Source organism: Kribbella sp. CA-247076 (assembly GCF_050942445.1).
Taxonomy (GTDB): Bacteria; Actinomycetota; Actinomycetes; order Propionibacteriales; family Kribbellaceae; genus Kribbella.
The window spans coordinates 445,624-502,018 of the sequence record NZ_CP192051.1; the positions used below are offsets into that span (position 1 = coordinate 445,624).

Annotated in this window: 52 protein-coding genes and 1 tRNA gene (1 of these 53 cut by a window edge); 31 read left to right on the forward strand and 22 right to left on the reverse strand. The window is 70.2% G+C overall.

Annotated features, from left to right (window positions below):
* The 5 genes from ACQPYZ_RS02235 to ACQPYZ_RS02255 all read left to right on the forward strand — a co-directional run.
* Nucleotides 1–1,618, forward strand: the 3' portion of a protein-coding gene (locus tag ACQPYZ_RS02235; protein ID WP_433164699.1) for a DNA polymerase III subunit gamma and tau. It extends 1,490 nt beyond the left edge of the window; the window shows 1,618 of its 3,108 coding nt (coding positions 1,491–3,108); its start codon lies off the left edge, out of view; the stop codon is at nt 1,616–1,618.
* Nucleotides 1,619–2,174: 556 nt separating this feature from the next.
* A complete protein-coding gene (locus ACQPYZ_RS02240; protein ID WP_433164701.1) occupies nt 2,175–2,789 on the forward strand; it encodes a DUF2461 family protein in 615 nt (204 codons plus the stop codon).
* Between the two features lie 426 nt (nt 2,790–3,215).
* Nucleotides 3,216–3,968, forward strand: coding sequence for a YbaB/EbfC family nucleoid-associated protein (locus ACQPYZ_RS02245; RefSeq protein ID WP_433164703.1), 753 nt, complete (start codon nt 3,216–3,218; stop codon nt 3,966–3,968).
* A 1-nt stretch (nt 3,969) separates the two neighbouring features.
* The gene (gene recR, locus ACQPYZ_RS02250; RefSeq protein ID WP_433164705.1) at nt 3,970–4,569 is read left to right on the forward strand and encodes a recombination mediator RecR; all 600 of its coding nucleotides are present in this window, start codon (nt 3,970–3,972) and stop codon (nt 4,567–4,569) included.
* Nucleotides 4,562–5,206 carry a DUF5063 domain-containing protein gene (locus ACQPYZ_RS02255; RefSeq protein WP_433164706.1) on the forward strand — a complete coding sequence of 215 codons (645 nt, stop codon included), beginning with the start codon at nt 4,562–4,564 and terminating at the stop codon, nt 5,204–5,206. The genes recR and ACQPYZ_RS02255 overlap by 8 nt, the downstream gene beginning before the upstream one ends.
* Nucleotides 5,207–5,306: 100 nt before the next feature.
* Here the strand turns inward: ACQPYZ_RS02255 and ACQPYZ_RS02260 are convergent, their stop codons facing one another.
* Nucleotides 5,307–5,927, reverse strand: a complete 621-nt coding sequence (locus ACQPYZ_RS02260; protein ID WP_433164707.1) for a hypothetical protein — start codon at nt 5,925–5,927, stop codon at nt 5,307–5,309.
* A gap of 215 nt (nt 5,928–6,142) precedes the next feature.
* On the opposite strand from ACQPYZ_RS02260, the gene ACQPYZ_RS02265 reads away from it, so the two are divergent.
* Nucleotides 6,143–7,795: a protein kinase domain-containing protein gene (locus ACQPYZ_RS02265; RefSeq protein WP_433164708.1), complete on the forward strand. Its 1,653-nt coding sequence runs from the start codon at nt 6,143–6,145 to the stop codon at nt 7,793–7,795.
* Here the strand turns inward: ACQPYZ_RS02265 and dinB are convergent.
* The gene (gene dinB, locus ACQPYZ_RS02270; RefSeq protein ID WP_433164710.1) at nt 7,792–8,994 is read right to left on the reverse strand and encodes a DNA polymerase IV; all 1,203 of its coding nucleotides are present in this window, start codon (nt 8,992–8,994) and stop codon (nt 7,792–7,794) included. The two genes, ACQPYZ_RS02265 and dinB, sit on opposite strands and share 4 nt — an antisense overlap.
* 80 nt (nt 8,995–9,074) lie before the next feature.
* Here dinB and ACQPYZ_RS02275 point away from each other — a divergent pair, with 80 nt between their 5' ends.
* Entirely contained in the window at nt 9,075–10,283 is a 1,209-nt protein-coding gene (locus ACQPYZ_RS02275) for an MFS transporter (RefSeq protein ID WP_433164712.1), read from the forward strand.
* Here the strand turns inward: ACQPYZ_RS02275 and ACQPYZ_RS02280 are convergent.
* Together ACQPYZ_RS02280 and ACQPYZ_RS02285 are read right to left on the reverse strand one after the other, a co-directional pair.
* Nucleotides 10,169–10,792 carry a dihydrofolate reductase family protein gene (locus tag ACQPYZ_RS02280; protein ID WP_433164714.1) on the reverse strand — a complete coding sequence of 208 codons (624 nt, stop codon included), beginning with the start codon at nt 10,790–10,792 and terminating at the stop codon, nt 10,169–10,171. The genes ACQPYZ_RS02275 and ACQPYZ_RS02280 overlap by 115 nt on opposite strands.
* A gap of 78 nt (nt 10,793–10,870) precedes the next feature.
* Entirely contained in the window at nt 10,871–11,203 is a 333-nt protein-coding gene (locus tag ACQPYZ_RS02285) for an ArsR/SmtB family transcription factor (RefSeq protein ID WP_433164716.1), read from the reverse strand.
* A 242-nt stretch (nt 11,204–11,445) separates the two neighbouring features.
* Here ACQPYZ_RS02285 and ACQPYZ_RS02290 point away from each other — a divergent pair, with 242 nt between their 5' ends.
* Both ACQPYZ_RS02290 and ACQPYZ_RS02295 read left to right on the forward strand, forming a co-directional pair.
* Entirely contained in the window at nt 11,446–12,714 is a 1,269-nt protein-coding gene (locus ACQPYZ_RS02290) for an aspartate kinase (RefSeq protein WP_433164718.1), read from the forward strand.
* Nucleotides 12,711–13,811 (forward strand): aspartate-semialdehyde dehydrogenase, encoded by a 1,101-nt coding sequence (locus ACQPYZ_RS02295; RefSeq protein WP_433164720.1) that lies wholly within the window; start codon nt 12,711–12,713, stop codon nt 13,809–13,811. The genes ACQPYZ_RS02290 and ACQPYZ_RS02295 overlap by 4 nt, the downstream gene beginning before the upstream one ends.
* A 102-nt stretch (nt 13,812–13,913) precedes the next feature.
* Here ACQPYZ_RS02295 and ACQPYZ_RS02300 read toward each other — a convergent pair whose 3' ends face one another.
* Nucleotides 13,914–14,903: a helix-turn-helix domain-containing protein gene (locus ACQPYZ_RS02300; RefSeq protein WP_433164722.1), complete on the reverse strand. Its 990-nt coding sequence runs from the start codon at nt 14,901–14,903 to the stop codon at nt 13,914–13,916.
* Between the two features lie 1,101 nt (nt 14,904–16,004).
* Between ACQPYZ_RS02300 and ACQPYZ_RS02305 the strand changes: the two genes are divergently transcribed.
* From ACQPYZ_RS02305 to ACQPYZ_RS02370, 14 genes are read left to right on the forward strand one after another with little or no spacing between them, the layout of a single operon-like run.
* The gene (locus ACQPYZ_RS02305; protein WP_433164724.1) at nt 16,005–16,871 is read left to right on the forward strand and encodes an ABC transporter permease; all 867 of its coding nucleotides are present in this window, start codon (nt 16,005–16,007) and stop codon (nt 16,869–16,871) included.
* A gap of 16 nt (nt 16,872–16,887) precedes the next feature.
* Nucleotides 16,888–17,673: an ABC transporter ATP-binding protein gene (locus ACQPYZ_RS02310; protein WP_433164726.1), complete on the forward strand. Its 786-nt coding sequence runs from the start codon at nt 16,888–16,890 to the stop codon at nt 17,671–17,673.
* 3 nt (nt 17,674–17,676) lie between these two features.
* Nucleotides 17,677–18,771, forward strand: a complete 1,095-nt coding sequence (locus ACQPYZ_RS02315) for a glycosyltransferase family 4 protein (RefSeq protein ID WP_433164728.1) — start codon at nt 17,677–17,679, stop codon at nt 18,769–18,771.
* Nucleotides 18,768–20,090, forward strand: a complete 1,323-nt coding sequence (locus ACQPYZ_RS02320) for a glycosyltransferase (protein WP_433164730.1) — start codon at nt 18,768–18,770, stop codon at nt 20,088–20,090. The genes ACQPYZ_RS02315 and ACQPYZ_RS02320 overlap by 4 nt, the downstream gene beginning before the upstream one ends.
* Nucleotides 20,087–20,851, forward strand: coding sequence for a hypothetical protein (locus ACQPYZ_RS02325; RefSeq protein ID WP_433164731.1), 765 nt, complete (start codon nt 20,087–20,089; stop codon nt 20,849–20,851). Before ACQPYZ_RS02320 ends, ACQPYZ_RS02325 begins: the two co-directional genes overlap by 4 nt.
* A gap of 4 nt (nt 20,852–20,855) precedes the next feature.
* Nucleotides 20,856–22,040, forward strand: coding sequence for a hypothetical protein (locus ACQPYZ_RS02330; RefSeq protein ID WP_433164732.1), 1,185 nt, complete (start codon nt 20,856–20,858; stop codon nt 22,038–22,040).
* On the forward strand, nt 22,037–22,648 hold the full coding sequence (locus tag ACQPYZ_RS02335) for an acyltransferase (protein WP_433164734.1): 612 nt from the start codon (nt 22,037–22,039) through the stop codon (nt 22,646–22,648). The genes ACQPYZ_RS02330 and ACQPYZ_RS02335 overlap by 4 nt, the downstream gene beginning before the upstream one ends.
* Nucleotides 22,645–23,736 (forward strand): DegT/DnrJ/EryC1/StrS family aminotransferase, encoded by a 1,092-nt coding sequence (locus tag ACQPYZ_RS02340; RefSeq protein ID WP_433169606.1) that lies wholly within the window; start codon nt 22,645–22,647, stop codon nt 23,734–23,736. Before ACQPYZ_RS02335 ends, ACQPYZ_RS02340 begins: the two co-directional genes overlap by 4 nt.
* Before the next feature lies 1 nt (nt 23,737).
* Nucleotides 23,738–24,745 carry a Gfo/Idh/MocA family protein gene (locus tag ACQPYZ_RS02345; RefSeq protein ID WP_433164736.1) on the forward strand — a complete coding sequence of 336 codons (1,008 nt, stop codon included), beginning with the start codon at nt 23,738–23,740 and terminating at the stop codon, nt 24,743–24,745.
* Nucleotides 24,742–25,794: a non-hydrolyzing UDP-N-acetylglucosamine 2-epimerase gene (wecB, locus tag ACQPYZ_RS02350; RefSeq protein WP_433164738.1), complete on the forward strand. Its 1,053-nt coding sequence runs from the start codon at nt 24,742–24,744 to the stop codon at nt 25,792–25,794. The genes ACQPYZ_RS02345 and wecB overlap by 4 nt, the downstream gene beginning before the upstream one ends.
* Nucleotides 25,795–25,801: 7 nt before the next feature.
* Entirely contained in the window at nt 25,802–27,004 is a 1,203-nt protein-coding gene (locus ACQPYZ_RS02355; RefSeq protein ID WP_433164740.1) for an acyltransferase family protein, read from the forward strand.
* Between the two features lie 25 nt (nt 27,005–27,029).
* Nucleotides 27,030–28,331, forward strand: a complete 1,302-nt coding sequence (locus ACQPYZ_RS02360; protein WP_433164741.1) for a nucleotide sugar dehydrogenase — start codon at nt 27,030–27,032, stop codon at nt 28,329–28,331.
* A complete protein-coding gene (locus ACQPYZ_RS02365) occupies nt 28,328–30,946 on the forward strand; it encodes a glycosyltransferase family 4 protein (RefSeq protein WP_433164742.1) in 2,619 nt (872 codons plus the stop codon). The genes ACQPYZ_RS02360 and ACQPYZ_RS02365 overlap by 4 nt, the downstream gene beginning before the upstream one ends.
* Nucleotides 30,947–32,104, forward strand: coding sequence for a glycosyltransferase (locus ACQPYZ_RS02370; RefSeq protein ID WP_433164744.1), 1,158 nt, complete (start codon nt 30,947–30,949; stop codon nt 32,102–32,104). It begins immediately after the preceding gene.
* Between the two features lie 46 nt (nt 32,105–32,150).
* Here ACQPYZ_RS02370 and ACQPYZ_RS02375 read toward each other — a convergent pair whose 3' ends face one another.
* Nucleotides 32,151–34,139, reverse strand: coding sequence for a CocE/NonD family hydrolase (locus tag ACQPYZ_RS02375; protein ID WP_433164745.1), 1,989 nt, complete (start codon nt 34,137–34,139; stop codon nt 32,151–32,153).
* A 229-nt stretch (nt 34,140–34,368) separates the two neighbouring features.
* Between ACQPYZ_RS02375 and ACQPYZ_RS02380 the strand changes: the two genes are divergently transcribed.
* The 3 genes from ACQPYZ_RS02380 (at nt 34,369) to ACQPYZ_RS02390 (ending at nt 37,289) form a co-directional block, all read left to right on the forward strand.
* Nucleotides 34,369–35,283 (forward strand): hypothetical protein, encoded by a 915-nt coding sequence (locus ACQPYZ_RS02380; RefSeq protein ID WP_433164747.1) that lies wholly within the window; start codon nt 34,369–34,371, stop codon nt 35,281–35,283.
* A gap of 20 nt (nt 35,284–35,303) precedes the next feature.
* Nucleotides 35,304–36,191: a hypothetical protein gene (locus tag ACQPYZ_RS02385; RefSeq protein ID WP_433164748.1), complete on the forward strand. Its 888-nt coding sequence runs from the start codon at nt 35,304–35,306 to the stop codon at nt 36,189–36,191.
* Between the two features lie 69 nt (nt 36,192–36,260).
* Nucleotides 36,261–37,289: a hypothetical protein gene (locus ACQPYZ_RS02390; protein ID WP_433164749.1), complete on the forward strand. Its 1,029-nt coding sequence runs from the start codon at nt 36,261–36,263 to the stop codon at nt 37,287–37,289.
* On the opposite strand, the gene ACQPYZ_RS02395 is transcribed toward ACQPYZ_RS02390, so the two are convergent.
* Both ACQPYZ_RS02395 and ACQPYZ_RS02400 read right to left on the reverse strand, forming a co-directional pair.
* Complete coding sequence (locus ACQPYZ_RS02395) at nt 37,255–38,142, reverse strand: hypothetical protein (protein WP_433164751.1); 888 nt, start codon at nt 38,140–38,142, stop codon at nt 37,255–37,257. The two genes, ACQPYZ_RS02390 and ACQPYZ_RS02395, sit on opposite strands and share 35 nt — an antisense overlap.
* Entirely contained in the window at nt 38,139–39,131 is a 993-nt protein-coding gene (locus tag ACQPYZ_RS02400; protein WP_433164753.1) for an SPFH domain-containing protein, read from the reverse strand. The genes ACQPYZ_RS02395 and ACQPYZ_RS02400 overlap by 4 nt, the downstream gene beginning before the upstream one ends.
* 80 nt (nt 39,132–39,211) lie before the next feature.
* Between ACQPYZ_RS02400 and ACQPYZ_RS02405 the strand changes: the two genes are divergently transcribed.
* Nucleotides 39,212–39,895 carry an NUDIX hydrolase gene (locus ACQPYZ_RS02405; RefSeq protein WP_433164755.1) on the forward strand — a complete coding sequence of 228 codons (684 nt, stop codon included), beginning with the start codon at nt 39,212–39,214 and terminating at the stop codon, nt 39,893–39,895.
* Nucleotides 39,896–39,929: 34 nt separating this feature from the next.
* Nucleotides 39,930–40,598 carry an SDR family NAD(P)-dependent oxidoreductase gene (locus ACQPYZ_RS02410; RefSeq protein WP_433164757.1) on the forward strand — a complete coding sequence of 223 codons (669 nt, stop codon included), beginning with the start codon at nt 39,930–39,932 and terminating at the stop codon, nt 40,596–40,598.
* Here the strand turns inward: ACQPYZ_RS02410 and ACQPYZ_RS02415 are convergent.
* A complete protein-coding gene (locus ACQPYZ_RS02415; RefSeq protein WP_433164759.1) occupies nt 40,555–41,448 on the reverse strand; it encodes a carbohydrate kinase family protein in 894 nt (297 codons plus the stop codon). The two genes, ACQPYZ_RS02410 and ACQPYZ_RS02415, sit on opposite strands and share 44 nt — an antisense overlap.
* Before the next feature lie 86 nt (nt 41,449–41,534).
* On the opposite strand from ACQPYZ_RS02415, the gene ACQPYZ_RS02420 reads away from it, so the two are divergent.
* A complete protein-coding gene (locus ACQPYZ_RS02420) occupies nt 41,535–42,767 on the forward strand; it encodes an alpha/beta hydrolase family protein (protein WP_433164761.1) in 1,233 nt (410 codons plus the stop codon).
* On the opposite strand, the gene ACQPYZ_RS02425 is transcribed toward ACQPYZ_RS02420, so the two are convergent.
* From ACQPYZ_RS02425 to ACQPYZ_RS02475, 11 genes are all read right to left on the reverse strand, one after another.
* Complete coding sequence (locus ACQPYZ_RS02425; RefSeq protein ID WP_433164763.1) at nt 42,764–42,985, reverse strand: helix-turn-helix domain-containing protein; 222 nt, start codon at nt 42,983–42,985, stop codon at nt 42,764–42,766. The genes ACQPYZ_RS02420 and ACQPYZ_RS02425 overlap by 4 nt on opposite strands.
* A complete protein-coding gene (locus ACQPYZ_RS02430) occupies nt 42,985–43,605 on the reverse strand; it encodes a DUF2975 domain-containing protein (RefSeq protein WP_433164765.1) in 621 nt (206 codons plus the stop codon). The genes ACQPYZ_RS02425 and ACQPYZ_RS02430 overlap by 1 nt, the downstream gene beginning before the upstream one ends.
* A gap of 218 nt (nt 43,606–43,823) precedes the next feature.
* On the reverse strand, nt 43,824–44,453 hold the full coding sequence (locus tag ACQPYZ_RS02435) for a CoA transferase subunit B (RefSeq protein WP_433164766.1): 630 nt from the start codon (nt 44,451–44,453) through the stop codon (nt 43,824–43,826).
* A 1-nt stretch (nt 44,454) separates the two neighbouring features.
* A complete protein-coding gene (locus tag ACQPYZ_RS02440; RefSeq protein ID WP_433164768.1) occupies nt 44,455–45,243 on the reverse strand; it encodes a CoA transferase subunit A in 789 nt (262 codons plus the stop codon).
* Between the two features lie 135 nt (nt 45,244–45,378).
* Entirely contained in the window at nt 45,379–46,305 is a 927-nt protein-coding gene (locus ACQPYZ_RS02445) for a hypothetical protein (RefSeq protein ID WP_433164770.1), read from the reverse strand.
* A 45-nt stretch (nt 46,306–46,350) separates the two neighbouring features.
* Nucleotides 46,351–47,052, reverse strand: a complete 702-nt coding sequence (locus ACQPYZ_RS02450) for a carbohydrate-binding family 9-like protein (RefSeq protein WP_433164771.1) — start codon at nt 47,050–47,052, stop codon at nt 46,351–46,353.
* Nucleotides 47,045–47,533 (reverse strand): hypothetical protein, encoded by a 489-nt coding sequence (locus tag ACQPYZ_RS02455; RefSeq protein ID WP_433164773.1) that lies wholly within the window; start codon nt 47,531–47,533, stop codon nt 47,045–47,047. The genes ACQPYZ_RS02450 and ACQPYZ_RS02455 overlap by 8 nt, the downstream gene beginning before the upstream one ends.
* 17 nt (nt 47,534–47,550) lie before the next feature.
* Nucleotides 47,551–48,180, reverse strand: coding sequence for a lipoyl(octanoyl) transferase LipB (gene lipB, locus ACQPYZ_RS02460; RefSeq protein WP_433164775.1), 630 nt, complete (start codon nt 48,178–48,180; stop codon nt 47,551–47,553).
* A gap of 4 nt (nt 48,181–48,184) precedes the next feature.
* On the reverse strand, nt 48,185–49,492 hold the full coding sequence (locus tag ACQPYZ_RS02465; protein ID WP_433164777.1) for a J domain-containing protein: 1,308 nt from the start codon (nt 49,490–49,492) through the stop codon (nt 48,185–48,187).
* Between the two features lie 79 nt (nt 49,493–49,571).
* Nucleotides 49,572–49,645 (reverse strand) — tRNA-Pro (locus ACQPYZ_RS02470).
* A gap of 9 nt (nt 49,646–49,654) precedes the next feature.
* Nucleotides 49,655–50,614: a metallophosphoesterase gene (locus ACQPYZ_RS02475; protein ID WP_433164778.1), complete on the reverse strand. Its 960-nt coding sequence runs from the start codon at nt 50,612–50,614 to the stop codon at nt 49,655–49,657.
* Nucleotides 50,615–50,640: 26 nt separating this feature from the next.
* Here ACQPYZ_RS02475 and ACQPYZ_RS02480 point away from each other — a divergent pair, with 26 nt between their 5' ends.
* Both ACQPYZ_RS02480 and ACQPYZ_RS02485 read left to right on the forward strand, forming a co-directional pair.
* Nucleotides 50,641–51,108: a GatB/YqeY domain-containing protein gene (locus ACQPYZ_RS02480; RefSeq protein ID WP_433164780.1), complete on the forward strand. Its 468-nt coding sequence runs from the start codon at nt 50,641–50,643 to the stop codon at nt 51,106–51,108.
* A 19-nt stretch (nt 51,109–51,127) separates the two neighbouring features.
* The gene (locus ACQPYZ_RS02485) at nt 51,128–51,502 is read left to right on the forward strand and encodes a hypothetical protein (protein ID WP_433164781.1); all 375 of its coding nucleotides are present in this window, start codon (nt 51,128–51,130) and stop codon (nt 51,500–51,502) included.
* Here ACQPYZ_RS02485 and ACQPYZ_RS02490 read toward each other — a convergent pair.
* On the reverse strand, nt 51,499–53,895 hold the full coding sequence (locus ACQPYZ_RS02490) for a penicillin-binding protein (RefSeq protein WP_433164783.1): 2,397 nt from the start codon (nt 53,893–53,895) through the stop codon (nt 51,499–51,501). The genes ACQPYZ_RS02485 and ACQPYZ_RS02490 overlap by 4 nt on opposite strands.
* Nucleotides 53,896–54,071: 176 nt before the next feature.
* Nucleotides 54,072–56,363, reverse strand: coding sequence for an endopeptidase La (lon, locus tag ACQPYZ_RS02495; protein ID WP_433169608.1), 2,292 nt, complete (start codon nt 56,361–56,363; stop codon nt 54,072–54,074).
* Nucleotides 56,364–56,395 lie beyond the last annotated feature (32 nt).

The following is a 56,395-nucleotide window of genomic DNA, read 5'->3' on the forward strand; positions in this document are numbered from 1 at the left end:
ATCCCGCGCCGCGGGCTCGACCCCAGCCGGCGCGGTCCCGGGTCGCGGCTCAGCCGGCGCCGCTCACGACGCCAGCCGCACCGGAACCGCCGCCGACCGTGCAGGACTTGATGCCAGCCGCTCCGGAGCGTGGTCCGACGAGTCGACCGGATCAACACCCTCGACCTCGCAGCCCGCGACGTCCGCACCTGCCGCCTCGCAGGCAGCGAACCCCGCGGCATCTGCCGGGCCCACCAGCGGCGTACCCGGCTCGACCGCCACCGGCGCATCGGCAGCACCGTCGGCCGGCAGCGTGGGCCTGGCCGACATCCGCAGGCTCTGGCCCGAGGTGCTCGAGGCGGTGAAGGCCAAGCGCCGGTTCGCCTGGATCATGCTGAGCCAGAACGCCCAGGTCATCGCCATCGACGACCAAACCCTCACCCTCGGCCTGGTGAACGCAGGCGCCCGCGAGAGCTTCGCCCGCTCCGGCAGCGACGAAATCCTCCGCCAGGCCATGATCGACACCATCGGCCTCAACCGCCGCATCGAAGCAGTCGTAGACCCCTCCACCGACCCAGGCGCCGGCGGCCCCGGCGGCCAACGCCCCAGCACCCCACCCGGCAGCTCCCCAACCTCAGGCACCTCCAGCGGTCCCGGCGACCCCAGCGGAGGAGCTTCCGGCGGCGGAGCTCCCGGAGGCACAGAAGCACCGGGTGCCCCAGGCACCGGAGCCGCGGACGGCAGCGCAGGCGCACCCGGCAACTCAGGCGGCGGAGCTCCGGGCGGAGGCAGCGGTGCCGCAGGCGGCAGCCCAGTCGGTTCGGCAGGTGTAGCCGGTTCAGCTTCGGACACGGGCGGCTGGGGCGCCGGCGGGTCGGATGCAGCCAGCGGAGCGCATGTGGGTGTCGCCGGCAGGTCAGGACCGCGCGGAACGGGCGCGGCTGGATCCGACGGAGCTGGTGCGGGTGGACCACGCGAGCCTGATGAAGCTGGTTCGGCTGGAGACAGCGGGGCTGGCGGTGGACCTGGTGCGGCTGGAGCCGGCGCGTCCGCTGGAACAAGCGCGGCTGGAGCCGGCGGAGCTGGTGCCGGTGGAACGGCATCAATGGGCGCGGTTGGCGCCGGTGGGGCCGGCGCGGGGCGGTCTGGTGCTGGTGGGTCTGGAGCAGGGGGATCTACTGCGGGGCCCGCCGGTAGCTATTCGCAGGACGGTGGTGGACTGCGGCCCGACGGTCCTGGTACGTCGATCGCGCTGCAGGAGCCGCCGGACTCGGAGTACGACGTACCGCCGGAGCACGACCCATGGGAGGCCGGCCCGACGGCACGAGCGGGTCAGCCGACCGGCCGGGGAACTCAGCCCGGCTCGCCACCCGCGGACCAGCCAACGAATCCTGCAATTGGGCGGGGTCGACGGGAGCAGGCCGGAAGCAAGCGCCGGGCGGCCGAGGCGGCTGTTGCTGCCGAGCAGGCCCGGAGAGCCGCGGCAGCACCTGCGGCGCCTGAGGTCCCGTTGACCCCCGAGGAAGAAGCCGACGCCATCGGCGAGGACGACCAGGTGCTGGAAGAGGATTCCCGCACCCACACCGACCTCCTCCGCGAAACCCTCGGCGCCCAAATCATCACCGAAGAACCCAACTGACCCACCGCGAGCCCCAGCACAACCGCACAGGTCGTCCCGCACGTACACGTCCTCCGCGAACACCCGAGTTCGGTTCTCCACCACGTGAGCCTGAGTCTCACTTCACCCCGGCTCGGCTGACCCGCCCGCGAGCCCAGCACACACGCACAGGTCGTCGAGGGGGATACGTCCGCCGCAGACACCTCGGGTTCGGTTGTTCACCCGCGAGCCTGGGAGCTCGCTTCACCGCGGCAGAGCTGTCCGGCCCCGCGCCCCGCCACGAACACCGCGGTGTCCCGAGCGGACAGGTCCTCGGTGGACACCTTGGGATTCGGTTCTTCGCCACGGGAGGCTGAGTGCCTACTTCACCCCGGCACAGCTGGCTCGCCCGGGAGTCCGCACTCACCCACAGGTCGTCCCGCAAGGGCATGTCCGCCGCCGCGGACGGCTCGGGCTCAGTTCTTCACCGCGCGGGCTTGAGTGGTTACTTCACCGACGGACCCGACTGACGCGGGTCCGAACGCGGTGCTGTGCAGGGGATTGACTGAAGTGTCGGTGCGGCGTGGGAGGTTGGGGTATGGGCTTCCGTGGGTGGGGCGAGGCGGCGTACGAGGTGCTTGGTGCGCTCGAGGGGGATCCGGGGCCTGGGCAGTTGGAGGGGCGGCGGGAGGCGTTGGAGCGGTACGTTCGGGGGCCGTTGCAGGAGCTTTGTGATGCGCTCAACGAGAAGGACGAGTTCGGCACGTTCTGGTTGAGTGGGTTGTCGGAGCATTCGGCCTCGTGGCAGCGGCAGTGGGCGACGTGGTGGATTGCTCGGCGGGTGCGGATCTCGTTCACGTTCGACCTCGACGGGCTCGTGCTGGGCGGCGGGTCGTGGTCCCCGGCCGGGGACCAGGTGCGGTTGTTCCGGGAGATGGTCGACGCGGAGGCCAGCGGGCGAGAGTTGGAGGCCGTGGTCGGACGGCTTGTCCGGGACGGCTTCGAGCTCACCGGCTCGACGCTCCGCCGTACGCCGACGCCGTACGCGCCCGACCACCCGCGGGCGGAGCTCCTCAGACGCCGATCCGTGTACGCCGAGAAGCCGATCGACACCACCGAGGTCGACCTGATAGCAGAGTCGCTCCGCCCGCTGGTCGAGCTCACCACCTGGTACACCGACTACGTCGCCACCACCGGCTGGGTGAAGCCCTAGCCGCGACCCCTGCGGAGATCGACTGGCGCGGCAGACCCGGACTGCCCGGCCTTGCTCAATTGCCCGGCCTGCTCGGTCCTCGCGCTGGTCGCGCGCCGCAGTCAGGCGACCAGCGGTCCCGAGGCCCACTCCCAGGAGCCCAAGCCGGTCAGGACCCACTGCGGCCAGCTCAGAAGGCACGGCGTCAGCGGCGGCCCGTTGCCGCCAGAGTCTGCTCGATGGCGCGGTCGAGCGGGGGCGTCCACAGGGGCCTGTGGGGAAGGGGCAGGGAGTGTCCACAGGATTCACAGGGTGTGGATAAAGGTGTCCACAAGGCTGTGGACGGGTTGGGGAGACTGGTCGGTTTCGGGTTGGCGGGCGGGGTGTCGGTTGGACCGGCTAGGGTTGAGGCCTGGTAGCAGAGGGCGGCTCAACGAGGAGATCGCGGTGTTCGACGGTGGCGGTGCTGGGGGCTTCGACATGTCCAATCTGCTCGCGCAGGCGCAGGCGATGCAGAGCCAGTTGATGGAGGCGCAGGCCAACCTGGAGAGCCAGGAGATCGAGGGCTCGGCCGGGGGCGGTCTGGTGACTGCGCTCGTGTCGGGGACCGGTGAGCTGCTCAGCCTGAACATCAAGCCGGAGGCGGTCGACCCGGACGACACCGAGACGCTGGCCGACCTGATCGTGGCCGCCGTTCGCGACGCCTCCGAGAATGCGAAGGAAGTCGCTGCCGCGGCGATGGGTCCGCTAGCCGGCGGGCTCGGCGGCGCTGGTCTCGGCGGTCCGGATCTGCCCGGCTTCGGCGGTGGCGGTGGTCCGGCCGGCTTCACCCTGCCCGGTACGACGCCGCCCGCGGTCACCCCGCCCGCAACAGACGAGCCTGCAACAGAACGGCCCGCAGGCGACCCGGCCGACGACAAGCCGGGCGATGGCAGGCCGACCGACGGCGGCCAGGCTGCCGACAGGCCGGCGAGCTCCGGGCAGGGCAACGCCGGACCGAGCAACGCCGGACCGGGCAACGCCGGACCGGGCAACGCCGGACCAGCCAACGCCGGGCCGGGCAACGCCGGGCCGGGCAACAGTGGGCTGGGTTATGCCGGGCCGGGTGAGAGCGGGTCGGGCGGTCGTGGGTCCGGTGGTGGGGTCGGGTTTGTGAACCCGGGTAGCGGGGCCGGGGCGTCCGGTCAGAACCCGGGCTGACGTGTACGAAGGGGCCGTCCAGGACCTCATCGACGAGCTCGGCCGGCTGCCCGGCGTCGGTCCGAAGTCCGCACAGCGGATCGCGTTCCACCTGCTCGCCGCCGACGAGACCGACGTACGCCGGCTCGCGCATGTGCTCGTGCAGGTGAAGGAGAAGGTCAAGTTCTGTGAGATCTGCGGCAACGTGGCGGAGGACACGCAGTGCCGGATCTGCCGGGACCCGCGCCGCGACCTGAGCCTGATCTGTGTGGTCGAGGAGGCCAAGGACGTGGTCGCGATCGAGCGCACCCGGGAGTTCCGCGGCAGGTACCACGTGCTCGGCGGGGCGATCTCGCCGATCGAGGGGATCGGGCCGGACGAACTGCGGATCAAGGAGCTCCTCCAGCGGCTGGCCGGCGGTGAGGTGACCGAGATCATCCTCGCCACCGACCCGAACCTGGAGGGTGAGGCGACCGCCACCTACCTGAGCCGGTTGCTCCGGCCCATGGGGTTGCGCGTCACCCGTTTGGCTAGTGGACTTCCTGTAGGCGGTGACCTCGAGTACGCCGACGAGGTCACTCTCGGACGGGCGTTTGAAGGGCGACGATCGATCGATGACTGAACCAACGGATATTGCGGAACGCGCTTTGGCCACCGACAACGAGGACCTGACCGAGTTCGCCGAGCAGATCGCCGACCAGGTGCGAAGCTTCCTGATCTCGGTGCGCGACATCGCCGCGCAGCCGGACGAGGAAGGGATCGACGAGGGCCTCGCGTCCCTGCCGTATCTGCTGCTCGAGGTCAGCCAGCTGCTGCTCGCCGGCGGCCGGCTGGGCGCGTTCGAGGACTTCGTCCCGGAGGAGCGGTTCGAGAGCGACGCCGGCCCGGACCCGGACCTCGACGCGATGCGCGACCGGCTGGCCGTGCTGTTCGAGGGCCTGGACGAGTACGCCGAGGTCTTCGACCCGTACGCCGCTCCGCCCGAGATCACCGTGAACCGGCTGTCCGACGACCTGACCGCGATCGCCACCGATCTCGTGCACGGCTTGGCGCACTACGAGGACGGCCGGATCCTCGAGGCCCTGTGGTGGTGGCAGTTCTCGTACGTGTCCACGTGGGGTGCCGCGGCGAGCGCCGTACTGCGGGCTATCCAGTCACTGATCGCGCACGACCGGCTCGAGCCGGCGCATGACCCCGAGACCGAGGCCACCGATCGCGAGCTGGTCGAGGTCGCCGAAGAGGCCGTCCAGCGCCGCTGACCCGCGTCAGTCACGAAGAGACCCAGCGCCGCAGACCGGCGTCGGTCACGAAGACGCGGCCCGCCGGGCACCCCCTGCCCGGCGGGCTCCCACGGGTGGTCTACTTGGCGACCGTTGCGCAGGTGACCCACGGCCGGACGATCACCGGCTCGGTGCCCTCGTTGATCGCGGTCACGGCCCAGCCGTTGGGCTCGATGGACTGAGCCTCGTCGCCTTCGATCGGGACGACGACGATCGCGCCGTTCTTGATCTGGGTCGGCTCGGAGGCGACGACCTGGATGGTCTTCATGGTCGCGACGCTGGCGTCCGCGGCCAGCCGGAAGCCACCACCGAGAGCGACCTTCCCGGGCGCGCACTGCACCCACACGGTGTGCGGTTCGCTGTCGTTCAGGACCTTCTGGTCGCTGTTGTCGCCCTGGTCGGTCAGGTCGCCGAGATCGGTTGCGCCCGGGTACGGCCCGTCGGCCTCGAGGTTGGTCACGTCGCCCCGGCGGATCTGTTTCTGCGTGTTCGCGTCCAGGTCGGTCCAGCCGAGTGAGTTGGTCTGGATGTCCACCCCGGTCAGGCTGTTGTTGACCACTTGCGGCTCGGCGACCGAGTTGCGTGCGAGCGGGTAGGTGACGGTCGCGCGGACGGCGGCGCCGGCCGGCGAGGCGACGAACCCCCCGACGACGGCGAGTGCTCCGACGGCGATGGCGACGCGCTTGACGATCTTGTGCATGGCGAAAAGCCCCCCTTTCCTGTCCGGTCCACTGCGGGCCGGATCGTGCAACGGGCCGGTCTCGAACCGGCGACCCCCCACTCGGATCCGCTGCTTCACTACGATGAGTGACTACCCCGAAGAGTCACTGTGCCGTGTCAGGCCGCGACTGTGAAGGCCTCGCACCGCCGAAATCGGTGACCCGCGGTCCTGAGGCGCGTTAGCCTGACTGCCCGATGACGACGCATCCAGGGGATCCGGCGACGATCGGGTCGTTCGCGATCCAGGCGCGGCTCGGCCGCGGCGCGATGGGTGCCGTCTACCTGGCGCGTTCGCCCGGCGGGCGCCTGGTCGCGGTCAAGGTGGTGCGCGACGAATTGGCCGGCGACGACGGCTTCCGGGCCCGGTTCGCGCGGGAGATCGACGCCGCGCGCAAGGTGAGCGGGGCGTTCACGGCCGCGGTCGTCGACGCCGATCCGGACGCGGAGCCGCCGTGGCTCGCGACGGAGTACCTGCCCGGACCGACGCTGCAGAAGGCGATCGACACGTCCGGACCGCTGACGCCCGGCGGGGTGCGGTCGCTGGCGGGCGGGCTGGCCGAGGCGCTGGTCGCGATCCATCGCAGCGGGCTGGTCCACCGGGATCTCAAACCGTCGAACATCGTCCTCACCGACAACGGCCCGCGGGTGATCGACTTCGGGATCGCGCGGGCGCTCGAGGACGCGAGCCTGACGGCGACCGGCGTGGTCGTCGGTACGCCGGGTTACCTGTCGCCCGAGCAGATCACGGGTACGGCGATCGGTCCGCCGAGCGACATGTTCGCGCTCGGCGCCGTACTCGTGTTCGCGGCGTCCGGCCGGGGACCGTTCGCGACCGGCAACCCGGCGTCGTTGCTCCACCGGATCGTCAACGGGCAGCCGCACGTGCCACCGCTGCCCGATCCGTTGCACGACCTCGTACGCCGTTGCCTGGCAAGAGATCCCGCGGATCGCCCGACCCCCGCCGAACTGCTCCGCCTCGTCGGCTCCCCGGCGAACACCGCGGTCATCACCCCACCGACCGCAACCCTCCTGCCACCCACCAAGCTCCTCCCCGACCCACCACCAGCCCCTCCCCAGAAGCCGGCACCTCAACAGGCCTCCAACTACACGCAGCATCCACCAGCCGCGCAGTCGCCGGGCGCGTCACGGAGCGCAGCCCAGCACCCAGCAGCAGCGCAGTCCCCGGGCGCCTCACCAAACGCCACCCAGGAACCAGGCGCCACCCAGCATTCAGCGGCTGCCGAGCACCCGCTCTCGGCCCCGCACCAAGCGCCACAGCAACACCCGGCCCCGGCGCAGCACCCGGCAGCCCAGGAGCTCCACCGCGGCCCTCACCACGCGACGCCTGCCCGTCCGACCGGGGCGACCTTCACCACCACCAGGACGCGCCCGGCGATCATCGCCACCCTCACCACCTTCCTCGTGATCGGCTTCTGGCCGCGCCAGACCACCCCGCCGGACCCCGTCGCCGCGACGATCAGCGGCCTCGTCGCCCTGATCAGCCTGTACTTCGCGATCCGCCACTGGCGCCTGGTCCTCCGGCGCCGCGTCGTACTCCACCTCTCACCCGGCGGCCTCACGATCACCCGCGCGTACCAGCAGGCGACCGTCCCGTGGTCGGCCGTGACCCGCCTCCGCATCGTCGGCGACGTCCGCAGGCCCTGGCTGGTCGCCTGGCTCGACCACGGCGCCACCCTGCCGGCCCCGGGTCGCCGGCACCACGGCGGCTACAAGCTGTACCCCGTCGCCCACGAGCGCCCGGTCAAACGCCGTACCCAGCAGCTCAACGAGCTCCAGGCCGCCCTCAACTGGTACGCCGGCCATCTGCACGACAACTCGTACCCTTAATCCGGCAGCATCGGCACGGTCAGGCCCTGGTCCCGGCCGAGGAGGATGCCCCGGGTGATGGCGTTCGTGCCGAACTTGTCCTTCACCTGGTCCAGCGCCGAGTCGAGTTCGTCGTTCGCCGCCTTGTCGAACGGCAGGGCCAGCTGCAGAGCCGCCTCGTTCTCCAGGTTGCCGACCGAGATGCCGATCATGGTGATCCCCTGGGTCGCGATCAGCGGCCGCGCCGTGGCCAGCAACGCCCGCGCGGTGACCAGGATCGCCCGCGTCTGATCCGTTGCTTGGGGCAACGTATGCGAGCGGGTCGCCCGGCTGAAGTCGTCGAACCGCAACCGCAGCGTGACCGTCCGCCCCGCCCGCCCCGCGGTCCGCATCCGCCGCGTCACCCGGTCGACCAACCCGGCCAGCACGGCGTCGAGCCGCTCCGGCGACTTCGGCGAACGGCCCAACGCCCGCTGCGACCCGATCGACCGCCGCCGGCGGCCCACCTCGATCGGCCGCGGGTCCCGGTTGTGGGCGAGCGCGTGCAGGTGCCGCCCGGACGCGCGGCCGAGCATCGCCACCAAGGCCGCCTCCGGCAGCATGGCGACGTCGCCGACCTTGGTCAGCCCGCGGTTGCGCAGCTTCTCCGCGGTCACCTCACCCACACCCCAGAGCCGCTCGACGTCGAGCGGATGCAGGAACTCGAGCTCCCGGTCCGGCGGCACCTCGAGCAGCCCGTTCGGCTTGGCGACTCCGCTGGCCACCTTCGCCAGGAACTTCGTCCTTGCGACCCCGACCGTGATCGGCAACCCGACCTGCGACAGCACGTCGGCCCGCAGCCGCCGCGCGATCTCCAGCGGCGTTCCGGAGATCTTCCGCAGCCCGCCGACGTCGAGGAACGCCTCGTCGATCGACAGCCCTTCGACGAGCGGCGTGGTGTCCTCGAACACCTTGAACACGGCCTTGCTGGCGTCGGAGTACGCCGACATCCGCGGCTCGACCACGATCGCGCCGGGGCAGCGGCGGAGCGCCTGTCCACCGTTCATCGCGGTGCGGACGCCGTACGCCTTGGCCTCGTAGCTGCAGGCGAGCACCACGCCGCCGCCGACGATCACCGGCCGGCCGCGCAGGCGCGGGTCGTCGCGCTGCTCGACCGACGCGTAGAAGGCGTCCAGGTCGGCATGCAGGATGGTCGCCGCACGCTGGTCCGACACGAACATATGTTCGCATACTCGTGAGCTGTCCGGATAGGGAGAATTGCCGAGGCGCCGAACCGGTTTGTCAGGACAGAATGCGGTCCATGGACCTGACGGCGTACCGCGATCTCTGGAAGACCCACGGGGTGATGGCGCTGCTGGCGTCGGCCCTGATCGCGCGGATGCCGGTGATGGCGACGATGGTGCCGCTGTCGTTCCTGGCCAAGGATGCCGCCGGCAACTTCGGCTGGGCCGGTGTCGTCGCCGGTGCGTACTCCGTCGGTACGGCGGTCGCCAGCGTGGTGTGGTCGCGCCGGGCCGACCGCAAGGGCGCGCGCTGGGTCCTGATCGGGACCGGGACGGCGTGGGGTGTCCTGATGGCTGTCGTCGCGCTGATCCCGGACAGTTGGTACCGGGCGCTGCCGTTCGCGGCCGCGCTGGCCGGCGTGTTCGTCGCGCCGGTCACCTCGGCTCTGCGGGCCAGCTGGCCGCACCTGGTGCAGGGTGCGCGGCTGCGCGCGATCTACGCGTTGGATGCGACCGCGCAGGAGCTTCTGTTCGTCGTCGGCCCGATGCTCGGTGCGATCGCGGTCAGCTTCGCCAGCCCACGCGCCGGTCTGCTGGCCTGTGCCGCGACGGCCGCCGTGGCGATCTGGTGGTTCGGCCTCAAGCAGCGGCCGGGCGCCGTACACCATGACACCGACGAGCCTCGGCCGACGGCGCGGCAGTTGGTGTTTCACCGATACCGGTTCGGTCTGCTGCTTGCCTTCGCGTGCATGGTCACGGGGTTCGCCTCGATGTCGCTGGGCATCGTCGCGTTCGCCGACGAGCACGGCAACCGGCTGATCGCCGGCGTACTCGAAACCGTGGCCGCGCTCGGCAGCCTGATCGGCGGTCTCGTCGGCGGCGCGCTGCCCGGCCGGCGCGACTCCTACGTCTGGCGGCGGATGCTCGCGCTCGCCGTACTGGTCACCGGCTGCGTGTTCGCGACCTCGTCCGTGGTCGCGCTGGCCGTCATGCTGTTCGCGGCCGGGTGCCTGATCGCGCCGACGATCGGCGCGCTGTACGAGCGGTTGGGCGTGATGACGCCGTCCTCGGCGCGGACCGAGATCTTCGGCTGGATGCTCAGCGGCGGGATGATCGGGTCCGCTGTCGGGTCCGCGGCCGCCGGTGCCGTGGTCGAGGCCTTCGGCGTCCGCTACGCGTGGGTCCTGATGGCGGCCCTCGCGGTGGTGGCGACGCTGTCGGTGCTCCACGTCCCGCCCCACCGGCCGGCCGACGCCGACGTCGAAGAGGTCGCGGTCGCGGCATAGTCCACCCGGCAGGTCGCCTGCAGTACGCCGGACCCGGCCGCGCACAGCGAGATCGGCCGGAGCGCCCGCCGATCCTCGAACAACGGCGAGCCGAACCCGGCCTGGACCGGATGGACGAGCAACGACACCTCGTCGACCAGCCGCCACCGCAGCAACGACCTGACCAGCGTGACACTGCCGACGACGTGGATGTCCTCGCCCGGAACCTGCTTCAGCGCGCGGAGCACCCGGCGCGGATCGCCTCGCAGCACCTCGGTCCCAGGCCGGGCGATCACCGGCCGGGACGAGACCACCAGCTTCCGCAATCGGTCCAGCGGTACGACGGCCGAGTGGTAGCGGGCCACGGACGCGGCGTACTGCTCGAACGTCGTCCGTCCGAGCAGGACCGTCTCCGCCCCTGTCACCAACTGATCGAGCAGCTCGTCCCGACCGGTCGCGGGCAGCCAGTGCTCCGGCCGGTCCACGATCCCGTCCGCCGACATGCACAACCTGGCGACGATGTTCCGCATCGACTGCACCTCCGGGTCTCCTACCAAGCCCGATGCAGTCCTCGGCCGGAAGGTTTCACGCGGACCGCGGAACGCTACTCAGTCGACAGGATTCTTCCGGCGGCCGCGGTGGATCTCGGTCTCGAGTGCGTCCAGCCGGTTGATCCAGAACTTGCGGTAGCGGTCCAGCCAGCCGTCGATCTCCCGCAGTGGTCCGGGGTCGACGGCGTACAGCCGCCGGGTGCCGTCGACGGTGACGGTGGCGAAGCCGTTGTCGCGCAGCACCTTGAGGTGCTGGGAGACGGCCGGCTGGCTGATGCCGAACTCGCCGCCGATGGCCGCGGCGATCGTGCCGGCCGGCAGCTCGCCGTCGGCCAGCAGCTCCAGGATCCGGCGCCGGACCGGGTCGCCGAGGATGTCGAACGCGTGCACGGTTCGCAGTATTTCAGTGATGACTTATATGAACAAGGCCCGTCCCCGGCCGGACGGTTTCCGGCCCGTGGCTGGGTGGGCCGTGGAACCTGCAGACAGGCCGCGACTCCGCCGGACGGGCCGACCAGAGGCTGGTCAGCGGCTAGGCAACGAAACAGTCACGGCTAGAATGAGTGCCCGAGACTACGCCTGGTGCAACGCCGCACGGCGTACCGCAACCAGTGGTTCAAGGAGACACACCTGTGGGACGCGTCGTGCACAAGTACGGCGGTTCTTCGGTCGCCGACGCCGAGAGCATCAAGCGCGTGGCCCAACGGATCGTCGCGACGAAGAAGGCCGGGAACGACGTGGTGGTGGTCATTTCGGCCATGGGCGACACCACCGACGAACTGATGGACCTCGCCCAGCAGGTCTCGCCCCTGCCGCCGCCGCGCGAGCTCGACATGCTGCTCACCTCGGGTGAGCGGATCTCGGCCGCCCTGCTGGCGATGGCGATCGCGAACCTCGGCGACGAGGCGCGCAGCTTCACCGGCTCGCAGGCCGGGGTGATCACCACCTCCGCGCACGGCAACGCGCGCATCATCGACATCACCCCGGGCCGGATCGAGGAGGCCCTCGGTGAGGGCCACATCGCGATCGTGGCCGGCTTCCAGGGCGTCGCCCAGGACACCAAGGACATCACCACGATGGGCCGCGGCGCGTCCGACACCACCGCGGTCGCGCTGGCCGCCGCGCTGGAGGCGAGCTACTGCGAGATCTACACCGACGTGGACGGCATCTTCACCGCGGACCCGCGGATCGTGCCGGCCGCGCGGCAGATCCCCAAGATCTCCTACGAGGAGATGCTCGAGATGGCCGCCTGCGGCGCGAAGGTGCTGCACCTGCGCTGCGTCGAGTACGCGCGGCGCTACAACGTCCCCGTCCATGTGCGTTCCTCCTTCTCACAGAAGGAAGGCACCTGGGTCGTCGATGCGAAGGAACTGGATCAGATGGAACAGGCGATCATCTCCGGCGTGGCCCACGACCGCAGCGAGGCCAAGATCACCGTGGTCGGCGTGCCCGACAAGCCCGGTGAGGCCGCCCGGATCTTCGAGACGGTCGCCGGTGCCGAGACCAACATCGACATGATCGTGCAGAACGTCTCCGCGGTCGCCACCAACCGCACGGACATCTCCTTCACGCTTCCCCGGGCCGACGGCGCCCGGGCGATGTCCGCCCTCGCCCGGAAGAAGGACGAGGTCGGCTACGAGCAACTGCTGTACGACGACCAGATCGGCAAGGTCTCGGTGGTCGGTGTCGGAATGCGCTCGCACCCGGGCGTGTCCGCGAAATTCTTCTCCGCGCTCGCCGACGCCGGCGTGAACATCGAGATGATTTCCACCTCGGAGATCCGGATCTCGGTGGTCGTGGACGAGAACCTGGTGGACGCCGCCGTGACCGCGGCGCACACCGCATTCGACCTGGACGACGAGCACACCCAGGCTGTCGTGTACGGAGGAACTGGACGGTGACCCCTGTGAGCGCTGTGGACAACGAGACCGAGGACCGGACGGGCCTGCCCTCGCTGGCGGTGGTCGGGGCGACCGGCGCCGTCGGGAGTGTGATGCTGGCCCTGCTCTCCACCCGGGAGAACGTCTGGGGAGAGATCCGGCTGATCGCGTCCGAGCGCTCCGCGGGCAAGAAGCTCAAGGTCCGTGGCGAGGAGGTCGAGGTCGTCGCGATCAGCGAGGAGGCCTTCGACGGCATCGACGTGGCGATGTTCGACGTACCGGACGAGGTGTCCGCGCAGTGGGCGCCGGTCGCCGCCGCCCGGGGCGCCGTCGTGGTGGACAACTCCGGCGCCTTCCGGATGGACCCGGACGTCCCGCTGGTCGTCCCCGAGGTGAACGCCGAGGCCGCCCGGAACCGGCCGAAGGGCATCATCTCCAACCCGAACTGCACGACCCTGTCGATGATCGTGGCGATGGGCGCGCTGCACCACCGCTACGAGCTCGAGCAGCTGGTGGTGGCGTCGTACCAGGCCGCCTCCGGCGCCGGCCAGGACGGCATCGACGCGCTCTACGACCAGCTGATGAAGGTGGCCGGCAATCGCGACCTGGGGACCACGCCGGGCGACGTCCGCCGGGTGATCGGCAACGCGCTCGGGCCGTTCCCGGCGCCGCTGGCGCTGAACGTCGTCCCCTGGGCCGGCTCGCTGAAGGACGAGGGCTGGTCGTCGGAGGAGCTCAAGGTCCGCAACGAGTCGCGCAAGATCCTCGGCCTACCGGACCTGAAGGTGTCCGCGACCTGCGTCCGCGTCCCGGTGATCACCACGCACTCGCTATCGGTGCACGCCCGGTTCACCCAGGAGGTCGACGCCGACGAGGCGCGGGAGGTACTGCGGGACGCGCCGGGCGTGCTGCTGTTCGACAACCCGGCCGAGGGCGAGTTCCCGACGCCGGCCGACGTGGTCGGCACCGACCCGACGTGGGTCGGCCGGATCCGCAAGTCGCTGGACGACCCGAACGCGCTCGAGCTGTTCGTCTGCGGCGACAACCTGCGCAAGGGTGCCGCGCTGAACACGGCCCAGATCGCCGAGGTCGTCGCCAAAGAGTTCACCGCGGCCTAACTTCTCCGTTCATTCGTCGCCTTCTGACCCCGTGCCGACGGCTACGTCCAAGCCGACCGCCTGGAGGCGGGGTCAAAAGGCGACGAATGAACGGGTGGGGGGTTAGAGCCAGTTCTCCCGGGCCGCGTGCAGGGCCAGTTGGAAGCGGGTGCTCGCGCCGGTGCGGTTCATCAGCCGCTCGAGGTAGCGGAAGAATGTCCGCCGGCTGATCCCGAGCGTGCGCGCGATCGTGTCGTCCGCGGCGCCGGTGGCCAGCAGCGCGAGCAGGCGGCGCTCGATCGGCTCCAGCCGGTCGTCCTCGGTGCCGACCGAGGCGTGCAGCGGTAGCGCGTTGCGCCAGCACAGCTCGAACATCCCGATCAGCGCGGTCAGCAGGCTGCTCGGCCGGATGATCAGCAGCGACCGGTTCACGTCGGTGTCGCGCACCGACATCGACACGAACGCGATCGACCCGTCGATGATGGTCAGCTTCGCCGGTACGTCGGGCAGCACGCGAGCCTGCTCGCCGGCCTCGACGCACGGAAGGATGTTCTCGGTCAGGTACCCGGGGACCTCGACCGACTCCGGCGAGTACACCACCCGGTAGGAGACGCCGCGCTTGAGGTGGTCGATCTCCTCCTGGTTCGGGCCGCCGATGTAGTACGGCGGGGAGTCGATGGCCAGGATCTCCCGCTGCGCACCGCCCTTGATCTGCCGGATCCGCTCGACGATCGCGTTGCCGGTGACGACCTCGATCAGGTGCGTGGTCGACTCGTTGTGGACGGTCCGGCGGAACTCGTCGTACGCGTTCAGGACCTCGATCCGGGCCTGCTTCAGCTCGGACTCACGGCGCAGCGTCATCGCCTCGAGACCGGCGTCGGGCGGGACCGGCAGGTAGCGGGAGTGATCCGAACCGGAGCGCCGGGCCAGGCCGGCCTGTACCAGCCCGCCGAGGGTGTCGTCGATACTCGCGGCCCGGTCGGGGACCGCCTCGTCCAGTTCGGTGACGGACGACGGACCGGTCCGCAGCAGGTGCTGGTAGACCTTGATCTCGTCGTCGCTGAGCCCGAGCACGCGCAGATGATCGGCACGCTCCGTGTCGCTGGTGCTCACAACTCTCCCCTCCCTTCCGAGCGCGGTCACTGTCCGCTACCGCCCCTCCACCGGAGGAGGGCCGTTCCAGCGCAGTATGCACTGTCGGTGTCGACGTGTTTGCACCCAGCGATATTTGTTGTCCTGTCAGCATTCTTGTGCCGTGTCACCATCTGGCCACCATTTCCGCGCAGTCGTGAGCGAGAATTGAGGTCCAGCAGCCCGGCGACGGACCACCTGAGCGCCGCCGGGCTGCTGTTCCAATTCTGGCCCGAGTTCGCTGTCACGTCAGCGGAGCCCGTTTCGGTTGGGTCTCGATCCCGGCGCATCGGTGCCCTCGCACCTTAGTGCCATCACCGGCTGTGCCGGAGGGTGTACAAACTGTGCATCTCCATCGTGAGGCCGAGGAGGAGGAGAGCCCGATGCAGTCATCAGCTCAGGCACCGTCCCGTCCCTCCTGCGGCCTCGGTGCGATGACCGCCGCCCTGGTCATCGTGCCGGCCGGTCCGGCGCGTGCAGCGTCCGCTTCCGCCCATGGCGGACGGGCCCCCGGATCGTCGGTAAGGGCTGTGTCCACGCGGACACTGCCCGGGCCCCGGGAGGTGCGAAGCGGAGCTCCGTGGATGGTGAGGCTGTCCATGGGGAGCGGGGACACGGCGTCCCCGGCCCGGCTCGCCCCGGCCAGGACGCGCTTCCTGGGGCCCCACCGGTAACACCGGTTCCCGGCCGCGGTGGGACAGGTCACGCCGGGTTCGCGAACTTCCGCCGTACGACGGACGTCGTACCACTGAATTGACGGCGATTTGACGTTGATCGCCGCTGTTCGTACGCCGCTCCCGCGCGCAGGAAACCAACGGTGTTTTTCGTGCTCTGGAAGGCGTTTTGGCCGTCGCAGGCCGTCAAATGTATATTCCAGATAACGATCGGCGAAGGCGGACTCCCGGAGAGCGGCGCGACGTTTGGTAGCCGTCCGTACGTCGTTGCTCACTATGGAGGACCACTGTGTCGTCGGTGTTGAGGCCGATCCGCTACTCTGCTTCCCGGTCTGCGTGGCCCGCCGTCGTACCGGGCGGCAGCCGCCGAGCCCCAGTCGGATACCGGGCAAAGAGAGGCGTCGCCTGAATGAACGCGACTAGCGTCGACGAGGAGTTCAACCCGTCGGTGCACGTGTACGAGCCACACAAGGTCGGCCTGCCGCCGCTGCGTCCCTACTTCCGGGCGCTGTGGCAGCGGCGGGAGTTCGCGGCCGAGATGTCCCGGACGAACATCCGGGCGGCGAACACCAACACCTTCTTCGGCCAGATCTGGCTGGTGCTGAACCCGCTGCTGCTCGCCGGTGTGTACTACGTGCTCGTCGACATCCTCAGTGGTGCGGCCTCGGACGATCGCGCCGGGGAGCGGTTCGTGCACCTGTGCGCGGGCCTGTTCGCCTTCTACTACTTCTCGGGTGCGATGACGACCGGTGCGTCGAGTGTCGTCGGCGGTGGCAAGCTGCTGATGAACATGTCGTTCCCGCGGATGCTGCTGCCGCTGTCGGCGCTGCGGACGGCGTTCTTCCGCTTCCTGCCGACGCTGGTCGTGTACGGCGTGATCCACCTGGTCATGCGGCAGCCGCTGAAGTGGGAGATGCTGCTGGCTCCGGTCTTCCTGCTGCTGCTGACGATCTTCGCGGCCGGGATGGCGATGATCTTCGCGGCGCTGCAGGTGTACTTCCGCGACACCACCAGCTTCCTGCCGTACTTCGTCCGGATCTGGCTGTACCTGTCGCCGGTGCTGTGGTTCGCCGAGGAGGCGCCGCCGCGGTTCCAGGCCTTCATCCAGCTCAACCCGCTCTATTCGCTGCTCGGTGGCTGGACGGACCTGCTGGTCCGCGGCACCATCCCGGAGCTGGACTACTGGATCGGTGGAACGCTTTGGGCGCTGGCCGCCTTCGTCGCCGGTGCGTTGTTCTTCATGTCGAGGGAGCGTGAGTTCGTTGTCCGTCTCTGAGGCAGAGAAGAAGTCGATGCAGACTCAGCCGGCCGTACCCGCCGTCAAGGTCCAGGACGTGTCCATCACCTACCGGACCACGTTCGAGCGGGTGCCCACGTTCAAGAGCGCGATCGTCCGGTTCGGCCGCGGCGAGCGCGCGGTCCGCGAGGTCAAGGCCGTCCAGAACGTGTCGTTCGACGTCGACCACGGCACCACCATCGGCATCATCGGCGCGAACGGCGCCGGCAAGTCGACGCTGATGCGGTCGATCGCCGGCATCCTGCCGCCGACCTCGGGCCGGATCGAGGTGCACGGCCGGGTGTCCACCCTGCTGTCCCTCGGCGTCGGCTTCAACGCGGCGCTGTCCGGCCGGGAGAACGTCGTCCTCGGTGGTCTGGCGGCGGGCATGAGCCGCAAGGACATCCAGGCGCGGTACGAGGAGATCGCCGAGTTCGCCGAGCTCGGTGACTTCATGGAGATGCCGATGCGGACGTACTCCTCCGGCATGTTCAGCCGGCTGGCGTTCTCGGTCGCGGTCCACATGGACCCGGACATCCTGATGATCGACGAGGCGCTGTCGGCCGGTGACGCGAAGTTCAAGACCAAGGCCGCGGCCAAGATGTCCGAGCTGGTCACGAACAGCCGGACGATGTTCCTGGTCAGCCACGCGATGAGCAGTGTGCGGGACCTGTGCAACGACTGCATCTGGCTGCACAAGGGGAAGCTGATGATGCGCGGTCAGCCCGACGAGGTGATCGCGGCGTACACCAAGTTCCTGCAGGTCGGGGAAAAGGAATCCGTCTCACTCGAGGACCTCTGACCGATGTCACGCAGCCCGGCGCCGGACGTGGGGATCATCACGACCGGTCACGACGTGGCCGACGCGCGCCTGCACAAGATCACCGCGGCCCTGCAACACCGGGGCCTGCGGGTCGAGCTCTGGGGCCTGGGTGACGCCGAGGGCGGGCCGGCCGGTGCGGCCGTGCACGCCGGCCCGCGGGGCAACCTGGTCCAGCGGCTGGCCCGGACGGCTGTGCTGCCGTGGCGGACCAGCGCCAAGGTGGTGATGACGGTCGACCCGGACATGATCCCGGTCACCCGCTTCGTCACCACCGTGCGCCGGCGCCGGATGGTCGCCGACGTGCACGAGGACTACGGCCGGCTGCTCGCCGACCGCGCCTGGGCGAAGGGGCCGGCCGGGCTGCCGGCCCGGCTGATCGTCCGGGCCAGCTCCACCCTGGCCGCCGGTGCCGACCTGACCGTCGTCGCCGACTCGCACCTCGCCCCGCACGAGGCGAAGCGGCGGCTGGTGGTGCAGAACCTCCCCTACCTGCCGTTCCTGGCCCCGGCGCCGCCGTCCGGCCCGCCGCGAGCGGTGTACGTCGGGGACCTGCGGGCCAGCCGTGGTCTGTTCGACATGGTCGAGACCGTCGCCGCGGCGACGGACTGGTCGCTCGACCTGATCGGCCCGGTCGCCCCCTCGGACCGGGACCGCCTCGAGGCCCGGATCGGGCAGTCCGACCTGGCCGGCCGGATCCGGCTGCACGGGCGCCAGCCACCGGCCGAGTCGTGGCGGCTCACCCAGGGCGCCTGGGCCAGCCTGGCCATGCTCCAGCCGACGCCCGCCTTCGTGGAGGCGATGCCGTCCAAGATCTACGAGTACCTCGCCAGCGGTCTTCCCGTCCTGTCCACCCGGCTGCCCCGGCAGACCAGGGTGATCGAGGAGTCCGGTGGCGGAGTCCTGGTGGACTCGGTGGCCGAGGCGTCCGAGATCCTGCGGCGCTGGTCCGCGGATCCCGGTGAGCTGGAGAAACTGCGCGACCACGCGCTGCAGTGGGCGGCCGACCACCTGCCCACGACCACGCCGTACGACGAACTGGCCGACGCGATTCTCGACTTGGTAAGAGGAAGTACATGACCGACCGCCCACATCTGCTGTACGTCGCCTGGGGCTTCCCGCCCTGCCGGGGCGGCGGTGTCTACCGGGCCCTGGCCACGGCCAACCGGTTCGCCGCGCTCGGCTGGAAGGTGACCGTGCTGACGGCCGAACGCGAGACCTTCCACCGGTTCACCGGCGCCGACCTGACCCTCGAGGAGCGGGTCGACCCGTCGGTCGAGGTCGTCCGGGTGCCGTTCGAGTGGCCGATCCTGGAGGCCGACCTGCGCAAGTGGTCCAAGCGGCGGGCGTCGAACCCGAAGCTCTGGAGCAAGTGGCGCACCAAGCAGGACCAGATCCCGTTCCCGGAGACCGGGTACGGGCCGTGGCGCTCGATCATCGAGAAGGCCGCCGAGCGGATCCACCAGGCGCACAAGGTCGACCTGACCGTCGCCACCGCGAACCCGCACGTCGCCTTCACCGCCGCGTACCACCTGCACCAGAAGCACAAGGTGCCGTACGTGATGGACTACCGCGACGCCTGGCTGCTGGACGTCTTCACCGGTGACCGGCTGCACGAGCCGAACAGCCGCGCCGCCAAGTGGGAGAAGAAGCTGGTCGAGTCGGCGCGCGAAGTGTGGTTCGTGAACGACCCGATCAAGGAGTGGCACGAGAAGCTCTACCCCGCCCAGGCCGACCGGATGCACACCGTCGCCAACGGCTTCGACCCGGACCTGGTCCCGGACACGAACGACCGCGGTGCGGTGACCGACCGCCCGTTGGTGTTCGGGTACGTCGGAACGGTGTCGCCGAAGGTCCCGCTGGCCGAGTTCGTCGAGGGCTGGCAGATCGCCCGCGCGTCGTCGGAGGAGCTGGCCGGCGCGAAGGCCAAGATTCACGGCTACCTCGGGTACTACGCGCAGCCGCGGGCCGACATGCTGGCGACGATCAACAACGCCAAGGACGACGGGGTCAGCTACGAGGGCCCGGTCGGCAAGGCCGAGATCGCCAAGGCGTACGACGAGTTCGACGTCCAGCTGCTGATGCTGGGCAAGGGCCGGTATGTGACCAGCGGAAAGGTGTTCGAGTACCTGGCGACCGGGCTGCCGATCGTGTCGGTCCACGACCCGGAGAACGCGGCGTCCGACGTACTGCGCGGGCATCCGTTGTGGTTCCCGGTGGCGGACGTCACCCCGGAGGCGATCGCGGCCGCGCTGACCGAGGCCGCGCACGCCGCCCGGACGGCCGACGAGGGGATCCGGGCGAAGGCCCGGGAGTTCGGTGCGTCGTACCGCCGCGACCTGCAGCTGGATCCGCGGATCGAGTCGCTGGCCGCGGCCGTGAAGGGAGTCCGGGCATGAGCAAGAACGTCGTCCTGCTGAGCACCCGGCGGCTTCCGCCGGCGTACTTCGACACCGTCCGCGAGGACCTCGGCGACCCGGACGTCGTCCTGGACGTCGTCGGCTGGGTCGCGCCGGGCGGCTGGGTGGCCGACAAGGTGAACTCGTTCACCCTGATCGGTCCCGGCCGCATGCCCGCCGCGCCCGCCCCCGACCCGCTCCCCGAGGCCGACCCGACCGACGAGACCCCGGACGCGGTCATCGCCCCCGAGGCCGTCGCCGAGCCCACCGCGGTCGTCGACACCGACGTCCCACCCGCAGCCGCCGCTGCCGCCGACGAGCGCCCTACCGCGTCCACCGACTCGCCGGCCGCCGGCGCAGCGGCCGGTGCTGCTTCCTCCACCTCGTCCTCGGCTGCGGCGAAGCCGCGGCCCACGGGGGTGAAGCGGGTGGTGAAGGCGGTGCAGTGGCGGGCCCGGAAGGGCAAGAAGGTGGCCGGGCGGTTCGTGCCCAAGGCCGTCAAGACGTCCGCTCCGGTGAAGTTCCTGCGCGGCCAGCGGGCCAGCAAGGATCTCGGGAAGACCTACTGGGGCCGGATCCTGACCCGACGCGACGTCCTGACGACGATCGAGCAGGCCGACGTCGTCGTCGCCCTGGACGCCGGTGCGATCTGGGCCGGCTGGAACCTCGGCCAGCGCCGGGCGAGCACCCCGGTGGTGCTCGGCATCCCGGCCGCCCGCCGCGAGCTCGACATGCTGAAGGCACCGGCAGGTAATGGGTGATTCGATGACGGTGTCGCGTTCGATCCGCGAGCACCTGCCGGCGCCACTGGCCCGGACCGCGGGAGCGGTCCGGCGGCGCCTGCGCGGCTTGCGGTTCTCGTACGCGCAGCTGCCGGCGTTCCCGCCGGTGGCGACGACGCGGACGCGGATGCTGGTCGGTCCGACCAACTCCGCCGGTCAGGGCTACGCCTGGGCACAGGCCGCCCGGACCCTGCCCGATGTCGACGCCGTCTCGTTCGCCCTGCACCGCAAGGGGCAGTTCCGGTTCGCCACCGACTACGGCGTCCCGCTCGCGTGGTTCGGCCAGCCCCGCTGGCAGCGCGCGCAGGAGCAGTACGTCGGTTCGTACACCCACGTCCTGGTGGAGTCGCTGCGACCGCTGCTCGGCGCGCGCGGCTACCCGGACGCGTCCGCCGACATCGCCGCCCTGCGTACGGCGGGAGTCGAGGTCGGGCTGCTGTTCCACGGCTCCGACATCCGGTTGCCGAGCCGGCACGCGAAGCGCGAGCGCTGGTCGCCGTTCACCCCGGGTGACGACCTGACCGAGCGCCTGGAGAAGCAGGCCCTCCGGCACGCCGAGCTGGTCGAGAGCCTCGGCCTGCCGGTCTTCGTGTCCACGGTCGACCTGCTGGACGACGTACCGGACGCGCAGTGGTTGCCGGTCGCGGTCGATCCGGCGCCGTGGCAGCGGGCGGCCCGTCCGTTGTTCAGTGCCGAGCGTCCGGTTGTCGTGCACGTGCCGTCGAACGCCAAGCTCAAGGGCACCGACACGATCGACGCCGTGCTGACCGGGCTGCACGAGCGCGGATCGATCGAGTACCGGCGGGTGACCGGCGTACAGCACAGTGGGATGCCGGCGGTGGTCGGCGACGCCGACCTCGTCGTCGATCAGCTGAGAATCGGCCTCTACGGCGTGGCGGCCACCGAAGCGCTCGCCGCCGGGCGGATCGTCGTTTCGTACGTCGGTGACGGTGTGCGCCAGAAGGTGCGTACTCTGACTGGGCGAGAGGTGCCGATCGTGGAGGCGGATCCCGACACCCTGGGTGATGTCGTCACCGGCCTGATCGCCGATCGTGACGCCGCCGCCGAGCGGGCGGCCGCCGGCCCCGGCTACGTGGCGGAGCTGCACGACGGACGCCGCTCGGCCCACGCACTCACCAGCTGGCTCAGTTCGAAGGAGACTCTGTGACGTCCCGCATCGCGCCATCCGCCGACGTCGACGACCGCGCCACCATCGGCGACGGGTCGTCGGTCTGGCACCTGGCCCAGATCCGCGAGCGCGCGGTGCTGGGGGAGAACTGCATCGTCGGCCGCGGCGCGTACGTCGGGACCGGGGTCCGGATGGGCGACAACTGCAAGATCCAGAACTACGCCCTGGTCTACGAGCCCGCGTCGCTCGAGGACGGGGTGTTCATCGGTCCGGCCGTGGTGCTGACCAACGACTACTTCCCGCGCGCGGTCAACCCGGACGGTACGCCGAAGAGCGGCCACGACTGGGAGCCGGTCGGGGTCACCCTGAAGCAGGGCTGCTCGCTCGGCGCGCGCAGCGTCTGCGTGGCACCGGTCACGGTCGGCCGCTGGGCCACCGTCGCCGCGGGTGCGGTGGTGACCAAGGACGTGCCAGACTTCGCGCTGGTCGCCGGGGTTCCGGCCCGCCGGATCAAGTGGGTCGGCAAGGCCGGCGTTCCGCTGCTCGACGTCGGGGACGGCGAGTGGAAGTGCCCGAACACGGGCGAGATGTACATCGAAACCGACGGACGGCTACGGCCGGCCGATGAGAACGTGGAGGAGAACTGATGGTGCAGCCGATTCCGGCCGCGAAGCCGATCATCGGGAAGGAGGAGCGCGAGGCCGTCGACCGGGTGATGCAGTCCGGCATGCTGGCCCAGGGCCCCGAGGTGGCGGCGTTCGAGCAGGAGTTCGGCGCAGCGCTGGTCTCCGGCCGGGCGTGCGTCGCGACGAACTCGGGGACCTCGGGTCTGCACCTCGGTCTGCTGGCCGCGGGTGTCGGGCCGGGTGACGAGGTCATCGTCCCGTCCTTCACCTTCGCCGCGACCGCGAACAGCGTCGCGCTGACCGGCGCCACCCCGGTGTTCGCCGACATCGAGCCGACGTACTTCTGCCTGGACCCGGCCGCGGTCGAGGCCGCGATCACCGAGAAGACCAAGGCCGTCATGCCGGTGCACCTGTTCGGTCACCCGGCGAACATGACCGCGCTGCAGGCGATCGCCGACAAGCACGGCATCCAGATCTACGAGGACGCCGCGCAGGCGCACGGCGCCACCTGGAACGGCGCGCCGGTCGGCACCTTCGGCGAGTTCGCCATGTTCAGCCTGTACCCGACCAAGAACATGACGTCCGGTGAGGGCGGCATGAACTCGGTCGCGAACGCCGAGCTCGAGCGCCGGATGCGGCTGTTCCGCAACCAGGGCATGCTCAAGCAGTACGAGAACGAGGTCGTCGGCCTGAACAACCGGATGACCGACCTGCACGCAGCCATCGGCCGGGTGCAGCTGGCCAAGCTGGCCGGCTGGACCAAGCAGCGGCAGGAGAACGCGGCTTTCCTGGACGCGAACCTGCAGGGTGTCGGCGTGCCGACGGTGGCCGCCGAGGCGACCCACGTGTACCACCAGTACACGATCCGGGTGACCGAGGACCGCGACGGCTTCGCCAACGCGCTGCGCACCGAGTACGGCGTCGGCTGCGGCGTGTACTACCCGATCCCGAACCACCGGCTCCCGTCGTTCCAGCGCGAGCTGGACCTGCCGGAGACCGAGAAGGCCGCGGCCGAGGTGCTCTCGCTGCCGGTCCACCCCTCGCTGTCCGAGGACGACCTGAACCGGATCGTGTCCGCGGTGAACACCGTGGCGAAGGCTGGTGCGTGAGATGGCGAACCTGAAAGCCGGTCTGATCGGCCTGGGCATGATGGGGCGGCACCACGCCCGCGTGCTGGCCTCCCTCGAGGGCGTCGACCTGGTCGCCGTCGCCGACCCGGGCGGTGACAAGTTCGGCGTCGCCGGCGGTCGCCCGGTGCACGAGAACATCGAGCAGTTGATTGCCGAGGGCATCGACTACTGCATGGTCGCGGTGCCGACGCAGTACCACGCCGAGATCGCGAAGGCGCTGGCCGAGGCCGGCGTGCACGCGATGATCGAGAAGCCGCTGGCCGGCTCCTCGGCCGAGGCCACCGAGATCGCCAAGGCGTTCGAGGCGGCCGGCGTGATCGGCGCGGTCGGTCACATCGAGCGGTACAACCCGGCGCTGCAGGCGCTGCGGGTGCGGCTGGAGAACGGCGAGCTGGGCGACATCTACCAGATCACCACCCGCCGCCAGGGCCCGTTCCCGGCCCGGATCGCCGACGTCGGCGTGGTGCTCGACCTGGCCACCCACGACATCGACCTGACCGCCTGGGTGACCCAGTCGCCGTTCGTCACCGTGTCCGCCCAGAGCGCGCACAAGTCCGGCCGGCAGTACGAGGACCTGATCGCGGTCACCGGCAAGCTCGCCGACGGCACCGTGACCAGCCACCTGGTCAACTGGCTGTCCCCGATGAAGGAGCGGCTCACCGTCGTCACCGGTGAGAAGGGCGCGTTCATCGCCGACACGCTGCTGGCCGACCTGTCCTTCCACGCCAACGGCACGGTCGCTACCGCGTGGGACGACGTCGCGCACTTCCGCGGCGTCAGCGAGGGCGACATGATCCGGTACGCGATCAGCAAGCCCGAGCCGCTGCGCACCGAGCACGAGCAGTTCCGGGACGCGGTGCTGGGCAAGGACGCCGACATCGTCACGCTGCAGCAGGGCCTGACCACCGTCAGGGTGGCCGAGGCCGTGATCCAGTCCGCCGCCGAGGACCGCACCATCAAGGTCGCCGGGGAGTCCGCCGAGTCATGAAGGTCCTGAGCGTCGTCGGGGCACGACCGCAGTTCGTCAAGCTGGCGCCGGTGGCGGAGGCGTTCGCCGCCACCGACCACCAGCACGTGATCGTGCACACCGGCCAGCACTACGACAAGAACATGTCCGACGTGTTCTTCGCCGACCTGCGGATCCCGGACCCGGACGTCCACCTGGGCGTCGGGTCCGGCAGCCACGGCGTGCAGACCGGCGCGATGCTGTCCGCGATGGACGCCGTACTGGACGAGCACCGGCCGGACTGGGTGCTCGTGTACGGCGACACCAACTCGACGCTGGCCGGGACGCTGTCGGCGGTGAAGATGCACCTGCCGGTGGCGCACCTGGAGGCCGGGCTGCGGTCGTTCAACCGGCGGATGCCGGAGGAGCACAACCGCGTCCTCACCGACCACGCGGCCGACATCCTGCTGGCCCCGACCCAGGTGGCCATGGACCACCTGGCGAACGAGGGGCTGTCGGAGCGGGCGCGGCTGGTCGGCGACGTGATGACGGACGTGTGCTTCCGGGTCCGTGACGCGGTGGCGGACAAGCCGCTGGACGTGCCGTTCGAGCGGGGCGGGTACGTCGTCTCGACGATCCACCGGGCCGAGAACACCGACGACCCGGAGCGGCTGGCCGCGATCGTCGAGGGCCTCGCCGCCGCCGGCTCGCCGGTGCTGCTGCTGGCCCACCCGCGGCTGGTCGCCAAGTGCGCGCAGTTCGGGATCAAGCTGGAGCGTCCGGACGGCTCGCTGCACGTCCGCGAGCCGCTGGCGTACCCGGAGATGGTCGCGGCCGTGCTCGGTTCGGCCGGTGTGGTCACCGACTCCGGCGGCCTGCAGAAGGAGGCTTTCCTCCTCGGCCGCGTCTGCACCACGCTGCGCACCGAGACCGAGTGGGTCGAGACGCTCGAGGACGGCTGGAACGTCCTCACGTCCGATGTGAGCAGGCTGCCCGAGCTGGCCGCCCGGCCGGCCCCGGCGGCCGACCGCCCGATGCCCTACGGAGACGGCCGGGCCGCGGGCCGCGTCGTCGCCGCCCTCGCGGAGTAGAGGACACATGACGAAGGCCGCCGAAGAGGACCAGAAGCAGCCGCCGAACCTCACCGGTTCGGCGGCTGCCGACGTGCCCCCGGGTGCGCCGGTCAGCGCGTTCCCGGGGGAGGCCGGCCCGCCGCCGGCCGAGCCGCGCAAGCGGCTGCCTCGGGTGGAGTCGCTCACCGGTCTGCGGTGGTGGGCGGCGTTCTTCGTTTTCGCCCACCACATGACCAACCTGGCGCCGCTGCCGATCTGGAAGTTCCTGAAGTACGGGACGTCCGGGGTGACGTTCTTCTTCGTGCTGTCCGGTTTCGTGCTGACCTGGTCGGCCCAGCCGGGGACGAAGATCCGCACCTTCTACCGGCGCCGGTTCGCGCGGATCTTCCCGCTGTACTTCCTCACCCTGATCGCGGCGATCTTCGTCTTCTACCGGTTCGACCCGCCGACCGGGATGTCCTGGATCAAACCGGTCTCGGTCACCGTGCTGGTGCTGTCGGCGTTCCTGCTGCAGGGCTGGTCGAACAACCCGACCATCCTGTACGGCGGCAACCCGGCCGGCTGGACGTTGTCGGTCGAGGCGTTCTTCTACGCGTACTTCCCGTTCGTCTGGCGGGCGACGAAGAAACTCAAGGTGGCCGGCGGCCTGATCCTGTGTGTCGCGGTGATCGTCCTCGGCGGGGCCTATCGACTGGCGCTGTTCCACTACCCGGACGTCGTACCGGTGCTGCCGCAGCCGATCCTGCACTCGGTCGCGTTCCTGTTCGGCATCGGTCTGGCGATCTCGCTGCGGAGCGGCTGGAAGCCGCGGATTCCGGTCTGGTTCGCCTTCCTCGTCACCTCCGCCGGTCTGTACACGCTGTACTACTCCGGCCTGCACCCGACCGAGGTGCCGTTCGCGACCACCATGGGCCTGTGCCAGAAGGAAGTTCTCACCTTCCTGTACGGCTTCCTGATCCTCGCCGTCGCCGCCCGGGACACCCGCGGCGGCCGGTCCTGGCTGCGCAGCAAGCCGCTGGTCGCGCTCGGCCAGTGGTCGTACGCCTTCTACCTGGTGCACGCCACCATCCTGTACGCGATCAAGGAGTACCACGGTGTGGCCGGGCCGATCGGCTGGTCCAACCTGACCTGGTACGCCGGTGTCCTTGTCCTCTCGATCTTCGCCTCGTGGCTGCTCTACAAGTTCGTCGAGCACCCGCTGGAACGGAAGCTCCGAGGCCCCCGATGAAGAATCACTACCTAGTGGAGTCCCTGTGCGTGTCAGTGTTGTTGCCTTAGGCAAGATCGGGCTGCCGTTGGCGGTCCAGTTCGCGGCCAAGGGCCATCAGGTCGTCGGCGTCGACATCAACGAGAAGTTCGTCGAGCTGGTGAACGCCGGTCAGGAGCCGTTCCCAGGTGAGGCACACCTGCAGGAGCTGCTGTCCGAGACCGTGGCCGACGGCCGCTTGCGGGCGACCACGGACTACGCGGACGCCATCCCCGGCAGCGACGCGGTCGTCGTGGTCGTGCCGCTGTTCGTGGACGAGACGACCGGTGAGCCCGAGTTCGGCTGGATGGAGAACGCGACCCGTTCGCTGGCCGAGCACCTCAGCCCGGGCACCCTGGTCAGCTACGAGACCACGCTGCCGGTCGGCACCACCCGGGGCCGGTGGAAGCCGATGATCGAGGAGATCTCCGGCCTGACCGAGGGCCAGGACTTCCACCTGGTGTTCTCGCCGGAGCGGGTGCTCACCGGCCGCGTCTTCGCGGACCTGCGCAAGTACCCGAAGCTGGTCGGCGGGCTGTCCGAGGAGGGCGCCAAGCGTGCCACCGCGTTCTACGAGGCCGTGCTGGACTTCGACGACCGCCCGGACCTGGAGCGCGGCAACGGCGTCTGGGACCTGGGGTCGGCCGAGGCGGCCGAGCTGGCGAAGCTGGCCGAGACCACCTACCGCGACGTCAACATCGGCCTGGCCAACCAGTTCGCCCGGTTCGCCGGTGAGCACGGTATCGACGTACACCAGGTGATCGAGGCCTCGAACTCGCAGCCCTACAGCCACATCCACCGGCCCGGCATCGCGGTCGGCGGCCACTGCATCCCGGTCTACCCGCGGCTCTACCTGTGGACCGACCCGGAGGCGACCGTCGTCCGGGCCGCCCGCGAGGCGAACCTCGGCATGCCGGACTACACGGTCGGCCTGCTCGAGGGCGCGTACGGCGACCTGGACGGAGCCAAGGTGGTCGTGCTCGGCGCGGCGTACCGTGGTGGTGTCAAGGAGACCGCGTTCTCCGGGGTGTTCCCGGCCGTGGAGGCGCTGAAGGCCCGTGGTGCGGAGGTGTCCGTGCACGACCCGCTGTACACCGACCAGGAGCTCCAGCAGCTCGGCTTCACGCCGTACGCGCTGGGCGCGCCGGTGGACGCGGCCGTCCTGCAGGCGGACCACCCGGAGTACGCGCAGCTGACCCCGGCCGAGCTGCCGGGCGTCAAGGTGCTCGTCGACGGCCGTGACCGCACCGACCCGGCCCGGTGGGCCGGTGTGCGCCGGATCGTGATCGGAAGGTCGGTCCGCCCGTGACACCTGCCGACCTGCGGGTCGTGATGATGGTCGCGAACGACGTCACCAACGACAGTCGGGTCCGCAAGGAGGCCGCCGCGCTGGCCGAGACGGGAGCCGAGGTGACGGTGCTCGGGGTCTCGTCCGGCGGGCTGCCGTCGCGGGAGATCCTCGACGGCGCGCTGATCGTGCGGGTGCCGGTTCCGTTCAGCCTGCGGGACGAGCGGAAGCGGAGCCGGACGGCCCGCCGGGACTGGCGGCCGCCGCTGGTGGGGTACAAGCACCGGTCGACGTACGTCGCCCGCAGCCAGCGGATCCAGGCCGAGCTGAAGGAGCTCAAGGCCGACTCCGGGCACGCGATCGCGGCGGCGAAGGCCGGGAAGGGCAACCCGGTCAAGTACAAGCTGGGCGTGGCCGCCCGGCTGCTGCGCCGGACGCGCTGGCAGGCCGCGCAGAAGGCCACCTGGGTGCGCAAGGGCGTCGGCAACAAGTCCGACGTCCCGTTCAAGTTCAGCTGGCGCGCGTACGACGGGGTCATCCACCGGATGCCCTGGCCGGCGTCGTGGCGCAGGCTGCACCCGGAGGCGCTCGACCTGGAGATCGCCTTCGGCGACCTGATCGACCGGCTCGAGCCCGACGTGGTGCACGCGCACGACATGCACGTCATCGGTGTCGCCACCCGGGCGGCCGGCCGGGCGAAGCTGCGCGGCAAGCACCTGAAGGTCGTCTACGACGCGCACGAGTACGTCGCCGGCCTGTCCCGGTACGGCGCGCGGACCCGTCGCTCGATCGCGGCCTGGGCGAACCACGAACGCGAGTACATCGGTCAGGTCGACCAGGTGGTCACGGTCAGCCCGGCGATCGCCAAGCGGCTGCGGCAGGAGCACAAGCTCGGCCACGAGCCCGCGGTGATCATGAACACGCCGAACCCGGCGGACGTCTCGGTCGAGGTGACCGACATCCGCACCCGGATCGGCCTGCGCCCGGAGGTCCCGCTGCTGGTCTACAGCGGCGGCGTCACCCGGGCCCGCGGCATCGAGACCGCCGTCCAGGCGCTGGTGGACCTGCCGGACGCGCACCTGGCCGTCGTCTGCGTGCCGGCGGTCGCGACCGACGCCGTCCGGGTGCTGCAGACGCAGGCCGCGGCGCTCGGCGTCGAGGACCGGCTGCACTGCGTCGACCCGGTGAAGCCGAACGAGGTGGTCGCCTTCCTGCGGACCGCGGACGTCGGCCTGATCCCGATCCTGCGCTACCCGAGCCACGAGATGTCGCTGCCGAACAAGCTGTTCGAGTACGCCTTCGCCGGCCTGCCGGTGGTGGTCAGCGACATGCCGAGCATGAAGGAGTTCGTCGACCGGACCCGGATCGGCGAGGTGTTCGTCGCGGCCGACGCGCACGACCTGGCGGCCAAGGTGCGCACCGTCCTCGGCGACCTGGACACGTACCGCGAGCGGGTGGCCGACCCCGGCTACCAGCAGGAGGTCTCCTGGGCCGGGCAGGCGGAGAAGCTGCGCGGTCTGTACGGCGAGCTGGTCGGCCGTCCGCTGGAGGTCTCCAGGCCCGCCGACCGGGTGGCGAAGAAGCAGCGCCACCTGCTCATCGGCCCGGTGAACAGCGCCGGCCAGGCCTGGCTGTGGGCCACCGCGCTGGAGCGCGCGGACCCGGGTCTGGTCGCGGAGTCGCTCACCACCGGCAGTGGCGCGTTCGACTTCCGGGTGCACCGGACGGGGACCTACCGGCAGTACCGCTCGGATCTGCGCTGGCAGCTCGAGCTCACCGCGTACACGCTGCGCACCGTGACCCACGTGCTGTTCGAGGCGGGTCGCCCGATGTTCGGGCAGGAGCGCGGTGGGATGTGGACGACCGACGTACCGGTTCTGGACTCGGCGGGGATCAAGCACGGCGTGCTGTTCCACGGCTCCGACATCCGCGATCCCGCGCAGCACCGGGCGAAGTACCGGTTCTCGCCGTTCCGGGACCGCGACGAGGAGCTCACCCAGCGGCTGCAGGCGTCGAACGACGTGATGCGCCGGCACCTGGCCAGGTACGACGGCCCGGTGTTCGTCACCACGCCGGACCTGCTGGAGTTCGTCGACAACGGCATCTGGCTCCCGCTGACCGTCGACGTCGAGGAGTTCACCTCGACCCAGCCGGTGCTCGAGCGGGAGGTCCCGGTGGTGCTGCACGCGCCGTCGGCCAGCGCGCTGAAGGGATCGGCGTACGTCGACCCGGTGCTGATGGACCTGGACGCCAAGGGCCTGATCACGTACCAGCGGGTGCAGGGAGTGGCGCACTCCGAGCTCGCCGAGATGGTCCGGAACGCCGACATCGTGGTCGACCAGATGCTGCTCGGCTCGTACGGCGTCTTCGCGTGCGAGGCGATGGCGGCCGGCCGGGTCACCGTCGGGCACATCGCGGACCCGGTCCGCGCGCTGCTGCCGGCCGACCTGCCGATCGCGGAGGCGACCCCGGACGACCTGTCCGAGGTGATCCAGCGGCTGGTCGCCGAACGCGACCAGGCCCGCAAGCTCGCCGACGCGGGCCCGTCGTTCGTCCGGGACCTGCACGACGGGCGGAGGTCGGTGGAGGCCCTGCTGCCGTTCGTCAACGACGAGCTCGAGGCCGGCGAGGCCTGAGTGCGGATTCTGATGATCGCGCAGTCCCCGATCGCCGGGGACTCGCGGATCCTCCGGGAGGCGACGGCTCTGGTCGCGGCCGGTCACGAGGTGCAGGTGATCGGCCGCGACGTACCGGACGGCTTCGAGGTCGGGCCGGGCGTGAGCGTCGAGTCCGTCTCCCGGTCGGCCGGACTGCGGGGCAGCAACGGCGGTCCCGCGGTCGGCCACGGCCGGAGCGGGCCGAAGGTGCTGGTCCAGCGGTTCGGGCGGTGGTTGCTGCTGCCCGAGCACCGGAACCGGACGGAGAAGCAGTGGCGGACCGCGGCGGCTCCGCGGGTCGCGGCCGCCGGTCCGTTCGACGTCGTGCACGCGCACGACTTCAACACGCTCGAGCTGGCCGCCGCGTTCGCCGAGCAGTGGTCGGCGGAGCTGGTGTACGACACCCACGAGTTGTGGTTCGACCGGGCGTTGCCGGGCCGGCCGACGCCGTTGTGGCGGGCGCGCGGACGGCGGTCCGAGGTCGCGCTGGCCGGTCGGGCGCGGTTCGTCCTCACGGTGTCCGAGGGGATCGCCCGGCGGTTGCGCGAACGCGGGCTGCGGGACGTGCGCGTCGTACGGAACACCTTCCGGCGGGCGCACGACGTACCTGCGCCGCCAGAGCGGCCGGAGGGTTTGCTGTACGCCGGGCGCGTGGGGGCGGGGCGTGATCTGCCGACCGTGGTGGCCGCGGCGCGGCGGTTGGCGCCGTTCCGGACGGTGCTGATGGGGTCGGTGGATCCGAACTATCGCTTGGATCTCGGGCCGGTGGAGACGGTCGCCGAACGCTCCATCGACGAGGTCGACGACACCCTGCGGTCCTACGGCATCTCGTTGGTCACGTTGACGAACACCTGCGAGAACCACCGGCTCGCCCTTCCCAACAAGCTCTTCCACGCCGTCCGGGCCGGCGTCCCGGTCGTCGCCGCGGACCTCCCCGAGCTCCGCGCGGTCGTCACGCAGTACAAGCTCGGAACCCTTTACACCCCAGGCGATCCGGCGTCCCTCACCACGGCCGTCCGAGACCTGATCGACAACTACCCCACGTACACCGATGGAGTCCGCTCCGCCGCCACCGACCTCAACTGGGAACAGGACTCCACAGTCCTCGTAGCCGCCTACGCCGAGCTCACCCACTAAGCACGCCCGCCCCGGCACTTGACCGGGGCGGACGTACTTCAGGGTGTCAGCGTGAAGCCTCCACCATCTGGCGCATGAGTTCTGCCGGGTCGCGTTCGGGCTCGGGTTGGGCGAGGCGGGTGGCGGGGATGCGGGACTGCGGGGGTGCCGCGGTCTGCAGGGCCGCCGTGTAGCCCGTGAGGGGGAGGGTGAGGGAGGAACGGGCCGGGTCGAGGGTGATGGTGGCACCGGTGAACGGGATGGACGGGTTGTCCGGTTCGACCGTGAGGACCAGGCCGAGCCGGTGCCCGGCAGCGAACACCACGTCGTCCGCGTTCAGCTCGAACGACAGGTCGTACCACCGGCCGGACTGCAAGGATTCCTTGGAGTACAAGGACTTGTAGTGCCCGACGTCCGCCAGCGTCCGCACGACGACCGAGGTGTCCGACACCCCTGTGTTGACCTGCGTGTCGGGGTAGCACCCGGTGTCGAGCGCGTTCCCGTCACCCCAGCACACCGACGTGTTCGGCACGTTGGTGACGTTCGTGTACCGGCTCGCCGTACCGTAGTCGACCAGCCGCGCCTTGATGCCGGCGGCAACCTTGTTGACCTTGACCCGGACCGACACCTTCCCGGTCCCGGTGACCCGGACCGCCTTCTCCAGCTCGTCACTCAGGAACACCGCCCGGTCCGGCCGTACGGTCGTCGGATCGAGTACGACGGTGTCCGCCGACGGCTCGTCGGTCCCCGTGAAGCTGACCGGGTCGCTCGAGGCTGCGGCGATCGACAGCCCACCGGTCTTCGCGCCGGACACCTTGCTGAGCTTCAGCGTGGTCTGCCGGGCACCGACCGCCGGCCAGCGCGGCTCGTCGTAGAATGTGCCGTCCTCACGCTGCACGGTCGCCTGCGGCGTCTGCATGACGCCGTTCTTCAGGCCCTGCAGCCAGTAGTCGAACCACGGGTGCAGCTTGTCCACCCACTGCTCGCGGAAGCTGAAGCCGTCCAGGTGGACGCCCTGGTGCAGGAAGATCTTCCGCGGCACGTTGTAGCGGGCCAGCTGGTCCCACCACTCACCGAAGTGCCGGGTCTTGACGTTCTCGTCGCCGAGCCCGTGGACGACGTACACACTGGACCGCACGTTGCGCGCGTCCAGGTTGTAGTTCCGCGGGTCCCACCACTTGCTGTAGCTGCCGGTGCGGGTGTCGGAGTCCTGCTCGATCTCGTTCGTCAGCTCGACGCAGCGCGGGGAGGCGTCGTTGCTGACGTAGTCGTGCAGGAAGCCCATGTACTCGTCGTAGAACGGCACGCCGAAGCCGCGGGTGTAGTCGTACCAGCTGGAGATCGCGGCGATCGGGACGATGGTCTCCAGCCCGCGGACGCCGGTGCTCGCGACCGAGTTGGCGATCGTCCCATTCCAGGACACGCCGATCATGCCGGCCTTCCCGGTGGACCAGTCGGCCCTGGCGCGGCTGCCGTCGGCGTTGTACCCGGGCACGCGGTGGTTCAGCCAGTCGACCACGGCCTTGGTGCCGAGCACCTCGAGGTCGGCGCCGACGTCACTGCAGCCGGTCGACCGGAACGTGCCGGGCATGTCGACGAAGGCGACGGCGTACCCGCGCGGCACGAAGTAGTTGTCCAGCCAGCTGCCGAACACCTGCCGTACGCCGTTCCCGTCGAAGTACGCCTTGTTGTCGCCGGCGTAGTAGGGCGACGCCTGGATGATGACCGGGACGTCGACCCCGGCCCCGGCGGCCTCGCCAGGCCGGATCACGTCGACGGTGATCCGGTCGGCGATCCCGTTGGCGTCCCCGTCGAGCCTGGGGACGTCGACCTCGATCCGCTCGTGGATCGCGTTGGCGTAGTCGTACGCCGCGACGGTGGTCGTGCCCTGGACGAACGGCTTGGCCGGGACGGCGGTCGGTGCGGTGGCCGATGCGGTGGTCAGTGCGGTGGCCGGTGCGGTGGTCGGGCCGGCGGTCGCGGTCAGCGAGGCCAGTGGAGCCAGCGCGGCGACGGCCAGAAGAGTGGTCCCGGTCCGGAACCGAGTTCTGCGCATACGTGTCTCTCCCCTGTGGGCGGTGGGTGGGACACACGTCGGCCCTCCCTCGACAGGGCCGTTGTGGTGCACCGCACCTTACGCACAACGAGGGCTGTTGTCTGCACGGATCTCACTCGCGTGATCACTTCCTGTGCACATCACGGGAAAAACTTCGCGTCGGCTGCGGCAACTTCCGGCCTTCGTGGTGCATCGAGTTGAGCGAGACCTGCTGAGAAGGGGACCCGAGATGTGGCGACAGATGATCGGCGTGGGATGCGGTGCGGTACTGGCGCTCGGTGCGGTGTCACCGCCCGCCCAAGCAGCGGAGGCAGCGAGCGCGGCCGCGTGTACGGCGTACGCCGGCAGCGTCACCGCGGCCGGGGGCCACGGCACCCGGAAGGTCACCGCGACCACCCCACCGGCCGCGGGGGCCGTCAGTACGACGACGGGCGTCTACAGCCCGGGCACGGTGCGGGCGACGAGTCACTGGGAGGACTACCTCAAGTCCGGCGGAGGCTCGACGAAGCACGGCTACGTGATCATCGGGGACTCGCTGTACCGCAGCGGCTACGCGACCAACGGCTTGAACCAGCTCGAGGGGCCGCCGTACCTGACCCGGATCGGTGGCGGCTGGTCGAAGTTCAGTCTGGTCGAGTGGGCGACGTACGACACCGTCGAGGCCGGTGACGTGACCCGGACCGAGGTGTACGCGCTGCGCACCGACGGCGTGCTGTTCCGCTGGCACGTCACCGACAGCGGCTGGCGGGCCACCGGCTCGTACCCGGGGTTCTCCGCGGTGAAGACGATGGCGGTGATCAGCAAGCAGCCGACGTACGACACCTTCCTGGCGAATACCCGCGGCGGGGCGCTCTACACGATCCGGATCCCGGTGAGCTCGCCGATGAAGCCGGTGGTGAAGCAGGTCCGCTCCCGGACGTGGCAGGGGTTCGAGACGCTGATCGCCAACAAGTGCGGGCAGTACGGCACGCTCCTGCTCGGCATCGACAAGGACGCCCAGTCCGGCTACCTGTACGCCGTCGGCCACGCGAACGGCACGTCCACAGTCATCAACAGCCTCGGAAAGGTCCCCGCCACCTTCAACGACCCCATCGACTTCCGCTGGGCCGGCGTCGCCTTCTACGACGCCCTGAACGGCGAGTGACCCGGATGAGGCGCCAGTTGGTGGGGGCAGCATGTGCTGCGGTCCTGGCGCTCGCGGTGGTGCCGCCCGCCGCGGAGGCGTCCGCGACGGCGCCGTGCACGACGTGGGCGGGGTCCGTGACGTCGGCCGGCGAGCACACCTTCAAGGCCATCAACGCCACCGCACCACCATCGCTCACCCGGTCGAGCACGACCGCGGGTGTGTACGGACCCGGGCAGGTGCGGCTCGCCACGCACTTCGAGGACTACCCGAAGTCCGGCGCCGGCAGCACACGGAGCGGGTACGTCGTGATCGGCGACGTGCTGTACCAGTCGTCGTACGCCGTCGACGGCGCCGACAAGGTGGAGGCGCCAGGACCTCGCCTGCGACGTATCGGCAGCGGGTGGTCGAACTTCAGTCTGATCGAGGTGGCGCCGTACAACTCCGGCGCGGTGGCGCCGCGGACCGAGTTGTACGGGTTGCGCAAGGACGGCCTGCTCTTCCGCTGGCACCTGGTGGACAACGGCTGGCGCAGTACGGGCTCCTACCCGGGGTTCTCAGCCGTGAAGACGATGACGCTGATCAGCAAGCAGCCGACGTACGACACCTTCCTCGCGAACACCCGCGGCGGCGCCCTCTACACCGTCCGCATCCCGGTGACCTCGCCGATGAAGCCCGTCGTCAACCCGGTCCGCACCAAGACGTGGCAGGTCTTCGAAACCCTCACCGCCACCAAGTGCGGCAACTACGGCACCCTGCTGCTGGGCATCGACAAGCAGACCAAGACCGGCCACCTGTACGCCGTCGGCCACGCCAACGGCCCCGCCACCGTGATCAAAGGCCTCGGCCAGGTATCCACCACCTTCCCCGCCCCCCTCGACTTCCGCTGGACCCCACCCACCTTCCAAGACAACCTCAACGGCGACTAAGTGGTTGTCGGGGGAGAGTCTTCAAGGGGAGTTCATGTGGGGGTGTGGTGGGCGCTCTAGGGTCGCGGCATGATTTTGACTCGGCGTGGGGTGTTGAAGGCTGGGCTGGTGGGGGTCGGGTTGGCGGCCACGCCTGGGTTGGCGGTGGCGGGGCGGCCGCGGCGGGTTCGGGTGCTGGTGGCAACCAACGAGCCCTGGGGGACGTATCACGCGCGGCCGTTGCTGACTGAGGCCGCTCGGCGCGGGTGGGAGCTGGTGCAGCTGGTGCCGGATCGGTCGCGGGTGACGCCGGACGACCCGGTGCCGGTGGCGACGCTGGACGACGTACCCCCGGCGGATCTGCTGGTGGTCAACGGCGCTGAGGCGTGGCCGGCCGACGTTGCGAAAGCATTGCCGCGTCTTCCGTTGGTGGCCAGTTCGCTGGCGTATCTGAAGCCGGTGGAAGCGCCGCGGGCCAAGGAGTTCCGGTCACGGCTCGAACTCGTCACGGCCGCGTCGCCGGCCGAGTCCGACGTGTTCGCGGCGTACCTCGGGTGGAAGCGCCGCGTCCGCATGGTCGGCTCGGCGCAGACGGACGACCTGCCGGCGTACACCCCGCAGGCCGGTCGCGTGCTCGTGCTGACCAGCGTGACCCGGCCGGATCCGACGGGCGACGCCGCGCCCGGTACGCAACTGCTGCTCGACGCGGCCGCGAAGTTGGCGGCCGCGGGTAAGCACATCGTGGTCGGTCTGCACCCGCGAGAGGACCGGACGCTCTGGGAGCGGTACGAGATCAGCCCGCTCGGTTCGGTTCCGGCGTCGGCGACGGCGGAATGCGCGATCGGCATCCCGGGCACCGTCTTCCCCATCGTCGCGGCGGTCGGCGTACCGCTGGTCGGGTGCGTCGACCCCGAGCTGCAGGTGCCTGACTACATCCTGGACGTCTGCTCGTCGACCATCGACAGTCCGGAAGCGGCCGTCGACGCAGTACAGAACGCGCGTCCTGCGAGCCGGGGTGATGTCTTCGCGGCCGTGGGCCCGATCGGCGGCTCAGCCCGCCGGCTGTACTCCGCCTGGCAGACGGTCATCGCCTGTTCTCAACGACCAGTCGCAGCCTGACCGGCGCGACTCCGATCTCGACGCGTTGACCCCAGCCGGCGGTGAGTGTGTCGGATTCTATGCCGTCACCGAAGATGACGAGGTCGGACTCGGCGGTGATGGTGAGGGTGTCGGGGGCTTTGAGGAGGCCTTCGGTGTTGGCGGTGCCGGTGGCGGGGGAGGGCCAGGCTTCGCGGACGAACCAGCAGAGGGTGGGGTCGGTGGGCGCCGGGAGGGAGAGCGGGCTGCGGCGTTCCTGCCAGGCGGAGCGGCACCAGCCGGTGGAGCCGGTGCCGGTGCCGATCAGGATGCCTGAGGACGACTGGCGTTCGGGCAGGCTGTCGGGGGCGCTCAGCCGGTAGCGGGCGGACTGGTGGGTGCGGTGGCCGACGTACACCTCGTTGAGGGCGATCAGCTGCTGGCCGTCGTCGGTGCCGGCGGCAACCATCGTGCGTTCGGCGACGTGCCGCTCGTGCAGTAGGTCGGCTATCGCGGCCGGGGCGTGCGGGACGAGTACGCCGGGGTTGCGCGCCGGCTCCGGGTTGATGCCGATCACCGGCTGGCCGTCCAGGTACTTCGCCACGTTCGCGACCAGCCCGTCCTGACCGACCGCGATCACCACGTCCTCCGGACCGAACCCGAACCGGTCCAGGTCGTTGCGCTCAGCAACAGCGCGTCGCCAGTCCAGCGGGATCGCGGCCGAGACTGTTGCGAGCGCCTCCTGCTGCGCCTGGTGCCGCGCGTCCAGCTCGGCCAGGTCCCGGCCGCGCCCGGCGAGGAAGAACCCGGCCTGCTGCCGAGTCCCGTGCCGGGCGACCAACTCCGTCAGCTCGGTCGCCCGGTGCACGATCACTGCCCGGGGTGGCAGGCTCATCGGGCATCCGTCAGCTTCGTCAGCAGTGGGGTGAGCAGGTCCGGCGTCAGGTTCAGCGTGCCGATCTCCGGCAGGGCGCCCTGTTTGATCGCCATCGCCAGGATCGTGCCTTGGTCCAGGTCGGCGTACGCGTCCAGCAGCGCCTTCTCCGCGGCCGCCTCCGCCGCGCCGATCACGCGCTTGGCGTCCGCCTCGGCCTCGCTCAGCGCCCGCTTGCGGCCCGCGGCCGCCTGGGTCTCGATCTGGCCCGCCGCGGCCGCCTCGGTCGCGCGGAGCCGCTCGTTCTGGCCGCGCTGGTTGACCAGTTGCTCCTCGCGCCGGGCGAGCTCGATCTGGTTCTGCAGCTCGTTCTCCGCGATGGACCGCTCCCGCTCGACCGCCATCGCCCGCCGCTCGTACGTCGCCTTGTCGGCGGCCTGCTGGACCATCTCCCGGGTCGGCGTCTGCAGCGCCTTCTCCACGTCCCGCTCGGCCCGTACGGCGACCACGCGGACGTCCTCGACGCCGATGCCGAGCCCGGTCAGCCGCTGATCGGCCCGCAGGCCGGTCCCGACCGCCTGGCGGAGCGCGGTCATGCCCTCGGACAGCGCCTCGGTCAGGCTCATCCGGGCGAGCAGGTCGAGCGCGGTCTGCTGCGCCAGCTCGGTCAGCAGCCCGCCGAGCTGCTCGAGCGGGGTCGACCGCCACAGCCCGGTGTCCGGGTCGATGCCGAAGTCCAGCCGGGCCGCGGCCAGCGCGGGATCGATGACCCGGTAGGTCACGGTCGCCTGCACGGCCACGTCCTGGAAGTCCTGGGTCCGGCCGTGGAACAGCAGCGGCTGCTCGCGGTCGTCGACCGGGATCTCGCTCAGCGACGAGTTCAGCGCGCGGAACCAGAACGCCTGGCCGGCGCCGTCGTGCGCGAGTTTGCCGTTGCGCAGGTGGCGCACATGGGTGGTCGGGTTGGCCCGCAGGTGGCTGATGAAGCGGAACCGGGTGATGTCTGCCATCGATCGTTCTCCTTTGTCGTCAGTTTGACGATAAGGGTCGAGATGACTTCTCGTCAAGGTGACGATTACCATGCTGTCCCATGGACTTCGTGCCGCTCGGCCTGGCCGCCGACCTGGTCATCCTGACCGTCCGCGAGAGCGCCCTGCAGGTGCTCCTGATCCGCCGCGGCATCGCGCCGTACCGGGGCCGCTGGGCGCTGCCCGGCGGGTTCGTCCGGCCGGACGAGGACCTCGAGGAGACCGCCCGTCGCGAGCTGGCGGAGGAGACCGGCCTGTCGTCGGACCGGATCCACCTCGAGCAGGTGGCGACGTACGGCGCTCCGGAGCGCGACCCCCGCGGACGCGTCGTCAGCGTCGCCTACCTGGCGCTGGTGCCCGATCTGCCCGCGCCGGTGGCGGGGACGGATGCCGCGTCGGCCGGCTGGGTGGAGGCGGTCGAGGTGCTGGCCGACCCGGGCCGGCTCGCGTTCGACCATCACCGGATCCTGTCCGACGGCGTCGAGCGAGCGCGGGCGAAGCTCGAGTACTCGCCGCTCGCGGCCGCGTTCTGCCCGCCCGAGTTCACCATCTCGGAGCTGCGCGGGGTCTACGAAGCGGTCTGGGGTACGCCGCTCGACCCGCGCAACTTCCACCGCAAGGTCACCAAGACCCCGGACTTCGTCGAGCCGACCGGTGGTACGACGACCCGCGACGGCGGCCGCCCCGCCCAGCTCTTCCGCCGCGGCAGCGCGACCGTCCTGCACCCGCCGATGACCCGCGGTTGACCTCCAGTCGGCTTGAAGTGCTTCCATCCACCGCATGACCCACGTTCTCGTCACCGGCGCCGGACGCGACACCGGGCGCAGGCTCGCGTGCGCGTTCGCCGCTCGCGGTGCCCACGTGCTCGCCACCGCGCGGACGCTCGCCGCCGCCCAGGAGACCGTCGACCTCATCCACGCTGCGGGTGGATCGGCGACCCCGGCCGTCCTCGACCTCGCCGACCCGGATTCGATCGAACGGCTCCGGGTCGACCGCCTCGACGTACTCGTGAACAGCGGCGCGCGCTACCTCGCCGGCGCACCCACACCGGCCGACGTGGTCGACACTATCGCGGGCGGCGCCACCGGCACCGTGCTGCTCACCGAACGTCTCCTGCCGTTGCTCAGGGCATCCACCCGGCCGGACATCGTCAACCTGATCTCGGCCGCCGGGCAGACCGGCCACCACCGGTCCGACGCGCATCCGGCGTTCTACGCGGCCAAGCACGCCCAGGCCGGGTACGCCGAGATCCTCTCCGAACGACTGCGGCCGGAAGGGATCCGGGTGATCTCACTGTTCCCGCCGGACTTCGTGCAGGACGGCCCGCGCGAGACCGGCGCCGACCTCACCGCGCAGTCGGTGGTCGACTGCGTGCTGTTCGCGGTCGGTCAGCCGCGGGACTGCTTCATCCGAGCGTTCTACTTCGAACAGCCAGCTCCTCGGCCGTGATCAGGTCGGTGTGCGTGCCGGGGGAGCCGCACGCCCAGGCCCCGGCGATCGAGCCGGCGACCGCGGCGTCGTACCAGGTGACGCCGTCGAGACGCCGGGCGAGGAACGCCGCGACGTACGCGTCACCGGCGCCGTTGGTGTCGACCACGGGCCGGTCGGGCAGGTCGACGGCCGGGATGTGCCGCGGTGCCCGGTCGCGGACGTGCAGGTAGCTGCCGTCGGCGGCGGCCATCGCGACCACGACCTGCGCACGGCCGTTGGCGAAGATCCAGTCCACGGCGTCGTCCGGCAGCGCGCTGGTGGAGACGAAGACGATGTCGGCGGTGGTCGCGAAGTCCTTGTGGTAGTCGTTCCGCCCGTCCCAGTCGTGCAGGTCGGTGGAGACCGTGCAGTCCGCGGCCAGTACGTCGGACAGCGCGTCGCGGGCGAAGTCCATGATCGAGACGTGCACGTGGCTCGCGTGGGCGACGTTGGTCCGCCACAGATCGGGGTCGACCCGGAGTCCGGCCGGCTGGCGGGCGTCGTACAGGGCGAGGCGTCGGCCGTCGGGATCGACCAGGTTGATCGATCGACGCGTGCCGCTCGGATGGAGGGCGACGTGCAGCGGCAGGCGGAGGTCGTCGTACAGCCGGCGGATGCGGTAGCCCTCGGGGTCGTCGCCGATCACGTCCGCGAGACCGGCGCGCAGGCCGAGCAGGTGGCAGCCGAGCGCGACGCCGTGGCCGGTGTGGCCGACGTACGACTCGACCGGGTCGACGTGGATCGTCTCGACGGCGGGCAACGGGAGCGCGGGCACCCGCACGATGGTGTCGACCCCGACTCCGCCGATCACGAACACGTCCAGTTCCATACCCCCGTCATACCTGACTTTCGACAAGGGTGTCAGGTGTCTTTAGCGCGATGTGGACAAGTCCGTCGCGGCGGGAGGCTCGGCTCATGCTCAGTCGACGCGTTCTCCTCACGACCACAGCGGCCGCCCTCCTGACACCACTCGCCGGTCAGCGGGCGACCGCCGCGGGTTCCACCGGCCGGCGGGTGCCGGTTCGCCTGCGGTTCCCCCGGCCTTCCGGGCCCTTCCCGGTCGGCACGACCGAGCTTCATCTGGTCGATCGGGAACGGGATGACCCGTACGTCCCCGGGCGCGCGCGGGAGTTGATGATCAGCATCTGGTACCCGGCGCGGGCTGGGGGTGCGCCGGCGCCGTACCTGCCGCCGCTCACCGCCAAGCTGTACGGCGAGGGCGCGGCCCAGGCGCTCCAGCAGCCGGTGGACGCGGTCGACTGGGTCGGGGCCCGCGTGCCTGCGACCACGCGAGCGCCGGTCAGCCGCGGACGGCGGCCGGTCGTGGTGTTCTCGCCCGGCTTCGGCGTACCGCGCGGGCTCGGCTCGATCATGGTCGCCGAGCTCGCCAGCCGTGGGTACGTCGTCGTGACGGTCGACCACACGTACGAGGTCGCCGGCGTGGAGTTCCCCGGCGGGCGGCTCGAAGTACAGACCCTGCCGCAGGGCTCGTACGCCCTGATGGCCCGGAATGCCCGGGTCGCCGACGTCCGCTTCGTCCTCGACGCGCTGACCAAGCTGGCTCGCGGCGACAACCCGGACGCCGGCCATCGCCCGCTGCCCAAGGGACTCGGTGACCTTCTCGACCTGCGCCGGATCGGTGCGTTCGGGCACTCGGCCGGCGGCATCACCTCGCTCGACGTGATGGACGTCGACCGCCGAGTCCGGGCCGGGATCGACCTGGACGGCACGCTGGCCTACGGCTACCCGGATCCGGCGGACTGCCCGACGGTCGCGCACGGCACGGACAGGCCGTTCCTGCTGATGGGTGCCGGCGGCACCGGCCCGAACGGCGGGCCGCAGACCCACCGGACCGAGCCGTCCTGGGGACTGTTCTGGGACCACTCAACCGGCTGGAAGCGGGACCTCAACGTGCCCGACGGCGGCCACTACTCCTTCATCGACCATCAGGCCCTGATCCCGTGGTTCCAGCGGTTCTTCACCGTCCCGCCGGAGCTCATCGCGAACACGGTCGGCACCGCCGACGCCGCCGCGGTCCTGCGCGCACTGCGCACGTACATCCCGGCGTTCTTCGACCAGCACCTGCGCGGCCGCCCGCACCCCGCCCTGTGGATCCGCGGCCTGCCCGAGACCACGTTCGTACGCTAGTCGCTCAGCTCCAACAGGTCGCCGGGCTTGCAGTTGAGCGCGTCGCACAGGGCGGTGAGGGTGGAGAACCGGATCGACCTGGCCCGGCCGTTCTTGAGGATCGACAGGTTGACGATCGTGATGCCGACCCGGTCGGCGAGCTCGGTCAATGTCAGTCCCCGCTCGGCCAGTAACCGGGTCAGGTTGACCTGGATCCGGTGGGCGTCCTCAGGTGGCATCAGACCAGGCCCTCGGTGTCCGCGCGGAGCCGGACGCCGATCCGGAACGCCTCGGCCAGCGCGGCCACCAGGAACGCCACCGCGACCTGCGTCAGCGGTACGTCGACCGTGAACGGGACGTCGCCCGCCAACGCCGTACCGGCGACCAACTGGTCGGTGCAGATCGCGGTCACCAAACCGTCGACGACCGTGCCCACGACGATCAGTACGGCGAGGCCGTACAGCCGGCGCGGATTGCGCGGCGTGAACGGCTCGCCCGCGGACAGCGTGCGGGCGATCCGGAAGAGCAGGTAGATCCCGAACAGGATGAGTACGGCGACCACGATGGACGGCAGGGTGAGCAGCAGCCGTTGCTCGAGGGTCGGGTCGGTGACCGAGAGCGTCGCGGTGTCGCCGGTGGACAGCTTCAGCCCGTCCGCCTCGGCCAGAGTGGTGCTCTCGGTGCCGGCGACCGGGACCTGATGCTCGATGAAGCCGTCGATGCCGCGGACGAGGGTGAGCAGTGGCATGCCGAGGCCGATCACGGCGACCGCGACGAACGCGATGCCGAGAAGTCCTTGCAGTGCCCGGGAGTCGGAGCGGCCCCACCGGCTGAGGCCGAACGTCGACGGCCTACCCATGATCAGTCACTTCCTTATCGTCACTCGATAATATCGTTGGTCGATAATAACGACAAACGATAAGGAAGTGTCAAGAGCAGAGCTCTGAAGAGCAGGGTGGGGGAGCGGGAGTGTCAAGAGCAGGGCGCGGGAGCGGGCGTGTCAAGAGCCTGGCTGGGGCGGGCGTGTCAAGGGTCAGGGCGGTGACCACGGATGGTCACCGCCCTGGGGAGTACGGACTACTGCTTGATCGGGGCGCCGGTTTTGGACTGGAGGTCGTCGAAGGTGACGCCTTCGGCGAGCTCGACGAGCTTCAGGCCGTCGTCGGTGACGTCCAGGACGGCGAGGTCGGTGATGATCCGGTCGACCACCCCGCGGCCGGTGTGCGGCAGGTCGCACTCCTGGAGGATCTTGTGCGAGCCGTCCTTGGCGACGTGCTCCATCAGCACGATCACCTTCTTGGCGCCGTGCACCAGGTCCATCGCGCCGCCCATCCCCTTGACCATCTTGCCGGGGATCATCCAGTTCGACAGGTCGCCGGTGGCCGACACCTGCATCGCGCCCAGGATCGCGGCGTCGATCGCACCGCCGCGGATCATCCCGAACGACAGTGACGAGTCGAAGAACGATGCCCCCGGCAACGTCGTCACGGTCTCCTTGCCGGCGTTGATCAGGTCCGGGTCCTCGTCGCCCTCGACCGGGTACGGCCCGACGCCGAGGATGCCGTTCTCACTCTGCAGGACGACGGTGACGCCGTCGGGGATGTAGTTCGGCACCAGCGTCGGCAGGCCGATGCCGAGGTTCACGTACGAGCCGTCCTCGAGCTCGGCGGCGGCGCGGGCGGCCATCTGCTCACGGGTGAGTGGCATCTCAGGCCTCCATCTTCTCGCGCTGGGCCTCGTAGGCCTCGCGGGGCTGCACCGTACGCTTCTCGATCCGCTTCTCGACGTCCTTGCCAACAGCAACGACACGCTGGACGTAGACCCCGGGCAGGTGGATCTCGTCCGGGTCCAGCTCACCAGGCTGGACCAGCTCCTCGACCTGGGCGATGGTGACCCGGCCGGCCATCGCGGCCAGCGGGTTGAAGTTCCGCGCGCTCCGGTCGAACACGAGGTTGCCGTGGGTGTCGCCCTTCAGCGCGTGCACCAGGCCGAAGTCGGTGGTGATCGACTCCTCCAGCACGTACGTGGTGCCGTTGATCTCCCGGGTCTCCTTCGGCTCCGAGGCCTTGGCGACCGAGCCGTCGGTGTTGTACTTCTGCGGCAGCCCGCCCTCGGCCACCTGGGTGCCGACGCCGGCCAACGTGAAGAACGCGGCGATCCCGCAGCCGCCGGCCCGCAGCTTCTCGGCCAGCGTGCCCTGCGGCGTCAGCTCGACCTCCAGCTCACCGGACAGGAACTGCCGGGCGAACTCCTTGTTCTCCCCGACGTACGACGACGTCATCTTGGCGATCCGCTTGTCCGCGAGCAGGATGCCCAGGCCCCAGTCGTCCACACCGCAGTTGTTCGACACCACGCTGAGCCCGGTCACCCCCTTGGCGTGCAGGGCGCTGATCAGCTCCATCGGGTTGCCGCACAGCCCGAAGCCGCCGACCGCGAGGCTCGCGCCGTCGCCGATGTCGTCGACCGCGGCCTGCGGCGAGTCGTACGTCTTGTCCATCCGGCTGCTCCGTTGCAGTGTCGGGGGCTGGGTTGGTCCCGACTCTAACCAGCCACCCGTGACTCGGGCGAGAGCCACCTCCTGTGGCCACTGCCACAGGTGTGCCGGCACCCCACAGCCGTATGTGCGCCGGTCCTACGCCGACGCTTCGCAGGCCTCGATCGCCGCCAGTTCGTGCAGTGCCTCGGCGCGCGCGTCCTCCAGGTCCTCGGACCCGTCGGCGAGTACGTCGCACAGGTACGACCGGGCCGCCACCAGGTTGCCGCCGTACCGGGCCGTCCTGGCCAGGCCGATCCGGGCGGCCGCAACCGACTCGGCCAGGTCGGCCGCCTCGCCTAGAGCCAGCGCACGGGTGTAGTCCTCGTGGGCGTCTTCCAGCTTGCCGAGCGTCCGGTAGATGTCTCCGCGTTCGCAGAGGAGCAGTGCGGTCTCCTCGGCCAGGCAGAGCTGGTCAGCCAGCTCCAGCGCCTCGCTGGTGAAGTCGAGCGGCTCGTCGACGACGTGCCTGAGCGCTGTCAGCGCCAGGAACATGCCCCAGCGGTCATCGAGCATGCGGAAGCGTCCGAGCGCCGTACGGAGAGCTTGAGCGGCCTCGCCCGGGATCGCCGCGGTCAGACCCGGGTAGCCGCGGCACAGCTCGATGGCCGCCCTGGTCCAGGCGTCTCCGTCCTCGTTCCGCTCCAGGACCTCCTCGACGGTCGCGGCGGACTCGAACGGACCGAACACGAGCGCCCACAGCAGCACGGTGACGGAGTACCTGAACGGACCGGTCGCGGCGGCCACGATCTGCTGGGCCAGCTCCAGTTGCTCCTGCTCGGCCGACCCGGCGCCGTGCAGCACGGCCAGCAGGTACTCCTCGTCGAGCCCGACGGGCACGGTCCGGCCGAGCATGCTCAGCACCCGCTCGGCAGCCGCCGCGGCCTCGTCCTGCAGTCCGTTCGACCACCAGTAGCCGGAGTACTCCGCGACCAGGCGCAGCGCCGCTCGGGGGTCGGTGTCACAGGCGCGCTCGATGGCGCTCACGACCTGATCGTCGTACCCGCCGTCACCCCCGAAGTCCACGTACCTCATTGTCACCCCGGGGCCCGCACGGCGCGTCACCGGGGCTCAGAAGCGCAGTACGCCCCAGCGGTCCGGGCGGTGCATGTCGGCCACGTACTGCGGCGACCAGACCCAGAACTCGAGCTCACTGCCCTTCACGTAGGCGCCGTCGACGACCTCGTGCGGCCACTCGCAGCGCATCAGGTTCATCCGCCACTGGTCGCCCGGATTCGGCGGAGTCGCCCGGCCCTCGTTGTACGGCGCCAGGTCGGCCCACGGTACGGCGAGCTCGACCGACCAGCCCTTGTCGGTGTCGGACGGGTCGTTCAGCGTGCCGTCGACGTGCAGCGCGGTCCGCAGACCGGGCAGGTTGGTCGGGTCGATCGGTACGCCGCCGTCGACGTAGGGCTTGGGCAGCGTCAGCTCCCAGATCGTGCCGAGCGGGTTGATCTCGAACTCGTAGTAGTTCAGCCCGTCGCCGTCGGGGTCGAGGAACAGCTCGAAGTTGTTCTCCTCGAACAGCTTCGTGTTCTTCTCGGTCATCGTCGACCAGACGTGCGGCTCCTCGAGCAGACCGCCGACGTAGAGGTACTCGTCGTCGTACATCAGCTTCGCCCGGGTCCGGAAGCGCGGCTGCGGGCCGTCGCCCTCGATGTCGACGAAGTCGGTGGTCCAGGACGCGAGCTCCCAGGCCGGGTCGGTCAGCGTCCCGTCCAAGGCCGGGGCGGTCGGCGTACGTGGGCAGTCGTAGACGGGCAGGTCAGGCATCGGCACGCTCCAGCAGTCGGGCGACGAGATTGGCGACGAGGAAGGTGATCGCGGTGAGCGCCGGCACGACGGCCAGGGCCCACTGCGAGGACAGGTGATCGGTGAGGAAGGCGAGGACGACGAGCAGCATGAAGGCGACGCCGAGGAACGCCACCAATCGCGGGTGCGGCATCGCCAGCTGGCTGAGTGCGAGTCCGCCGAGGACGATCGTGACCACCACGATCAGCACCAGCAGCGGGAGGCCGAGGGCGCCGCAGTTCGAGGTGTCGCGGACCCGTTCGCAGCCGCGTTCGCTCAGCCACACCAGGGCGACGGTGGCGAAACCGGACAACAGCCCGACGACGGCGAGGATCAGCGCCGGCGGCAGCGGCGGAGCGTCGTACCGCCCCTCGTCCGCCTCCTCGGCCTCCTCGTCGTCGGCCGCCTCCAGCACGGCCTCCAGGTCGGCCGGCATCCGGCCGTCCTCGTCCTCAGAGCTCATTGCCGCAGGCTACCGATTCAGGCTGCGCCAAGCGATCGGGCGATCGCATCCCGTACGGCGGAGTCCGCCGGGGCCGGCAGACCACGCTCGGCCGCGAGCTCGGCCAGCGAGACCATCGTGACGTCGTGCAGGCCGCAGCTCGTGAACGTGTGAAACACCGTCATGTCGGGGTCGACGTTCACCGAGAAGCCGTGGCTCGTCACCCCGCGCCGGATCCGCATCCCGATCGAGCACAGCTTGCGGCCGTCCTCGGTCCACACCCCGACCAGACTGCTCGCGCCCTTCGGCGTGTCCCGTCGTACCAACGGGAAGCCGAGCGACCCCAGCGCCTCGATCAGGCCGTTCTCGACCCAGCGCACGATGTCGACCGGTCCGCGCTGCTTCAGGTCGATGACCAGATAGCCGACCAGCTGACCCGGCCCGTGGTACGTCGCGAACCCGCCACGGTCCACCGCCACCGCCGGGATCCCGGCCGTCTCCGGCGGAAGATCCTCCAGCACGGTCCGCGGACCGTAGGTGATCACCGGCGGATGACTCAGCAGGAACAACCGGTCCCCGGCCGACCCCGCCACCCGCTCCTCGACCCACCCCCGCATCTCCTTGGCCGCGACGTCGTACTCGACCTCACCCAACTCGATCCGCTGCATGTCTTCAGCGTAGGTCGACGGGCGACTGGTACAGCACGTCGTACAACAGTCGGCGGTTGAGCACGTGGCCCTCCGGCCGTAGCCACTCGACCAGGGCGGACGCCGCCGATCGTGCTGCCAGACAGGTGACGCCGGCGTCCGGTCCGCCGGCGACGGAGACCTGTCCCTGCGCCGGGTGGACGACGACGAAGCCATGAACCGAGAAGCCCTTGAGCCGCGCCAGCCAGGCCGCGACGACAGCGCTGACGTTGCCTTCGCCGTCGTCGAACGGCTGCCCGTTCCGGAGCACCGATCCGTAGCCGTCCACGGAGTACGTGCCGGCCGGCCCGTCCACCGAGGAGACCACGGCCATGCGATCACCTGCGATCAGCAGATGGGCCACCGGCAGGCCCGCGACCCGCGCGCCGTGGATCAGTTTCGCGGCCGGCAGTTGGGCCGCCACCTCTTCGAGGATTACCGCCGTACGGCGATGACGCAGTACGGCGGAACCGGACAACGGAGCCGAGTAGCCGTCGTCCACCAGGGGCTCACCGGGACGGCCCCACACGTTGAAGTCGTACGCTGCCCGCTTGTCGATCGCCAGGTCGAGTTCCCGCGCGCCGGACCACCGGGCAGTCAGCCAACGGACTGCGACGATTCCGGCCACGATGGTGATGATCCAGATCCGCAGGACGGTCGGGAGATCCGGTGCCGCGAACGGCAGCGCCATGACGACCAGGCCGAACGCGCCAACCAGTCCGCAGCCGGTGATCCAGCGGTGGAAGGGCAGCCGTCGGCGCCAGTGTGGCGGCAGACCGATGACGGTGAGCGCTGCCAGCAGCAGCCCGATCGGCACACTCCAGCCTTCCCGCAGACCCGAGTACACGAACGGCCCGACCGGGAGGATCAGCCAGACCGCGAGAGCGGTCAGCGCCGTCCCGCGCCGGTGGCCGAAGCGCGGGACGACGCGAACGGCCCGGTCCGCGCCCGCGGTCTGCCGGTCCGACCCCGCGGCCCCGCGGTCGTGGGTGCCGTACGCCGGCTCGTCTGCCTCCCGGCTGCGGGTGTCGCCCGTCGGGTCGTCGCCGTACGACGGGTCCGGCCCGTTGGGCGATTCGGAGCCGGCGGGACCGGCGAGGTCCCGGTCGTAGGCGGCGCGCTTGTGCGGATCGGACAGCGTGGTCCACGCCTCCTGCACCAGGCGGAACAGCGCCGCGTTGCCGCCCTGGTCCGGATGCACCTGGCGCACCAGCCGCCGGTAGGCAGCCTTGATCTCGTCCGTCGTCGCGGTGCGCTCGACGCTCAGCACCTCGTAGTGGTCGGCCTCGCTCACCCCAGAACCTCCGCTGACAAGCCAGGCCCGTACAGCATTCAGGGCCAGCCACCGAAGTGACTGGCCCTGAATGTTCGAGTCGGGCTGACAGGATTTGAACCTGCGACCTCTTCGTCCCGAACGAAGCGCGCTACCAAGCTGCGCCACAGCCCGAAGCCGGAGTTAGCTTACATGCGCCCGCGGCTGGGACGAAATCGGGTTTATGCGGGGGACGAGGGTGAGCAAGGTGGCCTCAGGACGGCAGGCGAATCGCACCGGCGCGTACGGCGACGTACCCAGGCCGGCCGAGACGTGCAGAGCCGCCTGACGGCCGTCGTGCTCCCACGTGGACAGGCCCTTCACCCGGGACGTGTCGAGGTCGCAGTTCGTCACTAGAGCGCCGTACAGCGGGACCGCGAGCTGGCCGCCGTGGGTGTGGCCGGCGAGGACGAGCGGGTAGCCGTCGCCGACGAAACCGTTCAGGACCCGCTGGTACGGGGCGTGCGTCACGCCGATCGAGAGGTCGGCCGACGGGTCCACCGCGCCCGCGACCTCGTCGTACCGGTCGCGTTTGATGTGCGGGTCGTCGGTGCCGGCGAAGTCCAGCCGCAGGCCGTTGACCTTGAGGGTCGCCTTCGCGTTGTTCAGGTCGGTCCAGCCGGCGCCGGTGAACGCTCCGCGCAGCTCCTCGAACGGCAGGTCCGGGCCGTGCGGCTTGTGCCGCTGCTTGTGCGCTGGCAGCAGGTATTTGCCCGGGTTCTTGAAGTGGGGCTTCCAGTAGTCGTTGGAGCCGAACACGAACACGCCCGGGAGGTCGAGCAGGTCGCCGTACGCCCGCAGCAGCGGCCGGACGGATCGCTCGTGCGCCAGGTTGTCGCCGGTGTTCACGATCAGGTCGGGCTCGAGCGCGGCCAGGTCGTTGACCCAGCGGATCTTGCGCTCCTGCGTGGGCATCAGGTGCAGGTCGGACAGGTGCAGCACCTTCAACGGGTCGGCGCCCTGCGGCAGGACGGGGACCGTCACTCTGCGCAGCGTGAACCAGCGCACCTCGACGCCCGCCGCGTACGCGACACAGGCGGCGCCCACGGCGCCGACGACCGCCGTGGCCTTCAGGGTGGTGGAGGCAAGCCCGCTCAAACTCATTTCACCAGCCTGCCACAATCTCAGGTATGTCCAACTCCGGTATGAAGCAGCGGCTGCACGACGACATGACCGCCGCCCTGAAGGCACGTGACGAGATCCGCAAGTCGACCCTGCGGATGGCGCTCACCGCGGTCACCAAGGCGGAGGTGGCCGGCAAGGAGGCCCGCGACCTCAGCGACGCCGAGATCGTCGACGTGCTCAGCGCCGAGGCGAAGAAGCGGCGCGAGTCCGTCACCGCCTACCGCGAGGCCGGCCGCGACGAGCTCGCCGACAAGGAGCAGGCTGAGGCGGACATCCTGGCCGAGTACCTGCCGGAGCAGCTCAGCCAGGAGGAGATCGTCGCCCTGGTCACCGAGACCATCGCCGAGACCGGCGCCGCCGAGCTCGGCCCCCGCGGCATCGGCAAGGTCATGGGCGCCCTCCAACCCAAAACCAAAGGCAAAGCCGACGGCGCCATCCTCTCCGCCGAAGTAAAACGCCAACTCGGCGCCTGACCCACGCGTCGAACCCGGCATGACCGGGCCGGCGAACGAGACCACCCCGAGGAGCCGCCGACTCATCGGCGGCTACCTCGCATCGGCCGCAATCGGCCTGCTCCTGATCTACCCGCTGCTGATGAGCGAACTACTCACCCGCCAACTGGTAGGCAGCGCCCTCGGCGCGCCCTGGGCGCCGTTCGGCGACGACCGCGAGGGGAAGACGCAGCTCGGCGTACTGGTCGTGCTCTTCGTCGTCGCCCCGCTGCTTCTGGGCGCCCTGGCGATCAGCCGGGGCGTACGGCGCCGCCTCGGCCCGGGCAGAGCGACAGCAGCGGTGCACTACCTGGCCTCAGTGGCCCTCGTCCTGCTGCCGTACTGGCTGTTCCGTGTCGCGGGCTGGCAGATCTAGCGGCCGCCGCAGTTGGGGTATTTGGGGTTCCAGGGTGGGCAGGCTGGGTTGATGGTGGGGGGTGCTGGGGGGTTGGCGGTGTTCTGGGGTGGTTTGGGGGAGTTCTGCGGCTGGTTCTTGCGGGTGCCGTTGGAGACGTGGATGGTGATCGACGAGCCTTCGGGGGCGCCCTCGCGCTGGCGTGGGGTGGTGTAGGCGACCGTGCCGGCGGTCTCCTCGGAGTTCACCGTGCCCGGCGCGATCACGGCCTCGAACCCGGCCTGCCGGATCTTGTTGGCCGCGTCCTCCGGGTTCATCCCGTTCACGAACGGGATGTCCTTCACGTCACCGCGGACAGTCTTGTCCGACGGCGCGGTGAACTTCGTCGTCGGGTAGTACTTCAGCGCGTTCTCCATCGCCGTCCTCCACAGCGGACCCGCGGTGCCCGAGCCGGACGCGTCCCGGATCTTCTTCCCGTCCAGGGTCAGCTTGGCCAGGTCGACGTACGGCGGGGACGCGTCGGCGACGACCGAGGCGGCGGCGAGCCGGCTGGAGTACCCGGCGTACCAGACGGCCTTGTTGTTCTGGATCGTTCCGGTCTTGCCGGCCAGGTCGCTCTTGCCGAACTTCAGCCGGCCACCGGTGCCGTCCGGCTCCATCACCTGGTGCAGGACCGCGTTGACGCCGTCCGCGACCTCGGGGGCCAGGGCCTGCTTGCACTCCGCGCCCGGAGCGTTGATCGCCTTACCGGTCGGGCCCTTGATCGCGGTGACCAGCCACGGCTTGCAGTACATCCCGCGGGCGGCGAAGGCGGCGTACGCGCCCGCCATCTGGACCGGGGTCACGTACCCGACGCCGAGCGTCATCGAGACCACCTGGTCGAGCGGCTCGCCGCTCTGCGCGTTGTACAGCCCGAGGGACTGCGCGACCTTCGCGATCGGGCACAGGCCGACCTGCTGCGACAGCAGCAGGAAGTACGTGTTGGTCGACTTCTGCGCTGCCTGGATCATCGTCGGCACCGGCACGTTCGAGGTCGAGTTGCTCGGCGTGTACGAGTCGAACGACTCGGTCGTGCCGCTGCAGGTGCTGAACTTCTTCCGCGTCAGGTCGATCTCGTTCGGCGAGTTGATCTTGTAGTTCAGCGGGAAGCCTTTCTGGATCGCGGCGGCGATCGTGAAGGCCTTCATCGTCGAGCCGTTCTGGAACCCGCCGTAACCACCGGGGTAGGACTTCTCGACGTTGTAGTTGTACGACGTCTGGCCCTTCTTGTTGCCGTACGGCCGGCTCTGCACCATCGCCTTCACCAGGCCGGTGCCCGGCTCGACGATGGTGATCGCCGCGGACGCGCTGTCGCTCGTCCGCGAGTGCTCGTTGATCGACTTCTGGGCGGCGGCCTGGATCTTCGGGTCCAGTGACGTCCGGACCGTCAGGCCGGCGGTCTTCACGAAGTTCCTGCGGTCGGTCTCGGTCTTGCCGAAGGCCGGGTTCTTGGTGAGCTCGGCGACGACGTAGTCGCAGTAGAACGGGTACTTCGAGTTGGCGCAGCCGAGTTTGTTCGGGCGGATCTTGGCCGGGTCGACGACCGGGGTCTTGAGGGCCGCGTTGGCCTGGGCGACCGAGATGACCTTGAGCTCGAGCATCCGCTTGATGACCAGGTCGCGGCGGTCCTTGGCGCGCTTCATGTTGTTGGTCGGGTCGTAGCCGGTCGGGTTCTTCACCAGGCCGGCCAGCAGCGCGGCCTGCGGCAGGGTCAGCTGGGAGGCGTGCACCTGGTAGTAGTGCAGGGCGGCGGCCTCGATACCCCAGGCGCCGTCACCGAAGTTGGCGAGGTTGAGGTACTTCTCCAGGATCTCGTTCTTGGAGTACTGCTTCTCGACCGCGATCGCGTACCGGAGCTCGGCGACCTTGCGCTGGTACGTCTCGGCGGTGGCCGCGGCGACCTCCTCGGGCGTGTTCGCCTTCTCGACCAGGCTCATCTTCACGTACTGCTGGGTGATGCTCGAGCCACCCTGCTGCACCGAGCCCTCGGACTGGTTCCGCAGGAGCGCGCGCAGGGTGCCCTTGAGGTCCAGCGCGCCGTGCTCGTAGAACCGGTCGTCCTCGATCGCGACCATCGCCTTCTGCATGATCGGCGCGACCTGGCTGAGCTTGACCGGGACCCGGTTCTGCTCGGCCAGCGTGGCGATCACCGATCCGTCGGCGGCCAGGATAGTGCTCTTCTGCTTGAGCGGCACCTCGTCGAACTGCTGCGGCAGGTCCTGCAACGTCTCGGAGGTCTTCTCGGTGGTGAAGCCGGCCAGGCCGGCGAACGGGATGGCGAGACCGGCGGCCAGAGCCCCCGACAGCACGCTCACCCCGAGGAACAGAACCACTGATTGGACGACTCCCCGGTCGCCCTTCTCCCTGACGCGCATGTGAATGAAGACTACGGGATCGGCTGATGGGGTTACCGGGACAGGTGTGAGTTCCGTCACGCTCTCACGGCGTGTTCACAGCAAGTTCATCCGAAAGGAGGAGGGCCGGACCACCCCGTCCAGTGGGTGGTCCGGCCCTCGGTCTTCGAGCCGTTCGATCAGTCGCCAGTACGTCGTCAGGCGGCGTACTGGTGGGCGTCGACCTGCGCCGGCTCCAGGGCCAGGTCGAGGACCTCGCGGACGTCGCTGACCGGGTGCACCGTCAGCTCGGCCAGCACGGACTCCGGCACGTCCTCCAGGTCCGGCTCGTTCCGCTTCGGGATGAGGATCGTGGTCAGCCCGGCCCGGTGGGCGGCGAGCAGCTTCTGCTTCACGCCACCGATCGGGAGGACCCGGCCGGTCAGCGAGACCTCACCGGTCATCGCGACCTCCGAGCGGACCGGCCGTCCGGACAGCAGCGACGCCAGCGCGGTCGTCATGGTGACACCCGCCGACGGCCCGTCCTTCGGGACCGCTCCGGCCGGGACGTGGATGTGGGCGTTCCGCTCGGCCAGGTCGCCGACCGGCAGCCCCAGCTCCGCGCCGTGCGAGCGCAGGTACGACAGGGCGATCTGCGCCGACTCCTTCATCACGTCACCGAGCTGGCCGGTCAGCGTGACTCCGGTCGGGCCGGTCTCCTTGTCGGCCAGCGACGCCTCGACGAAGAGCACGTCACCGCCCGCGCCGGTCACCGCCAACCCGGTCGCCACACCGGGCAGCGCCGTACGCTCGGCCGACTCCGGGGTGAACTTCGGCGAACCCAGGTAGGGCTTCAGGTCACCGGAGCCGATCGTCAGCCGGCCGAGGTCCTCGCCGAGCGCGAGCTTCGCGGTCACCTTCCGCAGCACGCGGGAGATCGAACGCTCCAGCTGCCGTACGCCGGCCTCCCGGGTGTACTCGCCCGCGAGCACCCGCAGCGCGGAGTCCTCGATGGTCACCTCGTCCGCCGTCAGGCCCGCCCGCTCCAGCTGACGCGGGAGCAGGTGGTCACGGGCGATCGTGACCTTCTCGTCCTCGGTGTACCCGTCCAGCTGCACCAGCTCCATCCGGTCCAGCAGCGGCGCCGGGATGGAGTCCAGCACGTTCGCCGTGGCCAGGAAGACCACGTCGGACAGGTCCAGCTCGACCTCCAGGTAGTGGTCCCGGAAGGTGTGGTTCTGCGCCGGGTCGAGGACCTCCAGGAGTGCGGCCGTCGGGTCGCCCCGGTAGTCCGCACCGACCTTGTCGATCTCGTCCAGCAGGACGACCGGGTTCATCGACCCGGCCTCGGTGATCGCCCGGACGATCCGGCCCGGCAGCGCACCGACGTACGTCCGCCGGTGACCGCGGATCTCGGCCTCGTCCCGGACGCCGCCGAGCGCGACCCGGACGAACTTCCGGCCCATCGCACGGGCCACGGACTCGCCCAGCGAGGTCTTACCCACCCCAGGCGGGCCGACCAGCGCGAGTACGGCGCCACTGCGGCGGCCGCCGACGACTCCGAGACCACGGTCCGCGCGGCGGCGCCGTACGGCCAGGTACTCGGTGATGCGCTGCTTGACGTCGTCCAGGCCGGCGTGGTCCGCGTCCAGCACGGCCCGGGCCTCCCGGATGTCGTAGCTGTCCTCGGTCCGCTCGTTCCACGGCAGCTCGAGGACGGTGTCCAGCCAGGTCCGGATCCAGCCGACCTCGGGGGACTGCTCCGCGGTCCGCTCGAGCTTGTCGACCTCGGCCAGCGCGGCCGTCCGCACGTGCTCCGGCAGGTCGGCCGCCTCGACGCGGGCCCGGTAGTCCTCCTCCTCGGACTCGGCCTTGCCGTCCAGCTCGGCCAGCTCCTTGCGGATCGCGGCCATCTGCTGGCGCAGCAGGAACTCGCGCTGCTGCTTCTCCATGCCCTCCTGGACGTCCTTCTGGATCGTCTCGGAGACCTCGAGCTCGGCCAGGTGGTCGCGGACCCAGCCGATCAGCTTCTCCAGCCGCTCGGACACGTTCGCGTTCTCGACCAGCCAGGACTTCTGCTCGTTGGTCAGGTACGACGCGTAGCCGGCCAGGTCGGACAGCTCGGACGGGTCGTTCACCTGCTTCACGGAGTCGATGACCTGCCACGCGCCGCGTCGCTGCAGCACCGAGGTCACCAGGGTCTTGTACTCGCGGGCCAGCTCGGACGACCGGGCGTCGGTGATCTCGTGCATCACCGTCGCACCGACCCAGAGCGCGGCACCCGGACCGGTGGTCCCGGCGCCGATCCGGACCCGCTGGGCCCCACGGATCACGGCCGCCTGGGCACCGCCCGGCAGCCGGCCGATCTGCTCGATCTCACCGAGCACTCCGGCCTTGGCATATTTCCCGTCCAGCCGCGGTACCAGCAGCACCTGGTCCTGACCCGAGGCCTGCGCGGCGTCGATCGCCGCCCGCGCCTCGCTGTCGGCCAGTCGGACCGGCACGACCATTCCCGGCAGGACGACCGCGTCGTCCAGCGGCA

Coding starts and splice junctions, on each gene's coding strand:
- ACQPYZ_RS02440 (WP_433164768.1), bottom strand. CDS start 45,243: ATGGACAAGACGTACGACTCGCCGCAGGCCGCGGTCGACGACATCGGC.
- ACQPYZ_RS02275 (WP_433164712.1), top strand. CDS start 9,075: ATGGACCTGACGGCGTACCGCGATCTCTGGAAGACCCACGGGGTGATG.
- ACQPYZ_RS02480 (WP_433164780.1), top strand. CDS start 50,641: ATGTCCAACTCCGGTATGAAGCAGCGGCTGCACGACGACATGACCGCC.
- ACQPYZ_RS02305 (WP_433164724.1), top strand. CDS start 16,005: ATGAACGCGACTAGCGTCGACGAGGAGTTCAACCCGTCGGTGCACGTG.
- ACQPYZ_RS02420 (WP_433164761.1), top strand. CDS start 41,535: ATGCTCAGTCGACGCGTTCTCCTCACGACCACAGCGGCCGCCCTCCTG.
- ACQPYZ_RS02425 (WP_433164763.1), bottom strand. CDS start 42,985: ATGCCACCTGAGGACGCCCACCGGATCCAGGTCAACCTGACCCGGTTA.
- ACQPYZ_RS02430 (WP_433164765.1), bottom strand. CDS start 43,605: ATGGGTAGGCCGTCGACGTTCGGCCTCAGCCGGTGGGGCCGCTCCGAC.
- ACQPYZ_RS02455 (WP_433164773.1), bottom strand. CDS start 47,533: ATGAGCTCTGAGGACGAGGACGGCCGGATGCCGGCCGACCTGGAGGCC.
- ACQPYZ_RS02310 (WP_433164726.1), top strand. CDS start 16,888: ATGCAGACTCAGCCGGCCGTACCCGCCGTCAAGGTCCAGGACGTGTCC.
- ACQPYZ_RS02240 (WP_433164701.1), top strand. CDS start 2,175: ATGGGCTTCCGTGGGTGGGGCGAGGCGGCGTACGAGGTGCTTGGTGCG.
- ACQPYZ_RS02255 (WP_433164706.1), top strand. CDS start 4,562: ATGACTGAACCAACGGATATTGCGGAACGCGCTTTGGCCACCGACAAC.
- ACQPYZ_RS02405 (WP_433164755.1), top strand. CDS start 39,212: ATGGACTTCGTGCCGCTCGGCCTGGCCGCCGACCTGGTCATCCTGACC.
- ACQPYZ_RS02415 (WP_433164759.1), bottom strand. CDS start 41,448: ATGGAACTGGACGTGTTCGTGATCGGCGGAGTCGGGGTCGACACCATC.
- ACQPYZ_RS02450 (WP_433164771.1), bottom strand. CDS start 47,052: ATGCCTGACCTGCCCGTCTACGACTGCCCACGTACGCCGACCGCCCCG.
- ACQPYZ_RS02395 (WP_433164751.1), bottom strand. CDS start 38,142: ATGAGCCTGCCACCCCGGGCAGTGATCGTGCACCGGGCGACCGAGCTG.
- ACQPYZ_RS02490 (WP_433164783.1), bottom strand. CDS start 53,895: ATGCGCGTCAGGGAGAAGGGCGACCGGGGAGTCGTCCAATCAGTGGTT.
- ACQPYZ_RS02325 (WP_433164731.1), top strand. CDS start 20,087: ATGAGCAAGAACGTCGTCCTGCTGAGCACCCGGCGGCTTCCGCCGGCG.
- ACQPYZ_RS02345 (WP_433164736.1), top strand. CDS start 23,738: ATGGCGAACCTGAAAGCCGGTCTGATCGGCCTGGGCATGATGGGGCGG.
- ACQPYZ_RS02265 (WP_433164708.1), top strand. CDS start 6,143: ATGACGACGCATCCAGGGGATCCGGCGACGATCGGGTCGTTCGCGATC.
- ACQPYZ_RS02315 (WP_433164728.1), top strand. CDS start 17,677: ATGTCACGCAGCCCGGCGCCGGACGTGGGGATCATCACGACCGGTCAC.
- ACQPYZ_RS02475 (WP_433164778.1), bottom strand. CDS start 50,614: ATGAGTTTGAGCGGGCTTGCCTCCACCACCCTGAAGGCCACGGCGGTC.
- ACQPYZ_RS02375 (WP_433164745.1), bottom strand. CDS start 34,139: ATGCGCAGAACTCGGTTCCGGACCGGGACCACTCTTCTGGCCGTCGCC.
- ACQPYZ_RS02390 (WP_433164749.1), top strand. CDS start 36,261: ATGATTTTGACTCGGCGTGGGGTGTTGAAGGCTGGGCTGGTGGGGGTC.
- wecB (WP_433164738.1), top strand. CDS start 24,742: ATGAAGGTCCTGAGCGTCGTCGGGGCACGACCGCAGTTCGTCAAGCTG.
- lipB (WP_433164775.1), bottom strand. CDS start 48,180: ATGCAGCGGATCGAGTTGGGTGAGGTCGAGTACGACGTCGCGGCCAAG.
- ACQPYZ_RS02380 (WP_433164747.1), top strand. CDS start 34,369: ATGTGGCGACAGATGATCGGCGTGGGATGCGGTGCGGTACTGGCGCTC.
- ACQPYZ_RS02410 (WP_433164757.1), top strand. CDS start 39,930: ATGACCCACGTTCTCGTCACCGGCGCCGGACGCGACACCGGGCGCAGG.
- ACQPYZ_RS02330 (WP_433164732.1), top strand. CDS start 20,856: ATGACGGTGTCGCGTTCGATCCGCGAGCACCTGCCGGCGCCACTGGCC.
- ACQPYZ_RS02485 (WP_433164781.1), top strand. CDS start 51,128: ATGACCGGGCCGGCGAACGAGACCACCCCGAGGAGCCGCCGACTCATC.
- lon (WP_433169608.1), bottom strand. CDS start 56,363: ATGGTCGTGCCGGTCCGACTGGCCGACAGCGAGGCGCGGGCGGCGATC.
- ACQPYZ_RS02280 (WP_433164714.1), bottom strand. CDS start 10,792: ATGCGGAACATCGTCGCCAGGTTGTGCATGTCGGCGGACGGGATCGTG.
- ACQPYZ_RS02355 (WP_433164740.1), top strand. CDS start 25,802: ATGACGAAGGCCGCCGAAGAGGACCAGAAGCAGCCGCCGAACCTCACC.
- dinB (WP_433164710.1), bottom strand. CDS start 8,994: ATGTTCGTGTCGGACCAGCGTGCGGCGACCATCCTGCATGCCGACCTG.
- ACQPYZ_RS02400 (WP_433164753.1), bottom strand. CDS start 39,131: ATGGCAGACATCACCCGGTTCCGCTTCATCAGCCACCTGCGGGCCAAC.
- ACQPYZ_RS02260 (WP_433164707.1), bottom strand. CDS start 5,927: ATGCACAAGATCGTCAAGCGCGTCGCCATCGCCGTCGGAGCACTCGCC.
- ACQPYZ_RS02320 (WP_433164730.1), top strand. CDS start 18,768: ATGACCGACCGCCCACATCTGCTGTACGTCGCCTGGGGCTTCCCGCCC.
- ACQPYZ_RS02435 (WP_433164766.1), bottom strand. CDS start 44,453: ATGCCACTCACCCGTGAGCAGATGGCCGCCCGCGCCGCCGCCGAGCTC.